The sequence below is a fragment of the Candidatus Babeliales bacterium genome, from assembly GCA_040879965.1.
In the GTDB taxonomy this organism is placed as follows: Bacteria; Babelota; Babeliae; order Babelales; family JACPOV01; genus JBBDJI01.
In genome coordinates this window covers 1-57,671 of record JBBDJI010000011.1, presented here as the reverse complement: position 1 = coordinate 57,671, position 57,671 = coordinate 1, and the positions used below count along the sequence as shown (strand labels likewise).

At 31.6% G+C, this 57,671-nt stretch carries 54 protein-coding genes, 1 tRNA gene and 1 pseudogene (1 of these 56 running past the window's edge); 25 read left to right on the top strand and 31 right to left on the bottom strand.

The features are described 5' to 3' along the window. The 3 genes from WDZ41_02250 to WDZ41_02240 all read right to left on the bottom strand — a co-directional run. Positions 1 to 917 carry the 5' portion of an ankyrin repeat domain-containing protein gene (locus tag WDZ41_02250; GenBank protein MEX0940154.1) on the bottom strand. 313 nt of this gene lie to the left of the window's left edge, so 917 of the gene's 1,230 nt are visible here — the first part of the coding sequence; its start codon is at positions 915 to 917; its stop codon lies off the left edge, out of view. Positions 918 to 1,083: 166 nt separating this feature from the next. Further along, complete coding sequence (gene groL, locus WDZ41_02245) at positions 1,084 to 2,733, bottom strand: chaperonin GroEL (protein ID MEX0940153.1); 1,650 nt, start codon at positions 2,731 to 2,733, stop codon at positions 1,084 to 1,086. A 30-nt stretch (positions 2,734 to 2,763) separates the two neighbouring features. Further along, entirely contained in the window at positions 2,764 to 3,051 is a 288-nt protein-coding gene (locus tag WDZ41_02240) for a co-chaperone GroES (protein MEX0940152.1), read from the bottom strand. Between the two features lie 331 nt (positions 3,052 to 3,382). Here WDZ41_02240 and WDZ41_02235 point away from each other — a divergent pair, with 331 nt between their 5' ends. The 3 genes from WDZ41_02235 to WDZ41_02225 all read left to right on the top strand — a co-directional run bounded on the left by WDZ41_02235 (position 3,383) and on the right by WDZ41_02225 (position 5,155). Continuing rightward, positions 3,383 to 3,883, top strand: coding sequence for a hypothetical protein (locus WDZ41_02235; GenBank protein MEX0940151.1), 501 nt, complete (start codon positions 3,383 to 3,385; stop codon positions 3,881 to 3,883). Between the two features lie 216 nt (positions 3,884 to 4,099). Then, positions 4,100 to 4,555 carry a hypothetical protein gene (locus WDZ41_02230; protein ID MEX0940150.1) on the top strand — a complete coding sequence of 152 codons (456 nt, stop codon included), beginning with the start codon at positions 4,100 to 4,102 and terminating at the stop codon, positions 4,553 to 4,555. Between the two features lie 24 nt (positions 4,556 to 4,579). Beyond that, a complete protein-coding gene (locus WDZ41_02225; GenBank protein MEX0940149.1) occupies positions 4,580 to 5,155 on the top strand; it encodes a hypothetical protein in 576 nt (191 codons plus the stop codon). An 18-nt stretch (positions 5,156 to 5,173) separates the two neighbouring features. On the opposite strand, the gene WDZ41_02220 is transcribed toward WDZ41_02225, so the two are convergent. Further along, a complete protein-coding gene (locus WDZ41_02220) occupies positions 5,174 to 5,569 on the bottom strand; it encodes a VOC family protein (protein MEX0940148.1) in 396 nt (131 codons plus the stop codon). Between the two features lie 95 nt (positions 5,570 to 5,664). Between WDZ41_02220 and WDZ41_02215 the strand changes: the two genes are divergently transcribed. Both WDZ41_02215 and WDZ41_02210 read left to right on the top strand, forming a co-directional pair. Further along, positions 5,665 to 6,327, top strand: coding sequence for a ribulose-phosphate 3-epimerase (locus tag WDZ41_02215; protein ID MEX0940147.1), 663 nt, complete (start codon positions 5,665 to 5,667; stop codon positions 6,325 to 6,327). 135 nt (positions 6,328 to 6,462) lie between these two features. Then, positions 6,463 to 8,004, top strand: a complete 1,542-nt coding sequence (locus WDZ41_02210) for a hypothetical protein (GenBank protein MEX0940146.1) — start codon at positions 6,463 to 6,465, stop codon at positions 8,002 to 8,004. An 82-nt stretch (positions 8,005 to 8,086) separates the two neighbouring features. On the opposite strand, the gene WDZ41_02205 is transcribed toward WDZ41_02210, so the two are convergent. The 3 genes from WDZ41_02205 to WDZ41_02195 all read right to left on the bottom strand — a co-directional run bounded on the left by WDZ41_02205 (position 8,087) and on the right by WDZ41_02195 (position 10,589). Then, on the bottom strand, positions 8,087 to 8,809 hold the full coding sequence (locus WDZ41_02205) for an ankyrin repeat domain-containing protein (protein ID MEX0940145.1): 723 nt from the start codon (positions 8,807 to 8,809) through the stop codon (positions 8,087 to 8,089). Between the two features lie 146 nt (positions 8,810 to 8,955). Next, on the bottom strand, positions 8,956 to 9,183 hold the full coding sequence (locus tag WDZ41_02200; protein MEX0940144.1) for a hypothetical protein: 228 nt from the start codon (positions 9,181 to 9,183) through the stop codon (positions 8,956 to 8,958). A gap of 26 nt (positions 9,184 to 9,209) precedes the next feature. Next, entirely contained in the window at positions 9,210 to 10,589 is a 1,380-nt protein-coding gene (locus WDZ41_02195; protein ID MEX0940143.1) for a hypothetical protein, read from the bottom strand. A gap of 230 nt (positions 10,590 to 10,819) precedes the next feature. Here WDZ41_02195 and WDZ41_02190 point away from each other — a divergent pair, with 230 nt between their 5' ends. Continuing rightward, positions 10,820 to 11,491, top strand: coding sequence for a hypothetical protein (locus tag WDZ41_02190; GenBank protein ID MEX0940142.1), 672 nt, complete (start codon positions 10,820 to 10,822; stop codon positions 11,489 to 11,491). On the opposite strand, the gene WDZ41_02185 is transcribed toward WDZ41_02190, so the two are convergent. Next, entirely contained in the window at positions 11,488 to 12,036 is a 549-nt protein-coding gene (locus WDZ41_02185; GenBank protein ID MEX0940141.1) for a superoxide dismutase family protein, read from the bottom strand. The genes WDZ41_02190 and WDZ41_02185 overlap by 4 nt on opposite strands. Before the next feature lie 172 nt (positions 12,037 to 12,208). Between WDZ41_02185 and WDZ41_02180 the strand changes: the two genes are divergently transcribed. Both WDZ41_02180 and WDZ41_02175 read left to right on the top strand, forming a co-directional pair. Continuing rightward, positions 12,209 to 12,652, top strand: coding sequence for a DUF305 domain-containing protein (locus tag WDZ41_02180; GenBank protein MEX0940140.1), 444 nt, complete (start codon positions 12,209 to 12,211; stop codon positions 12,650 to 12,652). Positions 12,653 to 12,805: 153 nt separating this feature from the next. After that, the gene (locus WDZ41_02175; protein ID MEX0940139.1) at positions 12,806 to 13,729 is read left to right on the top strand and encodes a hypothetical protein; all 924 of its coding nucleotides are present in this window, start codon (positions 12,806 to 12,808) and stop codon (positions 13,727 to 13,729) included. 645 nt (positions 13,730 to 14,374) lie between these two features. On the opposite strand, the gene WDZ41_02170 is transcribed toward WDZ41_02175, so the two are convergent. The 13 genes from WDZ41_02170 to WDZ41_02110 form a co-directional block, all read right to left on the bottom strand. Further along, entirely contained in the window at positions 14,375 to 14,824 is a 450-nt protein-coding gene (locus WDZ41_02170) for a hypothetical protein (protein MEX0940138.1), read from the bottom strand. 159 nt (positions 14,825 to 14,983) lie between these two features. After that, on the bottom strand, positions 14,984 to 18,370 hold the full coding sequence (locus tag WDZ41_02165) for a Helicase associated domain protein (protein ID MEX0940137.1): 3,387 nt from the start codon (positions 18,368 to 18,370) through the stop codon (positions 14,984 to 14,986). A gap of 471 nt (positions 18,371 to 18,841) precedes the next feature. Continuing rightward, positions 18,842 to 19,180, bottom strand: a complete 339-nt coding sequence (locus WDZ41_02160) for a hypothetical protein (GenBank protein MEX0940136.1) — start codon at positions 19,178 to 19,180, stop codon at positions 18,842 to 18,844. A 420-nt stretch (positions 19,181 to 19,600) separates the two neighbouring features. Continuing rightward, entirely contained in the window at positions 19,601 to 19,843 is a 243-nt protein-coding gene (locus WDZ41_02155; protein ID MEX0940135.1) for a GIY-YIG nuclease family protein, read from the bottom strand. Positions 19,844 to 20,018: 175 nt separating this feature from the next. Next, positions 20,019 to 20,095 (bottom strand) — tRNA-Arg (locus WDZ41_02150). A gap of 84 nt (positions 20,096 to 20,179) precedes the next feature. Next, a complete protein-coding gene (locus WDZ41_02145; protein ID MEX0940134.1) occupies positions 20,180 to 20,578 on the bottom strand; it encodes a hypothetical protein in 399 nt (132 codons plus the stop codon). Positions 20,579 to 20,663: 85 nt separating this feature from the next. Then, positions 20,664 to 21,110 carry a hypothetical protein gene (locus WDZ41_02140; GenBank protein MEX0940133.1) on the bottom strand — a complete coding sequence of 149 codons (447 nt, stop codon included), beginning with the start codon at positions 21,108 to 21,110 and terminating at the stop codon, positions 20,664 to 20,666. Then, positions 21,107 to 22,621: a F0F1 ATP synthase subunit alpha gene (gene atpA / locus WDZ41_02135; GenBank protein ID MEX0940132.1), complete on the bottom strand. Its 1,515-nt coding sequence runs from the start codon at positions 22,619 to 22,621 to the stop codon at positions 21,107 to 21,109. The genes WDZ41_02140 and atpA overlap by 4 nt, the downstream gene beginning before the upstream one ends. After that, the gene (locus WDZ41_02130; GenBank protein MEX0940131.1) at positions 22,618 to 23,169 is read right to left on the bottom strand and encodes a F0F1 ATP synthase subunit delta; all 552 of its coding nucleotides are present in this window, start codon (positions 23,167 to 23,169) and stop codon (positions 22,618 to 22,620) included. The genes atpA and WDZ41_02130 overlap by 4 nt, the downstream gene beginning before the upstream one ends. Positions 23,170 to 23,175: 6 nt before the next feature. Further along, positions 23,176 to 23,658, bottom strand: coding sequence for a hypothetical protein (locus WDZ41_02125; GenBank protein ID MEX0940130.1), 483 nt, complete (start codon positions 23,656 to 23,658; stop codon positions 23,176 to 23,178). Continuing rightward, complete coding sequence (locus WDZ41_02120) at positions 23,648 to 24,016, bottom strand: hypothetical protein (GenBank protein MEX0940129.1); 369 nt, start codon at positions 24,014 to 24,016, stop codon at positions 23,648 to 23,650. Before WDZ41_02120 ends, WDZ41_02125 begins: the two co-directional genes overlap by 11 nt. Before the next feature lie 8 nt (positions 24,017 to 24,024). Continuing rightward, a complete protein-coding gene (gene atpE / locus WDZ41_02115) occupies positions 24,025 to 24,270 on the bottom strand; it encodes an ATP synthase F0 subunit C (GenBank protein MEX0940128.1) in 246 nt (81 codons plus the stop codon). Positions 24,271 to 24,334: 64 nt separating this feature from the next. Then, positions 24,335 to 25,033, bottom strand: a complete 699-nt coding sequence (locus WDZ41_02110) for a deoxynucleoside kinase (protein ID MEX0940127.1) — start codon at positions 25,031 to 25,033, stop codon at positions 24,335 to 24,337. 201 nt (positions 25,034 to 25,234) lie between these two features. Here WDZ41_02110 and WDZ41_02105 point away from each other — a divergent pair, with 201 nt between their 5' ends. The 6 genes from WDZ41_02105 to WDZ41_02080 all read left to right on the top strand — a co-directional run bounded on the left by WDZ41_02105 (position 25,235) and on the right by WDZ41_02080 (position 31,247). Continuing rightward, on the top strand, positions 25,235 to 26,839 hold the full coding sequence (locus WDZ41_02105) for a hypothetical protein (GenBank protein ID MEX0940126.1): 1,605 nt from the start codon (positions 25,235 to 25,237) through the stop codon (positions 26,837 to 26,839). A 25-nt stretch (positions 26,840 to 26,864) separates the two neighbouring features. After that, the gene (locus tag WDZ41_02100; protein MEX0940125.1) at positions 26,865 to 27,521 is read left to right on the top strand and encodes a hypothetical protein; all 657 of its coding nucleotides are present in this window, start codon (positions 26,865 to 26,867) and stop codon (positions 27,519 to 27,521) included. 9 nt (positions 27,522 to 27,530) lie between these two features. After that, the gene (locus WDZ41_02095) at positions 27,531 to 29,720 is read left to right on the top strand and encodes an ATP-dependent RecD-like DNA helicase (protein MEX0940124.1); all 2,190 of its coding nucleotides are present in this window, start codon (positions 27,531 to 27,533) and stop codon (positions 29,718 to 29,720) included. Next, the gene (locus WDZ41_02090; GenBank protein ID MEX0940123.1) at positions 29,711 to 30,385 is read left to right on the top strand and encodes an N-acetylmuramoyl-L-alanine amidase; all 675 of its coding nucleotides are present in this window, start codon (positions 29,711 to 29,713) and stop codon (positions 30,383 to 30,385) included. Before WDZ41_02095 ends, WDZ41_02090 begins: the two co-directional genes overlap by 10 nt. Next, a complete protein-coding gene (locus WDZ41_02085; protein ID MEX0940122.1) occupies positions 30,382 to 30,948 on the top strand; it encodes a hypothetical protein in 567 nt (188 codons plus the stop codon). The genes WDZ41_02090 and WDZ41_02085 overlap by 4 nt, the downstream gene beginning before the upstream one ends. Positions 30,949 to 31,019: 71 nt before the next feature. Beyond that, positions 31,020 to 31,247, top strand: a complete 228-nt coding sequence (locus tag WDZ41_02080) for a hypothetical protein (protein MEX0940121.1) — start codon at positions 31,020 to 31,022, stop codon at positions 31,245 to 31,247. A 15-nt stretch (positions 31,248 to 31,262) separates the two neighbouring features. Here the strand turns inward: WDZ41_02080 and WDZ41_02075 are convergent, their stop codons facing one another. Together WDZ41_02075 and WDZ41_02070 are read right to left on the bottom strand one after the other, a co-directional pair. Next, a complete protein-coding gene (locus WDZ41_02075; GenBank protein MEX0940120.1) occupies positions 31,263 to 34,835 on the bottom strand; it encodes a mechanosensitive ion channel domain-containing protein in 3,573 nt (1,190 codons plus the stop codon). Then, a complete protein-coding gene (locus WDZ41_02070) occupies positions 34,828 to 35,415 on the bottom strand; it encodes a hypothetical protein (GenBank protein ID MEX0940119.1) in 588 nt (195 codons plus the stop codon). Before WDZ41_02070 ends, WDZ41_02075 begins: the two co-directional genes overlap by 8 nt. A gap of 166 nt (positions 35,416 to 35,581) precedes the next feature. On the opposite strand from WDZ41_02070, the gene WDZ41_02065 reads away from it, so the two are divergent. Further along, positions 35,582 to 36,088, top strand: coding sequence for a hypothetical protein (locus WDZ41_02065; protein ID MEX0940118.1), 507 nt, complete (start codon positions 35,582 to 35,584; stop codon positions 36,086 to 36,088). 27 nt (positions 36,089 to 36,115) lie between these two features. Then, positions 36,116 to 36,682, top strand: a complete 567-nt coding sequence (locus WDZ41_02060; protein ID MEX0940117.1) for a hypothetical protein — start codon at positions 36,116 to 36,118, stop codon at positions 36,680 to 36,682. 62 nt (positions 36,683 to 36,744) lie between these two features. On the opposite strand, the gene WDZ41_02055 is transcribed toward WDZ41_02060, so the two are convergent. Then, the gene (locus tag WDZ41_02055) at positions 36,745 to 38,850 is read right to left on the bottom strand and encodes a M3 family metallopeptidase (GenBank protein ID MEX0940116.1); all 2,106 of its coding nucleotides are present in this window, start codon (positions 38,848 to 38,850) and stop codon (positions 36,745 to 36,747) included. A 111-nt stretch (positions 38,851 to 38,961) separates the two neighbouring features. After that, positions 38,962 to 40,770: a WD40 repeat domain-containing protein gene (locus tag WDZ41_02050; protein MEX0940115.1), complete on the bottom strand. Its 1,809-nt coding sequence runs from the start codon at positions 40,768 to 40,770 to the stop codon at positions 38,962 to 38,964. Between the two features lie 215 nt (positions 40,771 to 40,985). Here WDZ41_02050 and WDZ41_02045 point away from each other — a divergent pair, with 215 nt between their 5' ends. Then, a complete protein-coding gene (locus tag WDZ41_02045) occupies positions 40,986 to 41,414 on the top strand; it encodes a hypothetical protein (protein ID MEX0940114.1) in 429 nt (142 codons plus the stop codon). 3 nt (positions 41,415 to 41,417) lie between these two features. Here WDZ41_02045 and uvrB read toward each other — a convergent pair whose 3' ends face one another. Continuing rightward, on the bottom strand, positions 41,418 to 43,382 hold the full coding sequence (gene uvrB, locus WDZ41_02040; GenBank protein MEX0940113.1) for an excinuclease ABC subunit UvrB: 1,965 nt from the start codon (positions 43,380 to 43,382) through the stop codon (positions 41,418 to 41,420). Positions 43,383 to 43,488: 106 nt separating this feature from the next. Here uvrB and WDZ41_02035 point away from each other — a divergent pair, with 106 nt between their 5' ends. Further along, positions 43,489 to 43,773 (top strand): DUF1653 domain-containing protein, encoded by a 285-nt coding sequence (locus tag WDZ41_02035; GenBank protein MEX0940112.1) that lies wholly within the window; start codon positions 43,489 to 43,491, stop codon positions 43,771 to 43,773. 110 nt (positions 43,774 to 43,883) lie between these two features. Here WDZ41_02035 and WDZ41_02030 read toward each other — a convergent pair whose 3' ends face one another. Together WDZ41_02030 and WDZ41_02025 are read right to left on the bottom strand one after the other, a co-directional pair. After that, positions 43,884 to 45,014: a glycosyltransferase gene (locus WDZ41_02030; protein ID MEX0940111.1), complete on the bottom strand. Its 1,131-nt coding sequence runs from the start codon at positions 45,012 to 45,014 to the stop codon at positions 43,884 to 43,886. Positions 45,015 to 45,050: 36 nt separating this feature from the next. Beyond that, positions 45,051 to 45,710, bottom strand: a complete 660-nt coding sequence (locus tag WDZ41_02025; protein ID MEX0940110.1) for a transaldolase family protein — start codon at positions 45,708 to 45,710, stop codon at positions 45,051 to 45,053. A 181-nt stretch (positions 45,711 to 45,891) separates the two neighbouring features. On the opposite strand from WDZ41_02025, the gene WDZ41_02020 reads away from it, so the two are divergent. Next, positions 45,892 to 46,938 (top strand): HD domain-containing protein, encoded by a 1,047-nt coding sequence (locus WDZ41_02020; GenBank protein MEX0940109.1) that lies wholly within the window; start codon positions 45,892 to 45,894, stop codon positions 46,936 to 46,938. Between the two features lie 57 nt (positions 46,939 to 46,995). On the opposite strand, the gene leuS is transcribed toward WDZ41_02020, so the two are convergent. After that, the gene (leuS, locus tag WDZ41_02015) at positions 46,996 to 49,443 is read right to left on the bottom strand and encodes a leucine--tRNA ligase (GenBank protein ID MEX0940108.1); all 2,448 of its coding nucleotides are present in this window, start codon (positions 49,441 to 49,443) and stop codon (positions 46,996 to 46,998) included. Between the two features lie 220 nt (positions 49,444 to 49,663). Between leuS and WDZ41_02010 the strand changes: the two genes are divergently transcribed. From WDZ41_02010 to WDZ41_01985, 6 genes are all read left to right on the top strand, one after another. Beyond that, complete coding sequence (locus WDZ41_02010) at positions 49,664 to 50,638, top strand: ankyrin repeat domain-containing protein (protein MEX0940107.1); 975 nt, start codon at positions 49,664 to 49,666, stop codon at positions 50,636 to 50,638. Positions 50,639 to 50,647: 9 nt separating this feature from the next. Beyond that, positions 50,648 to 51,565, top strand: a complete 918-nt coding sequence (locus WDZ41_02005; GenBank protein ID MEX0940106.1) for an ankyrin repeat domain-containing protein — start codon at positions 50,648 to 50,650, stop codon at positions 51,563 to 51,565. Between the two features lie 118 nt (positions 51,566 to 51,683). Further along, on the top strand, positions 51,684 to 52,973 hold the full coding sequence (locus tag WDZ41_02000; GenBank protein MEX0940105.1) for a glycosyltransferase: 1,290 nt from the start codon (positions 51,684 to 51,686) through the stop codon (positions 52,971 to 52,973). Then, positions 52,970 to 54,226: a glycosyltransferase family 4 protein gene (locus WDZ41_01995; GenBank protein ID MEX0940104.1), complete on the top strand. Its 1,257-nt coding sequence runs from the start codon at positions 52,970 to 52,972 to the stop codon at positions 54,224 to 54,226. Before WDZ41_02000 ends, WDZ41_01995 begins: the two co-directional genes overlap by 4 nt. A 62-nt stretch (positions 54,227 to 54,288) precedes the next feature. Next, positions 54,289 to 54,912, top strand: a complete 624-nt coding sequence (locus tag WDZ41_01990) for a hypothetical protein (protein MEX0940103.1) — start codon at positions 54,289 to 54,291, stop codon at positions 54,910 to 54,912. A gap of 177 nt (positions 54,913 to 55,089) precedes the next feature. Further along, positions 55,090 to 55,800, top strand: a complete 711-nt coding sequence (locus tag WDZ41_01985; protein MEX0940102.1) for a hypothetical protein — start codon at positions 55,090 to 55,092, stop codon at positions 55,798 to 55,800. Positions 55,801 to 55,803: 3 nt separating this feature from the next. On the opposite strand, the gene WDZ41_01980 is transcribed toward WDZ41_01985, so the two are convergent. Together WDZ41_01980 and tnpA are read right to left on the bottom strand one after the other, a co-directional pair. Next, positions 55,804 to 56,667, bottom strand: coding sequence for a hypothetical protein (locus WDZ41_01980; protein ID MEX0940101.1), 864 nt, complete (start codon positions 56,665 to 56,667; stop codon positions 55,804 to 55,806). Positions 56,668 to 56,929: 262 nt separating this feature from the next. Further along, positions 56,930 to 57,295 (bottom strand): annotated as a pseudogene (tnpA, locus tag WDZ41_01975) (IS200/IS605 family transposase). Positions 57,296 to 57,671: the final 376 nt, after the last annotated feature.

Sequence of the window (57,671 nt, the reverse complement as noted above, 5' to 3'; positions counted from 1 at the left end):
AAGTCACCAAATTCTGCTGCATAATGTAATGCTATTTTTCCATTCATAGGATTTGCTATTTCAAGATCAGTATTGGGATTATTAATAAGTACATCCAGCGTTTCATCAAAAAAATCTTGATAAAAGAGATTATTTTTTAAATCAACCGCTTCCAATCGATATTTATAATGATATTTTGCTTGCAAGATGAGCAATAATGGCGAAAGCCCATTATTGTTAGTAACATTTGGCTCCGCGCCAAACGCAAGTAATTGTGCTGCAATAGCCATACAAATAGATATTGGATATTCCGCAAGAGAATGTAATACCGTATTTCCATTTTCATCTTGAAGATTGGTGTTTGCATTTCTTTTTAATATTTTTTTAATAATCTCCACGTCAGAATATATAATGGCATAGTGCAATAATGTTTTTTTATTTTTACTTTGCTGATTAATATTATTAGAAGGATGATTCATAAACACATCAATACTCTCTTGGATATATGGCGAATATTTTTTTTGATTTTTAATAAAAGCCTGTTGCAATGCTGAATAACCTTCATCATTAAGAATATTTGGATTTGCTCCTTTTTCTAACAAATCTAAAGTCAGACTTTCGCTATAAAAAGCAGGATACTTCACAAGATAATGTAAAAAAGTACAACCATATTTACTTTTTTCATTAATAATTTTTAAATCTGATTTAAGAATTTTTTTGGCAAAAATTGGATCCAAAATGCTTAATGCAAATTCAATAAATCCTATTTTTTCTTTTGGAGTTGGGCATCCACTAGCTAATAAATGATTAATTATATTTTTTAAAAGAGGCAAATTTTTTCTATCAAATCGCTGATGTAAAAGTTCCATTCCAAAAACTGAAAATACCGATAATGAAATACTCAAAACGGTAGTTATAAAAAAAGTTTTATTTCTCACAAAAATATCAATCAATTTAAATTATGTATAAAATTATTCAGTACGAAAAACAATAACATTTTTCTCATTATTATCCATTTAAATAAAATATTTAAATTGCTTAAACAAAAAAAGAGGCCCAAATTACTTGGACCTCAAAATTATTAAAAACAAAGAAAAAAACGGATTAGTACATGCCAGGCATGCCACCCATACCGCCCATTCCACCCATGCCACCTGGTGCTGGAGTAGATTCTTTTTTATCTTCAGGGTTTTCTGAAATAATTGCTTCTGTAGTTAATAATAATCCTGAAATGGATGATGCATTTTGTAACGCAGTACGCGTTACTTTTGCCGGATCAATAATACCCATTTCAATCATATCAACTAATTCACCAGTTTTTGCATTAAAGCCAATATTACCTTTTTCAGATTTTACTTTATTTACAATAACTGATGCTTCGTAGCCAGCGTTTGAAGAAATAATACGCAACGGCTCTTCAAGTGAGCGCATAACAATTTGTACGCCCATTTTTTCATCACCTTCTGCCATTACTTCTGTAATTGCTGCTTGTGCACGAAGTAATGCAACACCACCACCAGCAACAATACCTTCTTCAACGGCCGCACGAGTTGCGTTTAATGCATCTTCAATACGGTCTTTCTTTTCTTTCATTTCAGATTCAGTTATGGCACCTACTTTGATAACTGCTACTCCGCCTGCAAGTTTTGCTAAGCGTTCTTGTAGCTTTTCTATATCGTAATCTGAAGTGGTCGCTTCAATTTGTGCACGAATTTGGTCAACACGGCCTTTAATAGTAACTGCTTCACCTTTTCCTTCAATAATCGTGCAATTATCTTTAGTAACTACTACTTTTGCAGCACGACCAAGATCGTTAATACCAAGGCTTTCTAGCTTAATACCAAGATCTTCAGAAACCAATTTGCCACCAGTTAAAATAGCAATATCTTCAAGCATTGCTTTACGACGATCACCAAAACCAGGTGCTTTAACTGCGGCTACATTAATAGTACCGCGTAACTTATTTACCACTAAAGTTGCTAACGCTTCACCTTCTACATCTTCAGCAATAATTAATAATGGACGACCAGCTTTTGCAACTTGCTCTAATACGGGCAGCAAACTTTTCATTGATGAAATTTTCTTTTCAACAATTAAAATAAGTGGATCAGCGAGTGTGGCTTCCATTTTTTCAGTATCGGTTGCAAAATAAGGAGATACATACCCCTTATCAAATTGCATTCCTTCTACTACTTCAAGCTCATCTTCCATACCTTTTGCTTCTTCAACCGTGATTACACCATCGCGGCCAACTCGATCCATTGCTTCAGCAATCAATTGTCCAATGCTTGCATCAGATGCAGAAACCGTTGCTACTTGTTCGATTTCTTTTTTTGAGCTTACTTTTCTTGATTGTTCTTTAATCGCTTTTACGGCTGCTATAACTGCTTTTTCAATCCCACGCTTTAATTCCATTGGATTCGCACCAGCAGTTACATATTTATTTCCTTCACGGAAAATTGCTTGGGCAAGTACTGTTGCAGTTGTAGTACCATCACCAGCTACATCAGCCGTTTTGCTTGCTACTTCACGCACCATTTGTGCGCCCATATTTTCAAGCTTATCAGTTAATTCGATCTCTTTTGCAACCGTTACACCATCTTTAGTGATACCTGGTGAACCAAAAGATTTATCATAGGCAACATTACGACCTTTTGGCCCTAGAGTTACTTTAACCGCATCAGCCAATGTATCAACGCCTTTACGAATTTTTTCACGAGCATCAACACCAAATAATATACGTTTTCCAGCCATTTAAAACTCCTTGTATTGAGTTTAATAATTTTATTGTTCTACCACGCCTAAAATTTCATCTTCACGAATAATCAAGTACTCATCACCAGCTTCAGTACCGGCATATTTACCAAAAAAAATAACATCACCAGCTTTAACCGCCATTGGTACTGTTTTTCCTTCAGAAGTTATACGCCCTTCTCCAACCGCTACAACTTTAGCTGTTTGCGCTTTTTCTTTTGCGGCATCAGGAATAATAATGCCACCAGGTGTGGTATCTTCCATTTCGACACGTTTTACCAAAACACGATCATGTAATGGCTTAATTTTTTCGAACATAACGTCCTCCTGTTTAAAAATACATTCAGAAAATTTAAAGATAAAACCTACTTAAAAATATGCGACTTATACTAATATATTACAAACCTATATGATACTTATAATTCTAGTATACTGCAATTTCAAATCAATACAATATTTACATCAAAAGACTCATATTTTGTCAAGCAAATTTTTAGAAAAATTAATATATTTGTATCACATTCAAGCTTAACTTTTTTGAAAACTAAAGCATAAAAGTGGTTATTTAAAATTAAAACTTAGACAAGGTATAAAAACTATTATATCATAAAGATCAATTTTTAAATATTTTATTCGAAGGATTTCTTTTATGAATAACAAACAATACTTAAGCATAGCTATAATTTTTTCTTTTCTAAACTCAAATATGCAAGCAATGGATCATAACAATACACTTAAAGCAATTGGTGCTCTTTTTGGTGCAGGAGCAGTAAATTATTTGACTGAAAAAGCATCGGAAAATAGTACGGTAAAAAAATGCGCTGAAAATATTGCGATTAATCCAACCGATGTTGGTAAAGTTATAGGTATTTCAGGAAGCTTAGCAGCATTAAGTTTTTTAACAGATAACGATAAGGCTGAAGGCTTAAGAAATCTTGCTTGGCGAACCCCTGTTGCTGGAGGAATTGCAGCAATAGTTTATACTGAAACATTTCAAAATATAGTTCGTAGAATTCCTGGCATAGGAGCTCATGTTACCTGTGAAAACTCTAAATGTACTGGTATTTGCAATGATTGCAAATTAACTAAAACAGCAATTGCTATTGGTTTGTATCGAGTGACAGACTTTATATTTGAGGCATGGAAATAATTATTAAAATTTCGTATAATATTTCAGCTATCATAGCAAAAGAAATATATAAAAAATACCAATAATAAAAAATATTATTTCAGTTGTTAAGTAATAAAAAGGAGTCTTATATAAGATTCCTTTTCTTTTCATTTTTTATCCTTGCAGTTTTTCTTAAAAAAATTCATGATTAAATCTATAAAGTATCTATATATATTTTGGGTTAAAAGGTTAATAATGAAAAAAATAATTTATAGTTTATTATTATGTTCAATCTTTAATATGATATCTGCAGATCATTGGGAAATAAAAAAACAAAAGACTTATCGATTAACAAATCAGGAATTAACAGAAGTTAAAACCTACACAAAAGATTTTGCCAGTGCGATGATAATTTTATTTTCTATGTTTTATATAAAAAATAGATCTCGATATGGTTTTAAAACAAGTGTAAAGCAATTTATGCAAACCTTAATAACGCCTTTATTTATAATTCCTACAATTGGTAGTGGGCTTGCTTACACCAAAACTTTTCAAAATCTCATAAAAAATGTCCCATTCATAGGCAGCTCTATTGCATGCGATAATAATGGGTGCACTGGTGCTTGCAACCATTGCAAATTTACTAAACGTAGTTTAGCATTAGCCTCTGGTGCTGCTTTATTTTATCTTTGGCAACAATTTTTTGCATAACTTATATTATATTGGCTTCTTCTTATGAATAAACATTTATTAACAATTTTTTGTACTTCTTTTCTAACATTATCTTTATACAGTACTGAAACTAAAAAACCACAATCAACTAATCAATTAAAAAAATTTGCTACTTTATATAAAAGTATTACAAAACAACCGATGCTTATTGAGGCATGTTCTTCAATGTTGGCGCCCAACATAATTGAAGCTATCATCAGCCTTGGCATAAAAATGAATCCACCGGATAAACAATTCATATTCAAAGCAGCTGCATCACTTTTTATTTCCGCTTCCAATGATACTGAATTGCTCACGCATCCAATTATTTTGGGTATAGCATCATACTTAAGCTATTATCATCTCAGTTGTTCTGATGTTATTGAGTTATCGGTAAAAGGAGGCATGAAAAGTAATATATTTAAAACTCATGCCCCCAATATCCCCATAATTGGCAAATATCTTGCATGCAAAAATACGCAATGCTCTGGCTCATGTGATATTTGCATTAAAGAAAAGAAAAAGCATATTCGACCTTTAGTCAAAAGCGTATTTCCAAAAATCATAGCAATTATTTTATATACTGCTCTTAAATATTAAGCTTATATAAAAATTCAACTATTTTTTTTCTTCATGCTTTTTAATTGCTTCTTCCATTTTTTCTGGCGTCGGCTGATAAAGCTCTAAAATATTATTACCAGGATCAGTAATACTTGACATAACACCATGTACCTGTTCAACTGGCTCGGAACAAGTAATACCACGCTCAACAACTTGATTACACCAACTTTTAAGATCATCCACTTCTAATACAATACCCGTGCGTCTTTCTGGCAAATCAATATCAGTATAAGCAAGACCCAATTTTATATTTTCTGTAGAAAATTCTGCCCATTGCTGTGGGATATGAAAATTTAATGAAAAACCAAGATTTGTATAAAATTCTATTGCTTTATCCAAATCATTTTGCATTAAAATGAACATTGAAATACGCGGATTTTGAATTGATGACATAATAAACTCGCTGTGTTAATGTAAATAAACAAATAAAACTTCTTTACCTAGCGTAACATATTGGATAGCATTAAAAAACTCAAAAAAAGATTATTATGAAGCATATTACTATTTTCCCTTCACTTATTTCTGCCGATATTCTTAATCTTAGAAAAGTAATACAATCATTAGAATCGCATTGTGATGGATTTCACATCGATGTAATGGATTGGCATTTTGTACCAAATCTTACCTGGGGGCCGATGTTTGTTAATGCGTTCGCACAAATTACCCCTAAACCCTTATTTGTGCATTTGATGATTGAAAAACCGTATGAATTTTTGGATTTACTAACATTAAGACCTATCGATACGGTATCATTTCATATTGAAGCAACAAAAAATATTAAATTGACCACAAATCGCATAATAGAAAAAAAATGGTTGGCAAGCATAGCAATAAATCCAAAAACACCCCTTTCAGAAATTTTTCCCTTTTTGGATACAATCAATAGCATCTTGCTCATGTCTGTTGATCCTGGCTTTTCTGGACAGCGATTTATAAAACATTCTGTAGATCGACTCATTGAGTTAGATAACCATCGCAAACAACAAAAACTTTCATTTGAGATTGTGATGGATGGTGGTATTAATAAAGACAATATTCAGAATTTAATACAACATGGTGTTGATCAAGTAGGAATTGCTTCAGGCATTTTTTCACACAATAATCCGATTGAAACTTTACATACTCTCTATAAAATTGCTCTCTTCAATTAAATATTTTTTCCATTTCATACCGCCTATTAAACCATAATATTACACCCCCATCTTGACAAATAGGAATAATTACGTATTATATATAATTATAGGTGGGAACATTTAGGAATCTTTTCAAAAAGTATGGTATTGCTTATGAATAAATATACATTAATCTTATTATTACTTATGATCAGCTTTAGTAATATTTCTATGCATGGTATGGAATCTCCATCACCAAAAAAACCTTCGGTGACTAAAAAAGAAATTTTTACGTCTCCAGATAAAACAACTATTTTTTTTACTAATCATGAAAATGATGGTGGTATGCTGTATGTGTTAAAATCACTTGAAAAAACGAGTGAAGGTGATTTAATTTTTATGCATGATTTTTACTTAACTGATACCCGATTAAAAAAGCTTCTTATGAAAAAAAAGAGTGAAGGCGTTGTGGTTAAGATTATATTAAATCAACCCACCAATAAAAGCACTCCTACTGAAATGAAGGAATTAGGTATTACTCTATTTAATGGTCCCTTAACAACTGAAAATAAAAAACAACAATTGCATACAAAAAATATTGGCTGGACATACTTTGATCAAGCAAAAGAAGAGCGCCAATTCAGATTTTATAACGGCTCTCGTAATTTTACTTATGCAAGCCATCAGCCTGGTTATTATGATAAAAATGCTAATAAAGAAGCAATGATTTATCATATTGATCAGGATACTTTTGAACAGCATTTAGAAACGCATAATAAAATTGAAAATATTGCTAGGTCTCAAAAAAACGCAGTAAAAACACCAAAAAAAGATAGTGTAGACTTGGTCAATAAATTCACATTAGATGTAACGCCTGAAAAAAGCACTTCTATTAGTTCATTAGATTATGACATTACAACATCAGTGGCCCAACGATTGGATAAAAAAGCAGATTATTGGATTAACTTATATGCAATTAATGATGAAAATATGAAAAACAAAATTAAAGATTTAGCAGAAAAAGGCTTTCTTAATCATTTACAAATTGATGGTCATAATCTAAGAAATGAAGCGACCCAAGATTTCTTATTAATGCTACAGGATAAATATAATATTCCTATTTATGTATATAATCCTGATCAAAAACTCAAATGTGGGCGTTTTCCCGTAGCTAATCATATTAAAGCATTTGTAAGAAGAGAACCAAATAATAAGTGGTTACTTGGTGTTGGATCGGCAAATTTTACTAATGAAAATAATCTTGATATTAATGATTGGGGTTTTTATCCTGAAGAAGCTCTCAGCAAAAATACGTTACGCGCTTTTGAAGAAATTAAGCATGACTCAGTTTTATTAAATGAAGCGTTGGATCAATTTGCAAGAGCACAAGAAATAAAAACTCAAAAACGAAAAAATGATAAACCGCCAACAAAAAAAGTTGTCAAAAAACGCTTGATGTTTAATAACAATAATTTGCCAAAACCATTTCAACAAGTATCTCTGCATTCAGAAGAATTTTTTAGAAACAACATAACCAAGTTGGCAAGATTAATTGAAGATGATAAAGATAGAAATCTTGGTGTTTTAAAAAAAGAACAATATAACCTATATAATAATGCACTTAAGAACACATTAAAAACTGCAAAACAAACGCTGCCAAGCGATGCATATGAAAAAATTTCACAACAATACAATGAAATAAAAAAACTTATTTAATGATTAGAAAAAAGGGTCGCTCAAAACGATCCTTTTTTGCTTGAATTGCTTCTTTTAATATTCTCTTTCAGCTTTTCTCCTCTTAATTTTTTTTGATTGTTTTCTCCAAAATTTCTATGGTTTCTGGTAAAGATCTTATTTTTGCATAATCAAGTGCAGTTTTACCTTTATTATTTTTAATTGAGGAATTGGCACCTTTTTCAAGAAATAATTTTACTACTTCGGCTATATCTTTATCAGGAAATGGTACAAGCACTGTTCTTATCAGCGGTGTTTCCCCATAATGATTTTTTATATTAGGATTTGCACCATGTTCTAATAAAAATTTAATCTGGTCTTTGTTAGGAATTAAACTATGTAAAGGAGTATTACCGCTTATACTGTTTTTTATATTAGGATCTGCGCCAATTTTTATTAAATTTTCTGCAAATTCATATTTCCTAGGAAATAAAGCTATATTTAAAGCCCAATAGCCTTCTTTTGTTTGAGTATTAATAATTTTTTTCCGAATATTCGGATTTTTAATTTTTTCTATACCTTCTAAAATCGCTTTTGCAATCTCATAATTATCTTTATATAAAGCAGCTACTAATCCAGTTTCCTCATGATCGTTTTTTAAAGATAATATTTCTATCAATTGATCTTGATTATCTTTTACTCGATTAATAATATTATTAACTTTATCTAGATCTTTATTCTCAATTGCTTGGAACCATTGAAATTTTTTTTCTTCGCTTATGCTCAATAGACTGGTTATCGGTAAGCAAAAGAAAATAAATCCGAAGAGCAAAATCTTTTGTTTCATCTTTTCTCCTTTATGATCTCATTCTCATTTTATTGATTTTTTTATTTTTATTTCAAGAATTTAAAAAATAATCTATAAAAAAATTTTAACCAAAAAAAGAGCCGTATAAAACAACGGCTCCTTTTTTATTTCTTTCACTTGCTTTTTTAATATTCTTCTTCAGTTTCTCCTAACTTACCTTGCTTTTTTTCCATAGATGCTTGTAATTTATAAATACTATCAGCAAGTTTATTTAATGATTCATTCCGTTCTTTTTCTTGTTCAATAATAGTATTTACTTTATCTTCTAATTGATTTACTCGCTCTTCCAAACTTTGTGCTGACAAACCAACTGAAGTCAAAAGTAATGCTAAAACTAAATATAACTTTTTCATTATTTTTTCCTTTTTCTTTTTTAATTTTATTCTTCTATTGTTTCTTGAAGCTTATTAATATTGTCTGCCAAAATATCTAGTGCTTTAAGTTGCTCCTCAATACCTTTTGATAATTCATTAACGACTTCTTCTAATTGGCTTACTCGTTCTTCTAAAGAAGTATCTTGTTGTGTAGTAATGGTTTCATATTGATATACTGGTGTTTCATAGCGATATTCTATGGTTGGAATATAACTAATTTGATATATCCACCATGGATTCCAATCATATCCCCACCACCACCAAGGGCTTAACCACCAATTATGACGTCCCCACCAATGAAAAGGATCATGCCATAAATAATGCTTATTCCAATATGAGAAATAATTACTTAAGACAAGCCTTTCTCGTGGTGATAAACGGCGCTTACCAAATAAATCTTTACCACCCCTTACTCGTTGCAAACGACCAGCTTTTAGCCTTGCAGCTCTATCTCCAAAAGTAACCTGTCTTCGAGCTCGTTGTAATTCTTGACTGGAAATATCTCGAGGGCCTTCTCTTTGAGCTTGTTTCTCTAGACGTTCTGCTTGTTGTAATTTCTCTGCACCTTCTTTTAATCTAATATCTCTTAGTTTTTTTACTTGTTCTGCTGAGATATCTTTTCTTGCTTTCGCTATCTTTTCTGCACGCTCTTGTTTTTCTTTTCTTCTTTGTATGTCAGTTTTTCTTTCTATTTGACGCGCAATATCTGGCTCCCGCAACTTTTTTCTTTCTTCATTGATTTTTTCCAATGTTTGTTGACGTTTTGCTTGCTCAGAAACCCGTTCTTTTGCTCGTTCGATTTTTCTTTGTTCTGCTAAAGATTTAGCTTGTTCTTGAATTTGAGAAACTCTACCAGATAAATCTCTGATTCTTTCAGGAGAAGTTTGCAATCTTCTTGTACCAATCCTAGGCCTCACTGGTTGTCGTGTTTCAGGTATACGCAATCCTTCTCGTATTCGTGGACCTTGTTCAGTTATTCTAGAAATATCTGCTCTCTGAATTCCTTCTGGACGACTAACTCTGTCAATACCTGTGCGTCTTATTCCAGTTCTTTGAATACCTAAAGGTTGTTGTCTTATGTCGCGTTTTGGTCCTGAAATCTGAGGCGCTCTTCTTATCTGAGGAGCTGCTTGTTGTCTAGAAATCGATACGCCAGAAGCTTTTGATATTTGCGGAGCCTGAACACGTGCTGGCCCAACCGCACCTGCTCGCCCAAATGATCCACCACCGCCGCCAGCTCGTCCTACACTGGGAGCAATGCCGGCAGGTCTTCCACCACCGCCTCCTAGTGCTCTACCTCCGCCGCGACCACGACCTCCACCTCTTTGCGCATCAAGCGCTAAAAAAGGTATAGCTAAAACAAAAAATAGTAAAATTCTTCTCATAACTTTTCCTTTTTTTCAAAAAATTAACAAAATAAAAACAATCAAATTCTTGACCATACTCATCTTTATAATACAAATAAGCATAATAAAACTGCAAGAAAACAGGCTTTTTTTGCTTTTAAAATCAGTATTTTTAAGATAAATGGAAAAGTATTAAGTATAAAAACAAAAAGTGTTGATTTTTTGTTTAATTATTTTTTATATTATCAATAATAAAAAAGGAAGTTATTGTGAATAAAAAAATAATTAAAAGTGTTATGCTGATTGGCTTTTTTGTTAATACATATCTTTGCGCAATGGAACAGCTTTCGAGCAATTTAAATCAACTCACTCAACAGTTAAAAACATTACAAGAAATGTTGAGCCAATTACCAGAAATACAATCGCCTCCACCGGTAAATCGTAATATCAAAAAATTAATTAAAAATGGCCAAGAAGTAGCAACAATTGACATAAAAGACATTGAGCCAATCCTATATGTGGAAACTTTCAAAGATATTATAGAAGAAAATACAAAAGCTGACAAAGAAACTATAATTGCTATAATTTCACAACCCCCAGCTACAAATTATTATATATTTGAAGCTTATACGCTTTTAAAGAGTTTTTTTGGAGATAACTACCTTAATCCCCAACGATCCCATGACAATTCTGGTAATCTGTTGCAAAAAAATCCAGGTCATAATCCAGGGTATTACGACCCTAGGCATAACCCTGAATGGATACAGGCAAAAAATCCTTTAACAAATCAGCCAATTACTGCTCCCATCGAATTCTATATAATTGGAGATATAGATGATCCTACATTTGAATATCTAGGTAATGATAAAGAACTGTATGGATATCAACAACAAACAAATAAAGTTTTACGCAATGTGATTGAAGCAAATAAACCTGACTAATTTTTCTTAACGCCAACAACTCCACAGCCAATACGTGCACCAGCATTGCCAGTCGGTTGTGATTTGAGGTCATCTTCTTGTACATGGACTATCACCGCACGGCCAACTATTGAATGCGGTCCATTTAACGTAGCTCCTGCATCAACTCGATCATAATGAGCATTACCATTCTCATCGGCATAAATATTGCCAAAATCACCGATATGCCTCTGCTCAGAATTCGGTCCTCCATGCGGTTGATTAGTGGGATTAAAATGATCACCTGCGCAAACTGCATCATCACAAGCACAATCACCAAATTCATGAATATGAAAACCATGATTACCCGGCGTTAATCCTGATAATTGCGCAGTAATACGAATACCATCTTTTTGTTGTGCAAAATTAACCACGCCGGATACTTTGTTTCCTTTAGTTGGATACACTACTGCTGTTGCTTCAGTTACTGATTTAAAAAGTGGTGAATAATAATAATATGAACTGCCAATAAATAAAGACGCTGCTATTGCGATTAATAAAACAATCAAATTGGTAAAATATTTCATAAATTCCCTCTCTCATTTTTTTGAATAATTTCTTTTTCAATCACATATTATCATAGACCTTATATTTTAATAGATCTTAAAAAAAATATAATATCTTGTAAATTCTCGATCTAATTAGATAAATTTATAGCTATAATTATAATAATTTCATAATGGTGAGAAAAATAAGCTTATGAGATATACTAATTTGTTTTTTATGACAATCTTATCTTTTATATCTATGTATGTACTCATGTACGTAATGGTTGATAAATTTGCCAATGTTTATATGAATTTAAATCAACTCTATATGGCAGGGGTAATGACTATTCCAATGGTATTAGTTGAGTTGGTTTTAATGAGATCAATGTACAAAATTAAAAGAATTAATTTTTTTATCTCAGTATCGAGCTTAATTATATTTATTCTGTTACTAATCTTTATTAGGCAACAAATAGCAATATCAGATAAAGAATTTTTAAAATCAATGATTCCACATCATGCCGCTGCAATATTAATGTGCGAAAAAGCTTCGTTGCAAGATCCTGAAATTAAAAAATTAGCTGATGCTATTATCACTACACAAAAAATTGAAATTGATCTAATGAAAAAAAAATTAAAAGAATTCGCTCAATAAAAAAACAATTAGGTGAGTCAAAAACTTTATTTTCTTCTCCTACTTTTTTTGATAAATTGTAGTATACTTAATACAATACTTTATTTAACAGTCATATTTAATTTACAAAATTTCAATTAATTAAAACATATAATCCTTAAAAGAAAAAAACTCATGAAAAAAAATATTATTGTTTTCATCTTTCTGATGCTACTAACACAAAAAACTTTTCCAGGAAGCTCAGTAAGCTCATTGGGTACATCTGAAAATAATGATCTACCAACAGAACAAAAGTTTGATTATTTTTTAAAATTACCACCAGAAATACAAAATCTTATTATAAGTTTTGCTTGGTCAAACATTGATAACTCAAAAGATTTTGAAAATGAGATTCTAAATTGGGAAAATATAGATGCCATGCAAAAAAATACCACATCAATAACTGAACGAAATCTATATGGTTATAATGGTGAAAAAACACCAATCTATTTTTATGTTTTAGAAAATGGCTGCCCTATCATAAAAACCGTAGGCAATATTATAAGCGATGCCCAGCCATCTTTATTAAAAGGTCTTTGGTATGCTGATTCTACTGTACCTTCAACGAAGCTTTTTATTCATACGCCAAAAAACAACCTGTTTTCAGCAACTATAAAAGATAACGACGGCCCAAAAATAACTTCTGCATGTATTTCTGTACTTGGCGATTTAGCCATTACCTGGACAAAAAACCAGAACTATTTTGTTACCATATTAAAGTTAAAAAATATTGAACAAAATAAAAAAATTGACCTTCAACAAAATGCAATTACTCTTACGAATATTGAATATAAAACTTTAAGAGGTCGCTCACCTCAATGGGACTCTATAAAAGGGAGTTTATTTATGCTCGATGGAAGCAAAATTGCAATTTGCGGAATTGAAGATTTAGTAACATCAGTTATTTTGAACAACGCATTAATTAACCATATCGAAAATTGTGATCATTCAATAAAATACATAGATAATCATGAGAAACCATTAACTGCAGCAGAAAAAGCAAAGCGACTTTGTATTGCAAAATATTTGGTTAATAAAAAAAATGAAATAAGTTTATAATAATCACTTATCTGTAAATACCCTACCCGAACCTGATTTTAAGTATTGCTTCCTCCTTTGCACAAGGCTACGGAGGACAGGCAAATATACTTTCATAATCACAAAAACCTCTTTTTTAGCGAAAACATGACCAGAGCCTGCTTTTATATATTTTTCGAACTCTATAGCCTTTTCTTCAGAATCGAAAACAATATAGATAACTAATTTTCAAGGCCTATTGTATTTAATATGAATGGATCCACCTGAATTATATGTTTCAAGTCTCTGTTCCAAATAAGCTGTATAACCAATATAAGTTTTAGATGAATTTTTTAACGATCGGAGAAAATCTAACATAATACATTATATTGTCTTTTATAAAATGGCCCTACTACGTTCTATGAGCTTCGAAGGGCATATTTCGCTATCTTTCTATCGAAGTTTTTGTCAATTTATGATCCATTCCGTTAAAAAGCTGGCCTGCCATACGAAGCTTTCTACCGTTCTTCGAATTTCGAAGAACAGGTTAACGAAGACTGGTGTCAGATCGTAAACATGTTCAGGAAGAAAGAAATAATGATAGAAATTCCATTACATCAGATTCAGACAGTGTTTAGGAAGTTTGAATTAGAAATTAAGGATAGTAAAAATTTAGATAGTATGTACTTAAATATTTAATTCATATATCTTAAGTAACGATTTCTCTAAGGTATCAAACTTATTTTTTGCTTGGATACTTTGAATTTCATCGCTAGCAACTTGAGGATTAGATTTATTTTTGGATAGGATTGAAATTATTTTTGTTATAAGATCTAAACCATCTTGAATTCCTGAATAACCACTTAATAAAGACAAAGTATATTGAAGTTTTTTTAAATAAATAGGCAAAGTTTCTTTTAAAACTTCATGTCTTTGTCTATCAATACCTGTATATAAATCAGCAAGCACTTGATTCACAAAAACAAGCTCATCAAGTGCTCGTCTAGCATCCGAAGATTTATTTTCTAATTTTTTTTGTTTTTTAAAGTTCCTTAGCCAAAAAAAACCATAAATAAATCCAATTATGGTCGATATATTAGCTATCGTATTTAAAGATGTTTCTAAGCATTTTATCATTTGTGTTTCAACTTTTTTTAAATTGTTTTACAATTCAAATTCAATATTTTTTTATTTCTCAATCTGCCATAAATCAAGTTTTTTTCCTCATTGTTTCCTAAAGGTTATCGATCTAAATGTTTTGTTACAAAAAATAGATTTGGATATAATCTTAGCTTCCTAATTTACAAAAAAGCCAATCTTATTGAGCAACTCAAGACGTTCAGCAGTCAATCGTTTATTTTTGGTATTATATAAATATCGTTGTGTTTGTACCCATCTACTTAAAGCTGGATTTTCTCCGTAATTTTTTGGCACCCTGCAATGTCCATTTTTTTTCTTAAAATCTACAAGTTCTGCAAATTTCTCTTTCCACAATCCTTCTATGACATTGGCATCCCAAATAAATCCTATCGCATTAAGTTTATCAATCCGCTTCAAAAATAATTGATTACCTCCCATTTTATACAAATGGCGCTGCTGGGAAACCCAAGTCATAAGTTTTTTACTAACGTTATAACGAGCAGAAACATTGCAATGCCCATTCTTATCTTTAAAGGAAAGTAGCTCAGCAAACATCTGCTCCCATGATGAATTATTACGATCCCAAACAAAGCCTAAATCATTTAGCTTTTTATATCTCTCTTGTGCTAGTAAACCCTCTTTATGACTTTTTCTTTGCTCTGTCACCCAGGTTCCAAGCTTTCTATTTGCTGGATATGGATAAGGTACCATGCAACGACCATATTGTTTTTTAAAATCGTTTAGCTCAGCAAATCTTTCATTCCATATAGTATTTTTTATATCCCAAACAAAGCCTAAAGCATTTAGCCTTTTATATCTCTCTTGTGCTAGTAACCCCTTTTTATGTATTTTTCTTTGCACTCCTATCCAAGTCCCAAGCTTTTTAGTTTGAGGACATTCTCTAGAAGCATTACAATGACCATTTTCTTTTTTAAAAGCAACTAGCTCTATAAATTTATTTTCCCACTCTGCATTAATAGGATCCCACTCAAAACCTATATCATTTAATTTTTTACATTTATCAGAAGTTAATAATCCTTGTTTGTATAACCTTCTTTGACTACCTGCCCATATACCAATAGGCAAAGAATAAGGAACGTTGCAATGACCATGTTCTTCTTTAAATTTTACAAGATCTGTGAATCTTGCATCCCATGACGGTTGACCATTCCACTCAAACCCTATATTATTTAAAGCTTCAAATCTTTCTGATGAAAGTGTTCTTTTTTTATGTTTTATTCGTTGGTTTGCTACCCAACTCATAAGATTTTTATTTTTATCATTATAAGGAACGCTGCTGCATCCATTTTCTTTTTTAAAATCAACAAATTCAGAAAATCTTTCTTCCCATGAAGCTTTCAGGCGCCAATTAATACCTAAATTAGTAAGTTTTTCGTATCGATCTAAAGTCAAAATTTTCTTTCTATAGGCCTCTCGCTGAATACTTACCCAAACTCCCAACTTTTTACTTTCCTGATAATTATAAGGCACATTACAATGCCCATGCTCTTCTTTAAATTTTTCTAACTCTCCAAATCGTTCATCCCAATTAGAACCTAAGGAATTAACAATTTTAGTTGTTATTGATTTTCGTAATTCATTAATACAAAGTTCAGGGCCCAATATCTCAATCTTCTCTCTTAATTTATTATCATTCATGCCTAGAGCTTTTCCTCGCTCTTCGCGCATTTGTGCTATAATTTCTACGAGACTTTCATCTTGTTCTTGTAAAGCTTGTAATACATCCCATGCTGTATCAAATTTTGTTTTAGCTAAAGCTTGCTCTATTGTTTCATTTTCAGAGATTTGTAAAAAAATTGGCAACAAAATATATCCCAGCTTTTTTCCACTCTCTTCATGTTTCCGCATAGCTCGACCAACTGCTTGGACAATATCAACGCGACTTTTTTTTGGAGCTACAAACGCAACCATATCAACTGCTGGAACATTAACCCCTTCAGTCAAACAGCGAGCATTGGAAATAATTGCTTTTTTAGATTCTTCAAATTCCTTTAAGAAGCTCTCACGTTTAGTGGTAGGCATAGCACCATTCACATGTAAGGTATTAAAGTCTTTAAGATGAACACCTACCCCCTCATTAGTAGATGCAGTAAATGATTTAGCCGAAGCCACTGAATTATGAAAAGAAAAAATTCTTTTAACGTTATATTGTTCTATTGCATTTTTTAAGGCCAGTATATTTGCAATTCTTTCTGCTTTTATAATATCCCCACCAAAAACAACTTCACCTTTTCTAAAGACAGCTCTATTAACCATATCTGATGTTACAATTGATATAATTACCTTATAATCACAGATAAGATCTTTTTGTACTGCTCCTCTAAATGAAAGTTGATGCGCCACCCTACCATATGACTTTTGATCATCCATTGAATAAACAAGCCGTTGATTGCCCTCTTTATCTTTTGTATTCACTTTATAATGACGGGGTGTTGCAGTAAGAAACAATCTCTTTTTAATAGGTAAATTTTCATTTTGTAAGGCAAATGCATAATTTGCATCTTTACGTGAAGCTGTTTTATGGGCTTCATCAAATATTGCTAAATCAAAAGAAAAATCTTTTGGGATTACTTGTGCCACAATTTGACATGATTGATAAGTAGAAAAAATTACTTTTCTTGAAATATTCTTATTTTTGAGAAAATCTTCAACTACTTTTTTTTGAATTGTAACAGAAAAATCCAGATCATTTTGATACAAGATAGTTTCATCATCTCCTTTTATTACTGTATTATCCGAACAAACACAAAGAAAGTTAAAAGTATCCCAATTATTTTCTTTAGCCCAACTATGCAATGTCTGACGAACAAGAGCTAAAGAGGGTAATAAAATCAATACGGTTTGAACATTTTGTTTTTCTGCAACCCAAAGTCCTAATAATGTTTTGCCCGTACCACAGGCCATAATTGCTGTAGCCCGATCATTAATAGAAAGTTCATTCAAAATGTTATTAATTGCGTCAACTTGGTGAGGATAGGGTTTATTTTTATGCTTTTGAACAAGACCAGTTTTAAGCCAATTTTCAATGGTTTGAAAATCTTCATGATTAAGACGATCTAAGTCATTTCCTTTAACAGGTTTAAAGTTAATACGAGAATCCATTACTGTAGATAAGTCGTTTGAGTTAGTAAAAAGAATTCTTTGACTTACTCTATCACTCTGACCAAGAAATTTTCCAAGACCATCATTATCCCAAGATAATGAATTTCTATTTGACCTAAATTTAACCTGGTAAGAAATATATATATCAGTATTAGTTTTCAAAACACCATCAATACCCGCATCGTTTGGTATGCCTAGCTTTTTTCGCAAACTTTCTGGTAATTGTTTTTCTGGCCATACTTCTGCAGCTTGATGAAGATCTTGAGTCCTAAAGTAAGCTTCCGCAAAAACTTCAAAAGCATCACCACGTTCAGTTTCGGGTAAACTAGATATTTTATTTTCTAATTCATAAAAATTAAGCAAATTAGAAAATAAGCCTTTTGCTGCAAAATAAGCAGCTTTTTGATGTTTAGGCTTCATACAATTAGTTCCAAAAAGAAATGAATGAATAAAACATAAAATCCCATTTAGAAATGCTAATGAAAAATAACCTCTCTATAAACTAAGGTAGCTAAATGTATCTAATTGATCAATAAGAATATGAGAACTTAACTATAAAAACAAGCTATAAATATATAATAGAATTAATTTTTCTTTACCCACCCTCATCTTCGCCACACAATCCCTTATTCTTTCCAGCCCCTCGAGGTTTTTTGGCACCACTGCTTGTTGAGCGTCAACCAGAAGGCGGTGCCATGAACGTTGTGAGCAATGGGTAAAGAAGATTCTTCAATTGGCCTAGATTTATTTATCGTTTCTAGGGCTTTTTTTGAAGCCAAACTCTTAAATTACTTGTTTTTGGTGACAAAGTGTAGTTATTCATAGCAATATTATTACGTATTTTTTTTGAAATTGAGGCCAATAATATATAATATCATATTTAAAAGTTTTTTATTTTCCACGTTGAATAGCAGCAGCATAATTAAAATCGAAAAAATATTGTTGCCAATATTCATCAGTAGTCTGGTATTCATTCTCATAGATAAAATGATCTATGAGAGCCTCGCGAACTCGTAAAATTTCTTTTAAAGTTCCTTTTTTATTCTTAGGATCAGCAATCGTAAAATCCAAAAGCTCTAAAGCGCGTTCAAATGCCTTAATGCTGTAATCCAAATTTCCATTCTTTTTCCATTGAATGGCTCTTTCAATATCGGTACCGACATTTGCCAATTGCTCAAATATTGAAACCGTAAACCAATGGGCAAGTGTAAGATCTTTATGAATTTTCATTGCATCACCAATTTATGAACAATTTTTTTAATGATTTCTTGGATTTTTGGATCATCAACTCCACGAGTCCTATTACCAAAACCCGGGCGTAGGTTTATCATTGAGTCAAAGACAATAAAACCATCTTTTCAGATATTTTTTTAAGTTCGTTAATTGAGATTGCATCTTTTACTGTTTTCATTTGTTTCCTCAAAACCCCTACTAATAACAAATTTTTATTATTTTAAGAATAGCAAAAGATAAGAAAATATCTCGAGAAATAAAAATTGGCCGTGTCAGTCCAGCCTTTGCTTATCCATGCTTTCCAGCTTGGCAAGCTACGGCGGACAGCTTTCGCTTCCGTTTTAATAATGAACTTCTTTTATCCTTTGTCATTTACCTTAAAAAAACTGGTGTGCCAGCTGAAGCATTTAGCGAAAGCTATAACAATCGCTTATCCCTAAATGCCCTACCAGTTCCTGATTTTAAGTATGCTTCGAAATTATACGCTTTATCTTTTTTATCAAAAGCAATATACACCGTAAGCTTCCAAGGTTTGAATTTATTAGTATGAGATGTAGTGCCACAATTATGGTTAGCAAGACGCTTTTTCAGGTCTTGTGTACAACCTACATAAATTTGATCTGGATGGTTTATTGATTGAATAATATAAACATAATACATAAAAAAATTTTACCTGAATTGCCATTTCAGTCCAGCCTTCGCTTTATCCACGCTTCCCAGCTTGGCAAGCTACGGCGGACAGCCTTCACGCTTCCGTTTTAACAATGAACTTCTCTTATCCTTTGTCATTTACCTTAAAAAAACTGGCCGTGCCAGCTGAAGCTTTAGCGAAAGCTGGTGTGCCCGGCAGGATTCGAACCTGCGACCTACGGATTAGAAATCCGTTGCTCTATCCTGCTGAGCTACGGGCACGAAAATTGGGGGTAAATTTGAATTTATTTATAGTATACGGCAAAATTCAATTATCTCAATAATCTTAGTTATTCTCAATCCGGCTTATTTTCCAGGTGTAGAGTATTTTTGAATATAATGAATCGCTGTGGCAAATGAATCTCGTTTATCTCCAATCTTTAGGCATAGCCAGTCTTCAATATCATAGCGCTCATTCAATGTTTTCTCTACTAGTACAGGCTTATTGTTTTTTGAGCAGGATGAAAAAATTTTAATCTTTTTTTGATCTTCTTTTGACCAAGTTTTAAAATCAATAATGAATTCTTGCAAGGCATGATCTAATAAAGGAAAATTTAAATCATAAAGATCTTTCCAAATTTCTGCATCCTCTTTTTTTGCATCTGATTTCAGAATATTTACGGATTTAATCTTTTTAATTATATCTTTGCCACCATATAAAGGCAGCATCACAATGAAAATAAATAAACTCAGTATTTTTTTCATACTTTTTCCCTTTTTAATCTAAAAATTTATATTTTCGATAATTAGAATAGTCCGGTATTAATATTGAAACAACTGCTCTGAAAAATTATTCAATTTCTTCTTTTTGACGAATTTTTTGTAGCACATTCACAAAATGTTTTCTGTTATCATCGGTTAAATGAGCAGCTAACCAATCACTTAATGAATAATAATATTCTGGAAAGGATTCATTAAGGCTTGGATCAATTAAGTAGTCATTTGAAAATATTTTAATTTTATCTCTTAAAAAAGAAGGCCATTTTTGGTAATTTTCCACAAAATTTTGTACTTCAGAATCTAATTTGTAAAAACTTGTATTAAAATCATATTCGATTTCTTTTTGCTCTTTATAAACAAATTCAGATTTATTATTATCTTCTAAATCTTCTGCAAAATAAATTGGTGTAAAATTTAATAATGTCCCACTAACGAGCTCTTTTAAGCTTTGCATTGACCAAATATTTTGAAAAAATAAAAAAATTATTAAATTAATGGATAAATAAAATTTTTTCATAATAATTTAATTTGTTCTGGCACAAAAATTTTACTAAATTCTTTTGCAGTTTCAGTAAGTTTTTTTTGAACTTCATCAGATATATCTTTAGTAGTTAAAATTGTCTCATAAATATCTGGATAAACTGCACTTACATAGCTTACAAATTGTTCTGCAAAATTATTCACTTGATCTTTAGCAAGCTTATCTAAAAAATTTTCTTTTAATAAAAAAAGCATCAATGCTTGATCAACAAAAGAATATCCTTTAAATTGTGGCTGCTTCAGAAGCTCAACAGCAAGGGCTCCCCGCGCAAGCTTTTTCTGAGCAACCACATCAAGCTCAGTACCAAATTGAGCAAAATCAAGTAATTCATTATATTGAGCCAACTCTAATCGTAATGCTCTTGTCATTTTTTTTATTGCTTTTGTTTGCGCTGCGCCACCAACACGAGAAACTGATAACTCTACGTTGACTGCCGGCCTAATACCTTGATTAAATAAATGAGAATCTAAAAATACTTGGCCATCAGTAATCGAAATTAAATTTGTTGGAATATAAGCGGTAATATCATCACCTTGAATTTGCACAATTGGCAACGCGGTAATCGAGCCACCATCAGCTAATTTTCCTGCTCTTTCAAGTAATCGTGAATGTAAATAAAAAACATCTCCTGGATACGCTTCACGTCCTGGTGCCCGTCTTAAAAGTAATGACATTTCTCGATAGGCAATTGCATGGTTAGTTAAATCATCATAAACAATAAGCACATCATGTTTTTTATCCCGGAAATACTCTGCTATTACACAACCAACATAAGGAGCAAGATATTGCTTTAATGCAGAATCGGATGCATCAGCACTAACAATAACCGTATAATCTAATGCTCCATGCTGCTCTAAGGTATTTACAAAACGTGCTAAACTTGCCTGACGCTGACCAATAGAAACATATACACAAAGTACATCTTTTCCTTTTTGATGCAAAATTGTTTCTAATGCAATTGAAGTTTTACCAGTATTACGATTACCAATAAGTAATTCACGTTGTCCTTTACCAATTGGCACCAATGCATCAATAACCATTATGCCAGTTTCCAGTGATTCATTTACTGGGCTGCGTTCTATAATACCAGGTGCTTCAGCTTCTACAGAACGAAATTCATCAGCCTCGATAGGCCCAAGCGCATCAAGTGGTTTGCCAACTGCATCAATAATACGGCCAAGCAATTTCATGCCAACTGGCGCTTTGAATACGCCCCCTGTTCTTTTTACTACTTCTAATTCAGCTACTCCAATAGCGATATCTAAAAGAAATACTGAAACAAAATCTTCATCTAAATTGAGAATAATCCCTTTATTCCCACCTTCAAAAATAACTAATTCACCAAAAACAGCATCAGTTAGCCCATGCACTTTGCAAATATTATCTCCTACCTGGATAACAATACCAATTTCATCAAGTTTTTCTTGTGAAATATCAGCGAGTGCTTTTTCAAATAATGATATAAGATCGGAACTTTTTAATGTCATGAGAGTCCCTGCATGTTTAATAATTGTTCAGCATGGCGTAGTCGTTTTGCAATGGAATCTTCCCATAATAATGTTTCACTTTGCAAACGAATACCAGCAATTAATTTTCTATTAATATTTGTTTCATATAAAATTGTATTACCAGTCTTTTTTTCTAAAAAAGATATTATTTGATTCAGAACTTCTGAGCTCAAGGCGTATGAAGTCTGAATTTGAAATAAAATTAAATTATTACGTTCTTTATACGTTTTCTGAATATAATAAAAAACCTTTTCAAGCATAAATAAACGCTCATGTTCAATAAGCATATTGCTCAATTTTTTTAAAATAATAGGCAAATCAAATTTTTGGAAGATTAAATCTATCGCTTTTCTTTTAACTTCATTCATATCTGGAAGCTTGAAATGGAAAATCACATCAGATGATTTTGCTAAAAATTGTTGTACTTGCACAATCTTATAATAATCTTTGATGGTGATTTTATCTTCATATACATTTAAAAAAGCAACTGCATATTTACGAGCAAGTTTTATGTTATCTACATCCATTAGGACTTATTTTCCTATTTGATTAAGAACTTTATCTATATATTCTTGTGCCTCTATAGGACTCTGATATTTTTTTTTTAATTCATCATAAGCTTTATCAAAAACGTCTGGCAATAATTCTTGTTTTAAAAGTTCTAAACTATAATTTTGCTCTTGCTGATCAATACGTTGTGCAATATGAATGCTAATATTTTTTTGCTGCTCAATTTTTTGAAGTTCTTTTTGCTGGATATATTTTTGCCATTTTACAATATTATTTAATAAATATTGGGCATATGTTTCTTGACTTGCTATTTGAGTAATTATTCTATCTTTTTGATCAATAAGCGATTCTTTATTTATTCTTAAGTTTTGCCAAAAAATCTCTTTTTCTTTTATACGTTCTTTAATTGAACTGAGTATATATTTCTGAAAAAGATAAACCGAGCCCGCAACAATTATACTAAAATTAATAAGCCTAAATATAATTGCAATAATATTATTTAGCATAGGGTATCACCTTATTGACCATATATTGCGCTAATTTTTCAATTTTTTGTTCTCGCTCTTGCCTGCTCATAATAGGCTTATGAATAGAAAGAGCCGATGGCGCTGATGGTACAATTTTTTTAAGCATAGGTATATGCTCTGAAAATATACGTTGATGATTATACCAATGTTCTTGCATTTCATTTTCTTGCGCTAAAACTTCATTTCTCTTTTGCGCTATATCAGTCATTAAATTTGCTTGCTCATCTTGCTCTTGATAAATAAGTTTTACTGCTTTTTTAAGTAAAATACGATCAACCAGGATATATACAAAAACAAAATTTAATATTTGAATAAACAACGTACCATTCAGCATCATATTATCACTTAGCTACCGAACCATAAAATTGCGCCAGAAATCAATAACGCATAAATGGCTGACGATTCAATGATACCCATTGCCAAAAGCATAGTTGTTCTTATATCACGCGCACTTTCTGGATATTTCCCCATATTCTCACATGCTTTAGCACCAACTAATCCTTGGCCATATGCTGGCGAAATGCTTCCTATCCCCATAGTTAAAGCTGCTCCAATAAACGCTGCAGCTTTTGCGATAAATATACCATCCATTGGCATCCTTTCAAAGAGAAACTTATTAGAATTTTATTCTAGTTTACTCTAATTTTACCTCATTTTACAAGGCAATTTCTTGTATTTTCTTTTTAATATTGTTTTTTTTTGGAATATTTAAAAATTCACTAATACTTTGCAAATGTTTTTCTTGCTCTTCGATATCATGTTCAAAATCTTTGTTACATTCCAATATAAGAACAGGTACGTCGCGGTATTGCTCATTTTTTCCAATTAACCATTTTTCATGTTTTGCATGAATTTTTTCAAGGTATTCCAAAGAAACATTAACTTCTTCTGATCGATTTCTTTTTAATAATCTTTTATAACAAACCGCTGGATCTGCTTGCAAATAAATAAAACCTTTCATTGGTGACACATATGCATCTACTAACCAAGAAAACCATTCTTTATATAATTGCCACTCTAATGCACTCATAATACCAGACTCATAACAATTTTTCGCAAAACAATATCGATCAGAAAATACTGATCGCTCTAAAATGTTAATCGAAGATAATTGTTGATTTTGTTGTTGGGCCAAGATACGCGAAACAAATGCATAGGTTTGAAATGTATATGCCCAGCGCGGCGTATCAGTATAAAATTTTTCTAAAAGATTGTGCCCTCCAACATTTTGCCATTTTTCGTGTGGCTCCAATACAATATTGACAGGTAGCCATTTTTGTATAATTGATAAAATTGTAGATTTACCTGCTCCAATGTTCCCCTCAATTGATATATTGATTGTTGAATTCGACATGCATAAACCTTTGCATCAAAAATAGAATTTGTATTAAAAGAACTTATTTTTTTATATTAACTCATTCAAAATGAAAAGCTACTAAATTATTGTTTTTGCCAAAACAGAGAAAAGATGCTACTTTATTAAGGTTTTTAATTAAGAAATTTCACGATTATTCAATAAGTTTATTCCAGACATTAGTTTTTTTTAGGTTTTACCATGAAAATAAATAAAAAAAAGTTGTATCTTTTTCTCTTTTTTGTCTCTACCTTACAAAGTAATGATGATTTGACATCCGGTTTTGATTCAATTTTAGATAACATGGAAGAAGATATTACGTTTCCCGATTATGATAAAGAAAAATATACTCCTGAACGTACTGTAAAAGCTTTTACACGATCTTGCAGCCTTGATCCTGATGGCATTTTACCGTTGCAAGACTTGCTGATGCAAGATATTTATAAATTTACTCATCCTATCAATCAACGATCGTTACTTGATTATCCTATAGGTTATTTTTTTTCTTGTTTACCCCCATCTTGGTTTTGCAAAACATGGCAATTCTCTACATATGCATATTATAACCAAACTTCTAAATGTAATTTTACTAAAGATGGTACCGGTATTTCATCATATCTTAACTTTGGTATTGCAAATTTAATTCCTGATCTAGAAGAATTTGGTTTAGATATTAATATACCTCGTGTTTTATCTCTTTTTGAAGATCTTAAATTACAAGAACGGCGTGCTGGAGTTATGTTTGGTGCACAACGCAGAAAAAATAATTTTTATTTAGAATTTAGATTGCCATTAGAATATTTAATAAGAAACTTTTTTCTTAACGATGCTGAAGTGAGAGAAATTCAAGCTGAACCAATTTTTAATGATCAAGATCCAGGAACTGATGACAAAGAAGAAGTACATCGCTTTGCACGAGAACATTTAATTGCTGATCGCTTAGGTTTTGGTGATACCCGAATTAATATTGGACATATTGCAATTGATAATCCACGATTACAATTTATTTATGGACTTGAGTCTACTATTCCTACTGCTTGTTCGATCAAAAAAGGCCTGTATGGTAATCATTTTCCTAAAAATATGCGTATTCCAAAACTTGATTTAATGGGTTTGCTTGATTTAGTGGGCGAAGATATACCGCAAGCAGAAACACAAGGCGGCGAATTTTTAGTTGGTGCACTAGATAGACTTTCGCGCATTCTTTTAGAAACAGGTCTTGGTAATAATGGCCATATTGGACTCGGCCTTTTTACTTATTATGATTTGTGCGTCACTCCTAAATTTCATTTTAAAACTCGTGCCAATTTAGAATACTTATTTCCGGCCTTAGAAGAACGCTATTATATAAAACGAAAAAACCCCGCCGATTTTGCACGACTCGAAAATCCAGACCCTAATAATTGCGAAGAAGATTTAGCATTTATCGAACGGCAGTTAACTGAAACTTTTTTCCCCATGGGTTTCACTACTGTGGTATTCCCAGGATTTCTTTTTAAATTATCTACGGCTTTAACAGGTACTATGGCTAAATATTTCCAAATTATGCTTGGTAATGATATTTGGTGGCAACAGCAAGAAAGTTTTGGCAAAATTTTTGCACCACCTGCAGAACTTAGTCAGCTTAGAAAAAATCTTGCAATTAAGCCTGGTGCATTTCAAAGTAAAGCTTTTGGCTCAATCACTTATTATAGACATGGAAAATGCTGCGACTGGTCACTTTCTTTATATGGTGACCGAACTTTTTTACGTTCTGGCATTGGAAAAGATTTCAATCTTGCTATACGATTTGAGATGTTACTCTAATTAAAAAAAATAAAGGAGAATGCTTATGAATTCCACAAATAAACAAGTATTGATATTACTTACTGGCTTATCATTTGCCAGCTCGACAATATCCTGCAATATGCCGTCTGGGGATGTACAGGCAGAAAGGCCTATAAAAGTACCCGATGGTATTGATGGAAATCGGCTGGGTATTAATGGGCATGAAATAAGAAATTTGATGTATATAAGAAAAAAAGTACAAGATCAATTACATGGCACACTCGATCCAGTGACTAAAGAACGTACGGGTATATACATTTTTCAAGGACAATATCATAGCATAGCAAGTCTCACTCAATTTGAAAAAAACAATCCACATATGACAACAGCAGTGCGAGTACAGTTATATAGTTTATTAGAAATAATAAAAGCAGATTTTGTTAAAATAGCTGATCCATTTGTAAAACAAGCCTATGGTGTTAAGGGCATAACTTTGAAATTTATGGAACAATGGTCCACGTTGCATAATCGCGAAAATAGTTATTTGCTCGTATGGGGTAAAGAAAAAGATGGTCATGAATTTGAAACATTTAATCGTGAAACCACTACATTTGTTCATTTGAATGATTTTTGCACTGATCTTATTAGTTTTATATCAGACTTAATTCAAAGTTGCCCACGCGCATGGAAACAATTTCTTGAACTACAAAGGAAAAAATAGTTATTTCTCATGAATCCACAAGAAGAAGAATTACAAGGAACCGTTGATCGTTTATTATTTAAAAGCCCAGATTCAGGGTACTGTGTTTTAATTTTACAAATTAATGATACACGGTCAACGGTTGTTACTGGTTCTTTTGGTTCTATACAAGCGGGTGAACAAGTAACTCTCAAGGGTTCTTGGATTACCCATGCTAAATTCGGTCGACAATTTCAGGCTACTGGTTGTATTCAACAATTACCGACAACATTATTAGGTGTACAAAAATATCTCGGTTCTGGGCTTATTAAAGGCATAGGAAAAGTATACGCAAAAAAATTAGTAGCAAAATTTGGAACCGATACTCTTGCTATCATTGATAAAAATCCCGAACGATTGTCTGAGATTCCTGGTATTGGTGCTAAACGTATTGAGCTTATCAATCGTGCTTGGCAAGATCAAAAAGAAATATCTTCCATAATGATATTTCTACAAGAAAAAGGAATTTCTCCTGCGTTTGCCGCAAAAATTTATAAAAAATATGGCCAAAATTCAATTGCCGTCTTAAAAGAAAATCCATATCGATTGGCCGAAGAAATTTGGGGCATTGGTTTTAAATCAGCTGATATGGTTGCTCAGCAACTTGGTTTTGAAAAAAATTCAATTAAACGGGTAAAGGCTGGTTTTATCTATTCTATTGGCCAGGCAACTAATAATGGTCATTTATATGTACAATTAGCAGAACTAAAAAATAATGTTAAGGAATTATTAGAACTTGATAATCAGAGCGATGATTTAATTGTAAAAAATGCTTTACATGAGTTATATGAATCTGAAAAAATTAAACTTATCTCTCAAGATAATCAGCATTTTATAACACTTGCACCGTTTTATTTTTCTGAAAAATCACTTGCTCAAAAAATACTTAGTTTATGTGAATTTAAAACGCCATATCAATTTGATATTGATAAAATTTATACTTCACTCAGAGTGTCAGATCAACATAATGTGGCACTTAATGAAGAACAGCAACATGCTATTATTACTTGTTTGCAACAAAAAGTCAGTATAATTACGGGCGGTCCTGGTACAGGAAAAACAACTTTAATTAAAAAGCTTCTTTCGATTCTTGATGAGCATAAAATTACTTATAAATTAGCTGCTCCCACTGGCCGTGCTGCAAAGCGAATGATGGAAGGTACTGGACGATATGCTGCAACTTTACATCGATTATTAGAATTTGATGTAAGCACTATGAGTTTTACCCATAATGAGCAAAACGCCCTTAAGCTTGATTTTTTAATTATAGATGAAGCATCAATGATTGATACTTTTTTGGCTCATGCAGTACTGAAAGCAATGCCATTAAATGCTCATCTTATTTTTATTGGTGATATTGATCAACTGCCTTCAGTTGGTCCAGGTAGTGTATTAAAAGATCTTATTAATAGTAACAAAATAGCACAAGTCAAATTACAGCATATTTTTAGACAAGCACAAGATAGTCTTATTATTATCAATGCGCATAAAATCAACAATGGTGAATTTCCTACCTCAAAATTGCCTGATTGCAAAAAAGATTTTATTTATATCAAAGAAGAACAGCCTGAAGAAGTTTTTAATCATTTAAAAAAAATATATTCTCAATTAAATTCTCGTTTTAATATAAAAAATCATAACGATAGCATTGTATTAGTTCCTATGAATCGTGGAATTGTCGGCACTTTTAAATTAAATCATGATTTGCAAAGCATTTTAAATCCAGAAAACTATCCTCAGCATGTTTCGTATGCGGGTAATTTATTTAAACCAAAAGATCGCGTAATGCAAATTCGTAATAACTATGATAAATCAGTATTTAATGGTGATATAGGCTTTATTGAGTCAATTGATCCAGAAGAACGGACGTTACAAGTTAATTTTGATGAACGTTTAGTTGAATATGCTTTTGATGAATTAAATGAACTCGTTCATGCTTATGCAATATCAATTCATAAAAGCCAAGGCTCGGAATATGATGTCGTAATTGTTCCTATTTTTATGCAACATTTTATGTTATTACAAAGAAATTTAATATATACGGCTATTACGCGAGCAAAAAAATTATGTATTTTTATAGGACAAACAAAAGCACTAGCGATGGCAATTAAAAATAATAAAACAGTTATTCGTAAAACATTTTTGCAAGAATTTTTAACAACTGATTTAACATGTCGTTAAAATTGTGGCTATTAATAAGTTTTTTCTTGTGTACTTCTTTACATTCTTTTTCGAGTTTCAATAAATTTTTTACCGTTATGCTCGGCTTACCAAGTAATGAAAAATATATGGCCGGCAGAACAATTGATGATTGTTTTGAACGTGGCATCGCCTTACAATTTGCTGAACAATTAAAGAAAAACTTAGAATTTTACTCTGGTATACGCGTTATTGTATCGCGTTATACTGAAAAAAATATTGAATCTATGCATAATGCCAATTTTGCAAACCGTCTTAATGTTGATCTTTATTTAAGCCTTCATTTTTTTGAAGAAAAACAAGAGAAACCTACTTTAAATATCTATCGTTTTCTTTACCATCCGGTAATAGATTACTGGCCTTTACAATCTCCTCAGTTAAGCTTTATCCCCTATGATCAAGCTCATCGCCAGATGATTAATATTACACAATCGTATACTGAAATTTTTTTTAATACGCTGCAATCTTATCAAGCTCTATTTGAGATAAAAGGAATTTTTGGATTACCCTTTAAACCATTAATAGGTATAAAATCACCAGCTTTTGCACTTGAGGCGAGTTTAAAAGAAAAAGATTCGTGGAAGCTTTATGTTGAGCCAATGACGACCGGTATTGTGGAAGTTTATAAACGAGCAATAAACGCATGAAACTTATATATTATCTTTGGTTAATTCCATGTATGTTTTGTATTGGCATTCTATATTATCTTATATCGAATGAATTTATCACTATTCGTTCACCTTTTTCATTTACTCATCTTACGGCTACTGATAAAAATCAGATTAATATAATCAAAAAAAAAACTTCTCTTTATTTTTGGCATAATGAAAAATGGCAACATGAAGATATAGATCTTATATGGCCAGAAGAAGTTTCTCCGCAATTAACTTATTTAATCAATTCTTGGCTTGCCCTTATTACCGAAGAAGAAATTAATCAACGATACATTGTATTGCAATCAATAACCCTTAATGAACAATTAGAAGCCTATATTTCTTTTAATCGAAATCCTTTTAATAAAGCTATGGCCACTTTTGAAAAATGGTTATGGATTGAGGGGCTTATGAAAACAATTAGAGAAAATGGAATATCACTTCAAGGACTTTATTTTTTAGTGCATCACAAACCATTGATAGATCCTCATCTAGATTTTACTAATGCTTGGCCATTAACAGGGTTTCTACCCTCTACTAACCAAGAATCTATTTAAGCTGATTTATAGATAAAATATTGCAATTTTCCTCTTGTTTTTGCTATTTTAAATAAAAAAGGGAGAAAAAAATGGCTTTCTATACACAAATCTTTGATCGCGAATTTCGTGGCGTACTTTTGATAGTATTTGGGGTTATTTTATTGCTACATACCCTTAATATTTTAGAACAATGGCTTAATTGGTTCTTAATATTTTTCTCAATTGCACTCATTATTTTTGGGGTACTGGAAGCACGTATCTGGCAAAAAACATTGATTTTTATCAGAAGAATACGGCCACCTCAATCAGAAGAATAATATTAGAAAAAAATCTTATTGTTGCGGTTGTTGTTGGGTAAAAACTTCATCACGCAAAATAAGGCGTGTTGGCATTGCAATACGAATATCTTTTTCTTGTAATGCTCGAATAACAGAAAAACGAATATCTGAAGCAATATCCCAGCGCCGAAGAATATTAATATTACTGATAAAACCACGAATCATAAAGACAAAACCATATTCTCCAAATTCATGTAAGCGAATAATTGGTCGTGGGCTCTTTAAAATATCAGTATTTTCATCAAGAACACGATTAATAATTTTTTTAACTTGTACTGGATCAGCATGATAAGAAATAGTTAAATAAATATCTTCAATGGCAACAAAATTTCGTGCATAGCTCCAGTTGTTAATCGGATGCGTTAAAATCATTGAATTTGGTAAAATTATACTATAACTATCTTTCCGGCGCAATATTATCGAGCGAGGCGTAATTTTACGTACTACACCTTGTACGTCTTGAGAGATCATAATATAATCGCCAATCTGAATAGGCCGTTGTACTAAAATAATAAAATAAGATATAAAATCACCAACTGGTTCTTTTAAGATATAAGTAATGGAACCAATAACCAAACCGATTGCAATCAATAGGTTAGTAAGTCCGGCCCATGAAAAGCCTAAATAAATTGCAACAATAAGAATTAAATACCGCGTAATACTATTCACGGTATTTTGAATACCTACATCTACTGGTAAAATATCAAAAATACGTTGCAATACAAAACGATTGAAAGCAATGGCAAGTAAAAATCCTGCAATAATAAAACTTAAAACTACTAAAAATTTACGCGGTGTAAACCAAATCGGTTCGCCCTGCTCCATTTGGCCGGTACTAAAAATATGAAAATCAAGAACTTTCCATATATCTTCAAAAACAACCGGAAAACCCCAAACCTTAATACCAACGGCAATACCGATAATAATAAACAATAAAAACAAGGTAATAACAAAAATACCATACCAAGTTTTGGCATAAGCAAAACGCTCTTTTTTTGTTTCCTCTTCAGTAGAAAAAAAGATGACTTCTGAAGATTTTTTTGCATAAGTATGTATTAAATACAAAGCATAAATAAGAAAAATACTACCTAAAAGCCCCCAAACAAAATAAGAAACTAAATTACGATAACCACCAACATATGGGTCACTTAAGATCATTATGGCAATAATTACAAATAATAATGGATAATAATAATTTTCAATAATGTAACTTATCCAATTCCAAAATCCACCACGCTTAGAAACAAGCGCTAAAATTTCTTCTTTGCCTATAGAAAAAATAATTAATGTTCTTAATACAATTGAATAAGCAGCTAATAAAATATTTGGCAACTCTGATTTATGAATAGTCGTCAGCATAAATGCTTCACGGAAAAACAAAAGAATTATAGATATATAGAAAAAGATAGAAGTTACTATTTCAAAACGTCTTTCAAATTGCTCAGTAAATATAGGATAATCTTGCTGTCTATTGCAAGCAACAAAAAATTTAATAAACCGACGGCTTATAAAAAGCAAATATGGTATAGAAATAAGATAAAAACTTATCCGCAAAAACAAATCGGGTATTATTTCAAAATAAACAGCAATGAATAACACCACCCATAAATATACCGTTGTTAAATTTCTATTAACAAAAGCAGCGACACATCCTAAAATTTTTGTGGAGACTGTTAAACCTCCAATGGTCGGATTTAAAGCAAGAAGTTGTTCTTTGATAAGTGGCAACCGCATTTTTAATGCAAAATAACATACAATAATAAGAATTATAAAAAAGATAATAAAAATTAATTTACCTGGTGCATAAAAAAGCTTCATTGCACTATTAATAATACTTTTCCAGGTTAAAGTCGTAATGTAAGTAGTGCTAATTTGCCAGAAATCACTTACAAAATAATTAAGATCAGGAATAATATTTTTTATTCCTTGCCAAGAAATCGCATACTGAGACCGCTGCCAAATACTTTTTGATTCGAGTTCTGAAAGTATAATACTTATTTCTTTGGCCGTATTATTTAAATTAGAGGCTGCACTCGCATATATTTCAAGAAGCTTACCAACCATATCAATTTGTTCGCCAATGATTTTTTCTGCTTCAGAAAGACGAGATAAGCAAGAATTATAACGCAAAGGAAACCGTTTAAAGACGCCATCTTTTTCTTGCTGAACTTCTTGAATTAAATTTCGTAAATTATTCAACTCTTTATTTTGGAAATTAAGTAAATTTGTTGCCGCATTTCTTCGATCTTGAAAAGTATTTAATTCTCTATTAATTTCGGCTTCAAGTTCTCGAAATCTTTTTAATTCTTGTAGAATCTCTTCGCCTTCTGCCACTTTACGTGAAGATAGGTTATGCCAGGTTTCTAGAAAAGCGACTTTGATTTCTTCTCTTCTAAATCGTACATCTTCAAGTTGAATTTGTGCCCGTAAATATTCAATTTTTCGATCTAATAATTGTACCTGTGCATTTTTAAAGCCCATTTCACACAATGCACTATATGATTCCAGCGTTGGAGTTTCTACAGACCATGTTGCAAACTCTTCTCGCTCTAAAATTGGTAATTTATATCGTTTGCTTATAGCTTCAAGTTCTTGACGTAATTTTTCACGCATTGCTGATAATTTTTTTATCTCATCATAATGCGTTTCTTTTGTAGCTAATGATTTTTGTTTACGTTTTTCGAGATTTTCTCGCGCATCTTGTATTTCTGCTTCAGCAATTCGCAACCCTGATTTTGCCCGAGCAAGATTATTTTTTAATATCTTAAGCTTTTCTGATTCAATAAAAAGGTTAGTATTAATAAACGATATTTTACGCGAAAGCGCTTGCGTGCGGAGTTCTGCCAATTCTTGCTGATAACCTTCGAGTGTTTTTTCTAAATCAAGCAATTCACCACGCTCTTTAAATCCTAATTCGCCTTCTTTTTTTTCTACTGATGTTTTTACGGCAAATTCTTCTTGTTCTTTTTTCTTTTCTTGAAAGCTTTTAGTAGTAGAGATAAGTTTCTTTTTTGCATTTTCTAATTCAATAGAAATATCGTTTTTTTGAGTCTGTAAAATTTTTAAACGATCTTCCTGATCAAATACTTTTTTTATCGCATTTTGGACAATTTCATATGAATAAAAAGAACGAGGCTCTAGCACTAAGGCTTTAAAAGAAGAATCTTTTTTGTATTCCTCTAATAATTTGACATGTTGTTCAACCGTTGTGAGTAATTCTTTATAGATAAATTGGATATTAAAAAGAACCTGATAAATTTCATTTAATATTGAAACTTTTTTATTTAAAAATTCCTGTTCCGTTGCAGCAGCCTCTTTTAATTCAGCTTTTGCATTTGTAGTCTGCTTATTAATTTGTTCTAATTTTTCCTGAATTAATTTGAGCTTCTCTTGTGAAGCCGCTTGCAACTTAGTATATTCTTCTTTTAAATGAGTTAATTGTTCTTCTCGTTCATCCCGCTCAGGAACAAAAATTTTTGAAGTATCAATTAAACCAGCTGGAAGCAGAGGCCTTCCTATTCCAACTAACAATATGGATGTTAAAATTATTTTTATGATTTTACGCATTATACGCCCTAAACATAGTTTTAAAGTGAGCATTTTGGGGATGTGTTTGCAAACATGCCAAAACCCATTGCTCTAGTATTTCTTCAGATAGCTTTACTGTTTTTTTCAACATAACGTCAATAGGCAAAGAAAGCAAATTATCCCACGAATCATATCCCGGAATATCAATTTCTGGATAAACACCCAATGCACAAAAAAAACGTACCAAAAAAAGCTTTTTTTGTTTATTTGTCTGCATTATTGGAGCAGACCCTAATAAGTATTGTACTAAATTAAAAATATCATCTGCCGCACAATTTAATGGCAAAAAGTAATAACAAAGCTCTAATACTTGATGATAAAAATTAATATCCTGCCGTACTATATCAAATGGCATATCATAAATAACCATTTGCTCAAGCTCATACCAAGAATTGCGATATAATGGATAATAACACATTAATACCCCTGCTGACAACTGTGACATTTTACCAAATTGAAAATAAGTCGCCTCTATTTTTCCTAAACTCTCATCTAAAATAGATATTTTTTGTTTTTTGGGCATGTATGATCGTAATACAAAACCCTTATGCTGCAACATTGTGTTCTTTCACATTAAAAAAAATTTCATATTTCATTAGTTTATCGCACCTATCAAAACATATCTAGAAAAAAAAAATCAAAACTATTGTGATTGTAAAATTCTATCTGTATTATTTTTATTAGGAGTATAAAAAATATGATTCAAATACAAAATGGAGTGTTCAATGAGAATGAAACTATGGTTACTGTTATTAACGAGCATGACAATGTTCATGCATGCGCGAGAATATCAATACGTCGGCACTTATATTCATCCAAGCTTCAGAAATTTAACTGGCCCAGAAAAAGAATCATTTAGAAGAAAAGAATTTCTAAGACCATCATTTTCTTATACTAGATCTGGCATACAAACAACAGTAAATGGGCGCCGTGCAATTAAGAGTTATTTTGATATTTCAAAAACAAAAGGCCTTAAAGATGCAGGTTTTTCTATTCAAGAGAGTACTAATGAATTGGGTGAGCGACAATTTACTTTATGTTTAGATAAAAAATTTTTTGGTAGTTTTGATCCTCAAATATGGGGACCAAAGGGAACTTTTCAAGGATCTTCTATTGAAGAACAAGGAGAGCAATATTGCTATCTATTAGAATATGAACAAGTTCCACTTGAAGAAGAACAAACGGTATCAATTGTAAGAAAAAAAAGAAATGTAAGAGAAAGAAAGAAATAAATCAATCTAAAAACGAAGGAGTTTTTTATGAAGAAGCTGCAATTAACTATGTTAACAATCTTAACGATTGGACAATTATCGCTCGTTGCCCAAAATGATGATTTTCCTAAAATCATCAAGCGAGTAAATGGTATTCCTATGCAAGAAACTGCACCAATCAAAGGTATAGCAAAAGAAATTCTTGATGAAATTCATGGAAAAATTGACGAGTTAATGAATAAATATAGCAATATGTATCAAAAAGTATGCATAGAAGAAGGCAACCTAGTACCAGCAAATTATGTTGTGAGATATAAAAATATGCGTTCTAAAAAAGAAGGTGAACAATGGTGCTATATTTCTGCAGCTAGAGAACAAGCAACCTATGTAATTAACGGAAGACAAGTAAGTTTTCTTGCTGAATTAAATGAATTTATACAAGGTTTAGCACAAGAAAGCAACTTGCTAGTATTACATACTCAAAGTGGTACACGTGTACCGGTAGGTATGGAACTTATCAAATATAATAACCCTGCATATACAGGCCGATTCGCTAGAGTTGGCGCTGGATTATCGGAATTCACATTATATTTAAAAACGCCATACCGAAAATAAAATAATAGTCACTCCACCGATAAAAAGGACGTTTGTTGCCGACACAAACGTCCTTTCTTTTTTTATAACCCAAGATCTTTAAAGAATGCTTTAGAATTTGGATCACGTCCTAAGAAATCTTTTAATAAATCATTAGGATCTTTGCTGCCACCTTTTGCTAAAACTTTCTGCGCATATTCTTGGCCTATATCTGGATTTAATAAACCATGTTTTTTAATATGATTAAATAAATCTAATGCAAATACTTTTGACCACAGATAGCCATAATAGCGAGCACCATAACCAGTTAAATGACCAAAAGATGCGGGCATATGGTTTTCTTCATAAAATCTAATGTTTGGCAAAAGATTTTTTTGATGGGTTTGCATAATCCCTATAATATCTTTCTCATTGCCCGGTGCGTAGTAATCAAGAGACATCAATGCATAAAGCGATTGCAGCAATACCCAAGACCCAGAACTAAAGTTTTTAAGCTCTAAAACCTTATTAATAAGCTCATCAGAAAGTTGTTCACCTGTTTTATAATGACTACTCATTTGTTTTAAGATTTGTGGATCCCACAGCCATTCTTCAAGCATTTGAGATGGCATCTCAACAAAATCGGTTTTTACGTTAGTACCAGAAAAACCTGGCATTTCAGTTGCACCAAGCAAGGTGTGAATAGCGTGACCAAATTCATGGAAAAAGGTTCGCACATCATTGAGTTGAAGCACTGAAGGCTTTGCCGCTGTAGATTTTGGGAAGTTTGCAATCACTAAAGCAACAGCTGGCTTATAACCTTCATTATCTTTTGAAGCAGATACAATGCTTATTTGACACGCATGAGAATATTTATGTGGACGTGGATATAAATCGAGCAATAAGTAACCTAATGTTTTAGTATCACCCTTTTTATATACTTCTACCAATTTTACTTCATCATCCCATAAGCCTGTTATCGGTGTTTCTTTTAGATCAAGATTAAAGAATTTTTCATAAATCCCTAAAAGACCCGGAATTGTTTTTTCCATCGGAAAATAATTTGCCACTTCGCGGTCATCAAGTTGATAGTGTTTCTTTTTAAACCATTGTTTAGCATAAGCGCCATCCCATGGTTGCATTTTATTACCATCAACAAGTTCTACTGAAGGCGCTAAATCCGCTTTAAGTTGTTCAAATTCTTGTAGCTCTTTAATTTTTGCCTTTTCAATAAGATCATTTAAAAAACTACGAGCACGCGCAGGCGATTCAACCATTTCATCATCGATATTAAATGCAGCATAACTTTCATAACCAAGTTCTTTTGCAAATTCATTGCGCAATGCAATTATTTTATTAAGAACTTCAATATTTGCTGGATATGCCCGATTTAAAAATTCATGATAAAGGCGTTTTCTCGTTTGGGAAACGGAGCAATGTTCCATTATTGGGAAATAAATTGGATATTCGGTCTTTAGAATATACTTATCATCTTTAGTACGCTCTAATCCATTAATAAAATCTTCATCAAGCCCTGCCAATTCTTCACGCGTCACTTCAATTGACCGCAAATCAGCATTAATATTTTTATCGAAATCTACACTTAATATTGAAAGCTCTTTAAGCATTTTACTAATTTTTTCACGTTTTTCTGCCGGTAAGTGTAACCCAGCCTTTTTGAACCCTTTCATACTTTCTTGCAAAAAGTATTGTTGTTCGCTTGTGAGATTTTCTTTTTTTGCATTCCCTTCAACATATGCTTTGAATGCTTTATACAAATCCACATTTTGGCCAAATACATCTACAGCAAAATGGCTCAATTCAACTTTCGCTTTATTTATGGCATCACGTAATACATCGTCTTTTGTTACATAAGATAAAGTTGCTATGGCGCTATTTGGTACTGAAAAATGCACGGATCCTGCATGATCAAGCGCTCGAGCGGTATTTTCAAAAGTTCGTTGATCATTGGGTATAGCGATAATTTCATTCACTTCTTTAAGCGCTCGCGCTTTAGTAGATGCTACCAGGTGGTTTAATTCACTCACTGTTTTTGGAAATAATCCCACAACCTGAATTTTATCAGTTATAACGTAATCTTGCGGCACTATTGTCATTTTTATCATATTTTTTTGGTAATAATTAAATCCAATTGCCATAGTTAGCCCTATCGCTCCAATTAATAATAACCATAATATATTTGTCTTCATCATAATTCCTATTGTATGTGTATTCATTTATAATTCAATATTTTACTCTACTAACCTATCAATAAAATTAATCAATATCTTCAATCTGATTTTCTTCTTTTTTAAGCTCTTTTAAATCTTTTGGCAAAACTGCTTGTTCTTGCCCAAATGAACAAGCAAGAGATATTTTCTTATTAATTTATCTGCATATTTTTTTTGTATTTCTTCTGGCAACCCATCAAATATATTGATCAATGCTTTATTATGCCTCACACATAATTCTAGCTTATTTTCTTGTTCTAAGAATGCAATTAACATAAGTTCTTGCATTGATAAGCCTTGAAGCGATTCATCAAACGGTAATTGGTTTAAGGTTATAGATTTTCTTGAAAGATCAATAAAGTCTGCACTATTTGGATTAAAGAAAACATTTTCAATTTTATCTAAAATCCAATCCTTATTTGAAATAATTTCAGTGATAAGTCGTGGTATACTTTTTTCAGAAATATCCCAAATATTTAGATTATTTCTCGTGTCAACTACAATTAATAATGGCAATTTTGGATGTAACGCTAATATCCTAATATCACCATAGGAACTATCAAGATTCCCTTTAGTTAGTATTCCAGTAAAACTAGTTATTAATTGTAGATTCCCCATATCTGAAACATTCAATATTTCAATTTGACCATCTGCATATCCAAGAAATAAAAGCTCATGTTGATTATCATAGATAGTTGAAGTTATTGTAGATTTTGTCCATTGATTATCATTCTTATTCTTATTGATGGAACATTGATTTGGAAGTTTTAGACGTTGAGGAGCTTTTAAGTTTTTTAAATCCAACAATGAAAAACTATCTCCAATTAAAACAGCTAAAATATTGGGTTTTAAATAAGTTAGTTGACGAATTTCTTCGAAACCTCCTAATGATACGGTTTTTATTCTTTGTATATTTTGTTGATCTGAAATATTATAAAAATCTATAGAGCCCTTTCCATATGCTACTGCCAAGGTCTTGTTATCAATATCAAAAGCAATTGCAGTAATATTATCTTCTATCAGTGCTACTCGGATATTTTCTTTATCTTTAATATTGAAAACACTTACTTGATTGGAAATCGCCGTAGCAAGCAAATTACCATCAGAACTTATTGCTAATTGTATAATATCCTGAGAAATTGGAATAAGTGTAGTAACCTTGTAATTAGAAATATCAAGCTGTTTAATAGATTTATCTTGTACAAATAAAAGATTATTATTATGAAAAGCAGTCGGCATTGACATTAAAAAACTCCTGCGTTCGCATTCTATTATTGGAGTAGTAGATTCATAGTGCAAATTGCTTATCCCAAGTTGATTAGTCATTGCTTGTTTTACTTTTTTTTCTAAATCATAATCTATTTTAAAAGGCTGAAAAAAAGCAGCCTCAGAACTATTGATAAACTTTTTTAACATTGTTGGAGATAATAATTTTTTAGCCATTGGTTCAGGCAAATTTTGATAAACTACTGGAATATCAAAAAAATCGGCCAGCTCAATTAAATTATTTATGGTTTTATCATCATTTTGCTGCAAAATATTATTTAATCGATTTTGTTTGAAACTTTTACTTAAATGCAATAACGCCAAAAGAGAGTCTTTTTGTTTGTTTTCAATTGATGGTAAACTAAAAATTATATTTTGGTTTTTAGAACCCATTTCTTGATAATCTTCCATTAAACTTGTCAATAAACCACTCTGAAGAGCCTCTTGCTTTGAAATGTTCATAATTGAACCATCAGTCAATTCAATTTGGACCGAATTGCGCATTAGGTTTGATTTTTCAGTCCCTATCTTATGAAGTCGATCAAACTTCTCTTGCAGGGCCTTATTTGATGGTATTTCCATGCCAAAAGCAGAAGCTGTGACCATTATTGATAAAATTAATAACTTTTTCATTCTTTCCTCTTTAAAATCCAGATATTTTTAAACTTATTTTTTTAATAATTATTTTCTATTATATAGAAAGATTTCTATTTGTAAATAACCCCAGGGCTTTTTTATCGATACCTGGAAAACAGGTATAAAAACTCAAATTTCTGTCAAAAAATAAAAATCTTGCCTAAAGATGCTTTTTTTAGTTATATCTGAAACAAAGAAGAAAGGATTTTATTATGAAGTTTTCCCATATATTCTTATTATCTCTTACAAGCATTCTATCACTAAATGCGGTTGAAACTAGAAATACTGATAAAATTACGCCAAAAGTAGGTGATACATGCAAAGTAATGTCTGGGCCATATAAGAATAGCATGGCAACCATTATCGGAATAGAAATACTAAGCAAAGAAGCAATAAGCAAAAATGATCAATTATACGATTTACTACTGGGTCGGCTTAGTCGTTTACGAGGAGAAAAGAAAAGAACATTATTCAAATCACTTTCTCAAATTTTAGGTAAATCAGATAAAATCAGTGATCTTTATGATCATCTTCCGGTAAAAATAAGAAATATACCTATTTATCAAATAACTATTCAAAATGTTATTAATAATTCTAATGATTTTTGTTATGTGGAACCAGAATGGGTGAAAAAACAATAATTTTTATAATGCTATTTTTTTTAATTCATTAAGCTGCTCGCGTAATGCGATCGCTTTTTCAAAATCAAGCTGTTCCGCTGCTTCGTGCATTTCGCGTTCAATTTGAAGCATCTCTTTTTGAAGCACTTCAGGAGATTGTTGATTAATTTTAGATTTCTTTTTCTTTTTTTCTGATGCTTGTGCAATAGCTGCTTGTAAATTTGTAATTGATTTGCTTACTTCTCGCTTTACACTTTCAGGCGTTATACCATGTGCCTCATTATAAGCATGCTGAATAGCACGCCGACGAGTAGTTTCATCAATCGCTGCTTGCATCGATTTTGTCATTTTATCAGCAAATAATAATACTTTTGATTCTGTATTTCGTGCGGCACGCCCCATAATCTGAATCAATGACCGTTTATCACGCAAAAAGCTTTCAACATCAGCATCCATGATTGCCACTAATGCTACTTCAGGTAAATCGATACCTTCTCGCAATAAATTCACGCCAACTAAACAATCAAAAATACCTAATCGCAGTTTTTGTAATAGCTCCGTACGTTTTGGTGTTTTAAGCTCACTATGCAAATAACAAACACGAATTTGTTGCTCTTCTAAATAGGTTGCTAACTGCTCTGCAAGCTTTTTAGTCATTACCATTACTAAAGAGCGAAATCCTTTTTCTTTTGTTTGTTTAATTTGCTCAATAAGATGCTTCATTTGATTTTCACGCGGATGCGTTTCAATAACTGGATCAAGCAAGCCAGTTGGCCGAATAATTTGTTCTACCATTGTATCTGAATGCTTTAATTCATAATCTCCAGGTGTTGCGGAAACAAATACAGCATCATTAAAATATCGTTCAATTTCCTCAAACTTTAATGGTCGATTATCTTTTGCTGATGGTAATCTAAAACCAAAATCTACTAGTGATTGTTTACGAGCCTGATCACCATTATACATACCACGTAATTGCGGTAATGCTATATGAGATTCATCAATAATTAAAAGAAAATCTTCAGGAAAGAAATCAAATAAACAATGCGGCGATTCGCCTGCTTTTCTGCCATCAAAATGGGTAGAATAATTTTCGATCCCTGAGCAATAACCTATTTCTTGCAACATTTCAAGATCATGAGAAACTCTTTGCCTTAATCGTTCTTGATATAATGGATTTGGCATTTTTGGCAACCATTCATCAAGCTCCGCTTGAATGCTTGCAATAGCACTATCTTTTTTTTCTTGAGTCGTTACAAAATGTTTTGCGGGAAGTACTATTGTATTATCAAGCTGCATAACCACATTATTATTGAATTTATCAACCCAACTTAACCCTTCTATAGTATCGCCAAAAAGCTCTATCCGTAATTTTTCTTTTAAATAGGGTAAATTTATCTCAACAGTATTTCCTAAAACCTGAAAAGAGCCCGATTTTTTATCAACTTCATTACGTTCGTACTGAATAAACAATAACATATGAATTAAATCTGAACGCTTCAGCGTTTGCCCTACTTTTAATTGCAAGCTCAATTCGCGATAATCAGTAGGATTACCAAGAGAATAAATACTCGAAACAGAAGCTATCACTATAGTATCTTGTCGATTAATCAATGAAGCAGTCGATTCTACTCGAAGCCGTTCAATCTCAGTATTTATTTTCGTTTCTTTAGGAATATAAATATCTTGAGCAGGCAGATATGATTCCGGTTGATAGTAATCATAATAGCTGACAAAATAACAAACCTTATTTTCCGGAAAGAATAAGGAAAATTCTTCGTACAGCTGAGCCGCTAATGTTTTGTTAGGAGAAAGCACCAAAACCGGTTTGCTTTGATTTGCAATCACATTGGCCATCGTATACGTTTTACCTGAGCCAGTAACCCCCACAAGGGTTGATTTTCCTGGTCTAGCAGCATTTAGTTGCTGAATGGCTTCTGGTTGACTACCTGCTGGCGGAAATGGTGTTTTTAATTTAAAAATACTCATAGTAATTTTATTTTATCATATTAAAGATTTTTTGCTAATTTTTCATTGATTTTTATAGTATTTTTTATAATATATACGGTATAAAATACTTAAAAAAGGACTGTTTATGGCAAATCTCGTAGATAACTCGACTAATAAACGCGATCTGATTACACCTGGAAATATTTACACGCATTATAAAGGTAAACAATATCAAGTTTTACATATTGTTTTTAGTGAAAATGATGCCTTAGAAGAATGGGTTGTATATCAAGGTTTATATGATGATCCAAAATTAGGCAAAAACCCAATTTTTACTCGACCACTTAAGCAATTTTGTGAAATTATTAATTTTGAAGGAACTGAACAACCACGATTCAATCTTTTTGCAAATAATATCACAAGGTCATAGTGATAACTTTGCAGGAGCAATGCCAATTGTGCAATAATACTGCTACCGGGTTATTTGCCAATACTCCCACAACAAGCGGTAGAGATACTGACAATGTATGGGTACTTTGATTACATTTTCAAAATAGTTTGATAATACGATTCCATTTTTTCAACTAAAACATCAGAGCAAAATTGTTGAGCGGTAACTATAGCATTACCGCTCAACTTATCAAAAATTATTTGGTCTCTTTTTAGCTTTAAAATATGCTCAATCATTTCTTGCTCATTATCAATTAAATAACCATTTATATTAGATTGAATAATATCTTTACAACCTGGAGCATCAACTGCAATAACTGGTAATCCACTTGCCATTGCTTCTGCCAATACCAGGCCTTGTGTTTCAGTTTCTGAAGCAAAAATAAATAAATCAGCTGATTGATAATATTGTAATAATTCTTCTCTTGATGGCTTTATAACAAAACGAACACGCTGTGGACATAATAATAATTCATTATATGCATATCGTTGCAATTCTTCAGCATCTGAGCCGTAACCAATTAATGTACATTGAACTTCATCTGCAATCATTTTGATTGCACGCAATAAAAATGGAATATTTTTTTCGGGTACAAATCGACTTACGGTAATTAAATGAAACAACTTAGTTTTTTGCTTAAATACTTTCTGTTTTATGTTTCCAAAAAAAATATCTTCTATGGGGCTAGGAATAACAATTATAGGTTTTTTAATTTGTTCTTCAATTTGCTTTTTTATAGTTAAAGATGGTGCTATAACACCATTCACCGCATTACAAAATTGTTTTACTTGCCTGGTAACTAAAGGATATGAAATTTTTTCTGGAATTGGTACATAATGAAGATATCGCTCATATTGAGTGTGATAAGTAAAAACTACTGGAATATTATATTTTTTTGCAACTTTTTTGCCAATATTACCAAGCAAAAAAGGATGATGCACATGAATAATATCGGGTTTTTTTTCTTGTACAAGTTTTTCTATTACTTGTGTTGCTTTAAATGGAATAGCTGCATAATTTTTTTTATATAAAAAACGTGCAATAGTTGGTACCCGAATAATACCACTATCCTCATCAAGTTCTTTGCCTAAAAAATCAAGCGTAATTATATAAGTCTGATGGCCTCTTTTTTTCAAAACTTGATACCATGCATCAACTGCACGAGCAACTCCACCAGAATACGGTTTATAATTATTTGTAATATGAAAAATTGTTAACATAAATACTATGTTAAAGTAATTTTTGCAATCAAACAATTAAGGAAATTGTTTAATACCAAGTTTTTGCCAATCTGCAAGAAACTTTTCCATGCCACGGTCAGTTAATGGATGGTTTACTGATTTTTCAAGAACATCTAAAGGCACTGTTACAACATCAACACCTGCCATTATAGCATCATGTAAATGGCGTACATGCCGAATTGATGCCGCTAAAATTTGTGTATCAAATTCATATTGATCAACCATTGTTCTCATCTCATATAACAGATCAATACCTTCAACATCAATATCATCCCATCTACCAATAAAAGGTGAAATATAGCGTACACCAAGTTTGCACATAAACATACCCTGAACAAGCGTAAAAACTAAAGTAACATTTATTTTAACGCCCTCTTTGACCAATCGCTTAATAACTTCATAATAATTTTCATGGCATGGAACTTTCACGATGACATTTTCTGCAATATCTGCAATTTTAAGCGCTTGCTCATAAACTTTTTGTGGTTCAATTTCAGTAATTTCTACACTTACATCACGATCACCAAGCATTTGGCAAATATCTTGTACTACTTTAGTTGGATCTCCTCCCTCTTTTGATAAATGACTTGGGTTAGTTGTAATGCCATCAATAATACCCATAGCTAACCAAGTTTTTATTGCTTTACGATCTGCCGTATCTAAAAATATTTTCACTTTATTTCTCCTTTCTTTGCGATTTAAAATAAAGATAAAAAGATCAATTAATTCTTTTTAACAAATAGCTATGCAATAAAACAATCTTACCGGGCAAAATTGACTCGGTATAGCTAAACAAGTATACTGCATAAAAATATCAATTCATCAATTTATTAAAAAAAGTAAAAAGGCTACTTTTATGAATTTTTCTTATTTTTTTACTTTTATTCTTTCATTTTTTCCGTTTTTTTCTAATTCTTACAAATTAGAAACGGTATATGGTTCTGATACTATTAAAGAACCAGTTCTTATTGAACTCATTGAATGCCCTGCTATGCAACGGCTCAAAAATATTCATCAATATGGCATTATTTATTATATTGCTAATCCTGGAGAATATTCTCGCTTTGAACATAGCCTTGGCGTATTTTTTTTAGTTCGTAAATTTGGTGGTTCATTAAATGAACAAATTGCTGCTTTGCTCCATGATGTATCACATACTGCCTTTTCACATGTCGGTGATTATATTTTTAAGCATAAAGATGGCAAAAGTTCTTACCAAGATGATATTCATCTGTGGTTTTTAAAAAATACTGAAATTCCTGAAATCTTAACCAAACATGGTATTTCATTTGAAAGTATAAACCATAAAGATAATGGTTTTACTATGCTCGAACAAGACCTTCCTAATGTTTGTGCTGATCGTTTTGAATATATTATGTATGGCGGATTACTTGAAAATAAATTAACAATCGCCGATATACAAAAAATTATGACTCAGGTTACTTTTAAAAATGGTAAATGGATTTTTAATTCTCAAACATTAGCAAAAAAACTTGCTGATACTTCTTTATATTTATCAGAACAAGTATTTGGTTCTGCATTAAATGATGTTTCTTACCATTGGACCGCGAAAGCATTGCGCAGAGCGCTCAAAATTAACCTCATTAGTTTAAATGATATTCATTTTTCAACCGATTTAGTTATTTGGAATAAACTTAAAGAAAATAATGATCCAAAAATAGCTGGATTAGTTAAAAAGTTATGCAGTATTTGTGAGCATTATAAATTAGGCACAGAAGAAAAATACGATCTTTCATTTATTTCTAAGTTCCGTGGGATTAATCCATGGGTTCAAACAAAAGATGGCATTAAGCAATTAACAGAAGTTGATAAAGAGTATGCACTCACATTTAATGCAATAAAAACTCGCATGAAAAAAGGTTTATATATTTGCTGTTTATAGAAAATTGTATTTTTCTAGCCAGTTAAAAGGCTCGAATTATCGAGCCTTTTAAATTTATCATTTCACTACAAAGTTAATCAATCTATCTGGTACAAAAATCACTTTTACAATTTCTTTACCTTCTAGCCATCTTTGAATTTGTATTACCGCTTGTTTATGCACCATTTCTTCTGATTGACCTGGTGTAACGATAAAACTTCCACGCATTTTACCGTTCACCTGCACTACCATTTCAATTTCATCACGTTTTGCAAGTTCAAGATCGAATTCAGGCCAAGTACAATCTTGTAATTTTTTATTAAGTAATCGCTCAAGTAATTCTGCGCTCATAAATGGAATCATAACTGATAAAGCCACCAATAATTTTTCAAGCGTATCTTTACTTAATTTCATTCGTGCATCTTGCACATCATTCAACCATTCCATACAAGCGGAAATTGCGGTATTTGGTTTGAAAAGATTAATACGCTCTTGATAATCCTTTAAAAACTGATGAAAGCGCTTCGTAACTGCTTCATCTTCGTTTCCATCTGATAAAATATTTGCAGGATCAGTTAAATAAATCCACAATCGATTTAAAAATCGTTTAATACCTTCAAGACCAGAATCTTGCCATTCGCAATCGAGTTCGGGTGGTCCCATAAAAAGAATATACATTCGCAATGTATCAGCACCATACTCATCAACAATATTATCTGGATTAACCACATTCCCTTTTGATTTGGACATTTTCTCAACAAAGCCAGTGATTTCAGAATATTTATTCACCATGCCTTGATTAAAAAGATGCGTAAATGGTTCATCAAATGGTAAATATCCAAGATCATGCAATACTTTTATATAAAAGCGGGCATACAATAAATGCAAAATTGCATGCTCAATACCACCAACATATAGGTCAACTGGCAGCCAATATTTCATATCGCTTTGATCAAACGGTTTATCTTTTAAGTTAGGGTTTGGATATCGTAAAAAATACCAACAAGAGCCGGCCCATTGGGGCATTGTATTTGTTTCTCGTTTTGCTGCGCCACCACATTTTGGACAAGTTGTATTCACCCATTCAGCAATATTTGCAAGCGGTGATTCACCAGTTCCCGTTGGTTTATATTCTTTTACTTCAGGTAATGTAACGGGCAGTTCGTTTTCTGGTACTGGAACAATGCCACAATGCTGACAATGAATTAATGGAATAGGTTCACCCCAATAACGCTGGCGAGAGAATATCCAATCACGCAATTTATAATTAATTTCTTTTTGTCCCCACCCTTTATCTACCAAGTAATTCCCAATTTTTTCACGACCTTCTTTTTTTGCTTGAAACCCATCAAACTGGCCACTATTAATTAGTTTACCATCATCTGGATATGGTTTAATTAAATTGTCTTCTTGATCAACTTCCACTAATGGCGATGTAATTACTAATTTAATTGGCAAGTCATAGGCTTGTGCAAATGCAAAATCGCGCTCATCATGTGCAGGTACTCCCATTACAATACCTGTGCCGTAATCTTTTAGCACATAGCTAGAAATAAATATTGGTAGTTTTTCATTATTCACTGGATTAATTGCATATGCCCCGGTAAAAACGCCAGTTTTTTCTTTATGCTCAGACAGCCGTTCAAAAGGCGTCAATCGTTGCACATATTTTTTATATTCTGCAACTTCTTCACTGCGTTCGGGAATTACAATTTGATTTACTAATTCATGCTCCGGCGCCATAACCAAAAAGCTTACTCCATAAATTGTTTCGGGGCAGGTGGTATACACAGATAATGGTATTAAATTTTCTTGCAAATCAGTAGTTTGAAATTCTATTTTCAACCCTTCACTCTTGCCAATCCAGTTACGTTGCATAGTTTTAACTTTTTCAGGCCAATCGAGTTTATCAAGACCTTCAAGAAGTTTTTCTGCATAATCAGTTATACGCAATACCCATTGCCGCACATTTTTTTGGATCACTATTGATCCACAGCGCTCGCAATTACCTCCAACAACTTCTTCATTAGCAAGCCCTGTCAAGCAAGATGGACACCAATTAATTGGTACTTGAGCTTCATACGCAAGCCCAGCTTTAAACATTTGCAAAAAAATCCATTGCGTCCATTTATAATAATCTGGATCAGTTGTATTTATTTCTTTGGTCCAATCATACATGCAACCAGTTTGTTGAAGCTGTCGCTTAAAGTTAGCAATATTTTGTGCCGTATTTACCTTTGGATGGATACCTTTTTTTATAGCATCATTTTCTGCTGGTAGCCCAAATGCATCCCATCCCATCGGATGCAATACATTAAAATCTTGTAACCATTTTATTCGTGCATAAATATCAGAAAGAACATAACCACGCCAATGACCAACATGTAATCCAGAGCCAGAAGGATAAGGAAACATATCAAGACAATAATACTTTTTCCCTTCACCGGTGGGCTTAGCCTGACCGATAGGATGCTCTTGCCACTGTTTCTGCCATTTTTCTTCAATATTTTTAAAGTCATAACTCATAGGGAATTCCTTTTGAAATTTTTCGCAACAGATCTTATATAAAGCTTACCATAAAAGCAATTTTTCAAAAACACATGTGTTATCTCTATCATGGTATTGTAAAGCTTAACTTATCAAACATTTACTAGAAAAAACTATTGCCGATCTAGCCAAATGTATTATGCTTGACCACAAATCTAAACTATATGCAAAATGAAAGATATGATAAGGAAAATCTTATATGAAAAGTTTTATAAAAATACTAAATATATCAATAATTTGTATATCATCCGTTTTTGCGATGGAGGATCCGCTCAGAACAAGTGGTATTCAACAAGAAAAATTCGTTAATCAGGCAATACAACTTATATTTCAAGCAAGTAAGAACGGAGACATTTCAACTATTAATCTCCTTGATCAGCAAAGTAAAAAATGGCAAAAAAAAGGAATTTTAACAACACCTTTGATTAAAATTTTTGATCCGCTTGGCACCTCTCCACTGCATGTTGCCGTTTATCATGGCCAGATTAAAGCAATAAAAAAACTATTAGAACTTGGCGCTGATCCAAATGAATATGATAAGTTTAAACCCACTGTTTTACATGCTGCCTGTGCTAATGAAGAAACTTATGAAGATACTGTTTATGCCATAGTAAAATTTTTCTTAAACAAAAATGTTAATCCTTCCCACACAACCTTACAGTTTTTTCGTGAAAATAATTCTGAACAACCAATAACTGCTCTGAACTTTGCGCTAAAAAACAAATTTTATAAAGTAGTAGGATTATTGCAAAAAGCCATTCATGCTAAGGCGGAAAAAGAATTAATCTCTTTTTATAAGTCAAATAATGAAAACAAACAAAAAGAAGAAATTTTTGACTATAAACCTGAATTTATTAAAGATACTGATACTTTAAAAAAATTAATAGAAATGGCTCAAAATATAAAGCCAACGGATATACAAGTTATTCAAGAAAATGATGTAGTAAAAATTTCTAAAAAAACAGTTGCTGATCTTGTTAAGTATATATTAATTAATGGAGGGCAAATAAAAAAAATGGAAGTTTTTTCACCTCTTTTCGACATTCATTTGCTCTTATATTTAGTTGATAGAAAAGAAAATGATATAAAAATTAATGGCCCAATTTATAATGCGTATCAAGAATGTTATGGCATTGGCACTTCTCTAGAAAAAATTAAGTCTATTTATGAATAGGGATCGTGAATGAAGCCTTTTATTAAATTATTTAGTTCATTAATAATTTTTATCCCATCAATTTATTCAATGGATATTAGTAAAGAAGAATTAAAATATTGCATGCTTTGCGTAAGCGCTGATGGCGATATAGAAAAAATGAATACCTTTTGCCAATTCGGCGAACAATGGAATATAAAGGAAGATCTTATTCAATTTCTGACTAACGATGGTTCCTCTCCTATTCACATTGCTGCTTATAAAGGTAAAATTAAAGCAGTAGAAAGACTACTTGAACTTGGAGCAAAACCAAATGAACATATAATAAATATACATCGCAAGCAAGTAGAAAAAGAATGCTTCTCTGAGTCTGGTCCAAATTCATTACATACTGCTTGTGCTAATGATAAAATTCCTGAAAATATTGTATATAGTATTGTAGAAATTTTACTAAAACATGGCGCTAATCCCTGTCATAAAACTTTTAATTTATTTAATCAATTTTTTGAAAAACCAGTAACACCAGTGGATTTTGCTATAAAAAACAAATTTTATACGGTAGCTGAATTATTACAAAAAGCTATCCATAAAAAAGCTGAAAATGAATTTATCACTTTTCATAAACCAATTGACGAGTTAATTGGTTCTAAGCCAGGCGTTATAAATGATAGCTATACTCTCCAAAAGTTAATAAAAATGGCCCAAGGTATAGAATATATACCCCTAGAACTTATTGAAGAAAATAACACCATAAAAATTGCTAAAAAAACACTTGCTGATTTGGTTAAATGTATAATCATACATGGCGGTCAAATAAAAAAATGGGCAATTTGCCCTTCGCTCAATATGCAACTTATTGATAAACAAGAAAACTGGATACATATTGAAGGCCCTATCTATGAAACATTTAAAGAATGTTATGGTTATACTATTCTGCATGATCAATAGATAACCTTTATTACTGTTTTTTCTTTATATCTTTTTGTAAATCATTGATCTCTTATCTAGTCATGATCTATTTTTTTATTATTAATCTGGGGAATAAAAAGAGAGCAATAAGGAAGATATGAAAAATAAAACGAACAGTTTTTTATGTTTAATAGCCGTTTCAACTTCTTTTTTTAATTGTACCCGTTCTGAAACTACGGCAGATTTTGATTTAACTGTGGCTGGTTTAATTTGCTTTGCTGATGGCATTGGTAGACAAACTATTGGTATTATTGATTGTTTAAAAAATGATCTAAAAATTAATTTTTTAAACACAAGAAATAATCAAATGAATCTGCAAGATATTGCAGAAGATACACAAAAAATTATTACTAATCAGCAGCACGGCTATAGCAATGTAGTTATTTTAGAAGATGTATTAACTAATGGTAATCCAATTGAAGAATTACGAGAAAATTATTATACATTATTGCCTGAATCTACTATAAAATTCGCTTACACTATGTTTGAAGCTACTACTATTCCGGATAGTTGGCCCATTATCTTAAATAATCATTTTGACGCAGCAATCGTCCCTGATGAAAACTTAGTAGATGTCTATAAAAATGCTGGCGTTATTATTCCTATATTTGTTTTGCCACTGGGTATTTATATCGAAGATTTTTTAGCAAAACCACAAAAAAAATCTTTACCCAATAATCCTTTTGTATTTGGCTTTAGTGGTTCCTTTGCTGAACGTAAAAATCAAATGGTATTGCTTGAAAGCTTTATATATGCATTTGGCAATCGTGCTGATATACAATTAAAAATTCATGGCAGAAGTGGTAGTGAAATCGCACAACAATTAAAATACCGTGTTCAGCAATTAGCAATTACGAATGTAGAAATTATTGAAGAATGTTTTAGCTGGAAAAAATATGTTGCATTTATGGAAAGTATAGATTGTTATGTTTCACTTTCTAAAGGAGAAGGATTTTCAATTACACCTCGTGAAGCATTAGCGCTTGGCATTCCATGCATACTTTCAAATAATACTGCCCACAAAACAATTTGCAACACAGATTTAGTATATGCGGTGGATTGCCCAATTGTTCAACCTGCTTTTTATTCTCATTTAAATCAATCAATTGGCTTTGATTTTAATTGTACTATTAATGATGCTGCACAAGCTTTTATTGATGTATACGAAAATTATAAAATATATCTAGAGAAAGCTGCTCGAGGAAAAAAATGGGTTAAACGATATCTTTATAATAAATTACGTCCTTATTATCTTTCATTAATAAAACCTAAAAAAGTAATTTTTGGCACTGAAAATTATATTACAAAAGATTGTTTAATTACCTCTTGCCGAGAACTTTATCAAAAATATAAAAGGTTTTTACCTCTAAAAAAAGGTATAGCATGAAGTTAAATTTTTTTATTTTTTTATTTTTTGTTTTTAATCAAATACTGCCTGCTCCATATTTAACTGTCGTGGGGCCTATTTGCTTTCCTGATGGCATTGGCAGGCAATCAATAAGTATTATGGAATGCTTAAAAAATGATATCGAAATTAATTTTATGTCTTCCCGCAATACTATAAATATTGAAGATGTACCAAGTTCCATAAAATCAATTATAAAAAATCCTTCTCACGTTTTTGGTCAAATAATGATTTTTGAAGACACTCTTGATTATTTTCCCAGTGTACTGGAACATACTCCAAGTTCTATAAAAATTGCTTATACAATGTATGAGAAAACACAATTACCGTCAGAATGGGTTGAAATCCTTAATTCTTATTTTGACGCCGCAATAGTACCAGATGAATTTTTAGTTGATGTATACAAAAATTCAGGAGTTATTATTCCTATTTTTGTACTTCCACTCAGTCTTTATTTGGAACCATTTTTGGAAATTCCTGCAAAAACACAGGCGAACTTTCCTTTTATTTTCGGTACAAGTGGCATGCTTTCAGACCGTAAAAATCAATTACTTCTACTAGAAGCTTTTGAAAAAACATTTGGTAATTCTCCTGATGTAAAATTGAAAATTCATGGACGAAGTGGATTTGAATATGCCAAACGATTAAAAGAGCGTATTGATCAATTAAAATTAACTAACGTAGAATTAATTGATAGAACCTTCACTTGGATTGAATATATAGAATTTATGGCATCATTAGATTGCTTTGTTTCAGTTTCTCGTGGTGAAGGGTTTTCAATCCCTCCACGGGAAGCGCTTGCACTCGGCATTCCTTGCATTATCAGTGATAACACTGGTCATCAAACCTTATGTAAAACTGGTTTTGTAAAAGCCATTCCCTCATATAAACTAGAAAATGTATCAATAAATAAAGATTACTCTTCTAGCTCTTTTAGGAATAATTATTATCAACTCCATGAGCCTTATGAATTCGAATGTTCCTTGAATTCAGTATGCTTGGCATTAAAAGATACTTTTTTTAATTTTGTTCATTATTTAAAAGAAGCAATTATTGGGAGAAAATGGGCATCTCAATTTGTTCATGATGAATTAAAAGAAAAATATTTGACATTAATTAAACCAAAAAAAGTAATTTTAGGCCTATCTAATAAAATTACTAATGGCAGCCTTATTACTGATTCAAAAACCTTATATGAAAAATACTTGCAAGTAATTAATGTACAATCGCCCTGAAACTTGCATCACATTCTTAAATCATTACACTAAAAAGAAACAATAATTTTTGAAGGAAAAATATGACAACTACTATCAAACAGGTAAATCCAATATCACAAAAACATGACGAAGAAATTCTTGTTGTAAAACGATCAGAACTGTTTGATAACGAGTTAGCATGGTCCGGTTTAAAAAAAGTTAATTTCGATAATTATCTAACCCTTATTCAAGATAAAAAAGAATTTTTGAGCCGTTCTTTAATGGAAAAAGATCCTCAATATAAACAAATTATTCCTTACTTAGTTTTTGAGTATGAAAATCGTTATTTTTTAATGCAACGTGCGGCAAAAGCAACAGAACAACGTTTGCAAAATAAATTTTCTTTGGGCATTGGTGGACATATCAGAAAAGAAGATATGGCAACCGATTCTATATTTGACTGGGCAAAACGAGAATTTCATGAAGAAGTAAACTATCAAAGTTCTTTTAAAATTGAACCACTTGGTATTTTAAATGACGATTCAAATGAAGTTGGGCAAGTACACATTGGTTTTGTATTTTTGTTGCATGGTAATTCTGAAAAAATTAGCATCAAATCTGAACTAAAAAATGGCCAATTATTAACGCTTAATGAAATGCATCCATATTTTAATAATATGGAATCATGGAGCCAACTTGTTTTTGAATTTCTTTTACAAAAATAATTTTTAATTTATTTATCAGTAATTTTATAGCTTTAAGCTTTTTTTATCGCTTAAAGCTATCTTTTTTAGCAATTTAATTAAAAATTATACAAATTTTCTCAATATTATATTAAAAGCTCCACTAATTCATTCTATTTGAGTCATACTAAAATAAAATATAAAAATTTGAGGATAGGTATGTATTTTTTAAATCTAAAATCATTAATAACTGATCTATATCATGAAAAAATTCGATTAAGTTATGGAATATTTTATTTTGCTTTATTTTGCATCGCTTATATTTTAGGTTTTAGTTTTATTAATGCATTACCAACTTTATATACTTTTATTTTTACGCTCATAAAAAACTATTTAGAGCAACAAGCAAAACCGGCCAATTTACAGATTTACGTTTACACAGATATGCAACAATTAATCCATTATATAAATCTCATAATATTAATGAGCGGGATTTTTATATGTTTTATTTTCTATGCAAATAGTATTCGTACTTTTTTTAAACGAATAAGTACTTTGTTATGGACCCTTAATGTGCGTATTGTTTTAGTAACTACTATTATTTTTTTGTTTTTTATTCTTATATTTGGTTCATATTTTGGATATAAACTTACTTTGCTTACCTATGATATACCAAAAGGTCCAGTGATTTTTAAGCCATTTAAACTGCTTTTTAAAGTAACTGGCACTTATCCAGTAGCTAAATCAGTATGGGACAAAACTTATATTCTTCCTAAAGCAAAAATCCTTTTTAATCAAATTAACAACATCAGCTTTATCATGTATTGCATTGCACAAATGATAAGCATATTTTCAACTATTTGGATAATTTTACGGTTATATATAATAATTCATTTTTTGAAAAAATCTAAACAAGAAATAGGTAATTAATAGCTAATTAAATTTCCAGGCAATTCCACCAGCAACTATAAAATGATTTTTATTTTGATTTCCAAATAAATGTTGCGTAATAGGCACCCCAATTCCAACTTGCAAAATTAAACGTTGTGTTGAAAAAAATAAAGATGGGCCTATGTATACAATGTTGCCACCTGAATTCGGATCTTTGCTATTATTTATTTTATCTGGCTGACTATACATTCCATTAAATTCTACCATCCAAGTCAATAACCACTTTTTGGATCGATAGGCAATATTTTTTCCAATGCCCGCCTGATAAAAAAATTGATTGCCAAATTTAATACCTTTACGTTTTGTGGTTAAAAATACACCTGGTGAGAAAAAATAATACCAATCTATTGCAAGATGACTATACGTACCTCCTAAAAAAAAACTTACCGATCCATAACCCGTAGAAGGGTTTTTATCAGAAATTCCTGTAGGAAAAAATAAAGCACCAATTGCTGTTGCCTGATTACCATACGTAGACGTATCTTTGTTATAATAAGCATATTCTGCTTGAATAAACATATCTTCAAGCCCAAATGTCTGCTGATTATTCTCTTTAAATTTTGCTGCTGGTATACTTAAAAATATTGAAAGATCATCACGAATTCCATATAAAGGATACGGAAACAATTCATTAGATTTTTTGTTATTTCCCTTTGTAAAATAATCATAGGCATATACCTGAAAATCTCCCTTATCAATAACATTCTGACCAAAGCTAAATAAGGGGCCCAATTGCTGGGATGTGGGCAAAGAAAGATTCCCTTTTTCTATATACTTTACTACATCTTCTTCTTTGCCATAATTTATCGCTAAATAAAAAAACAATAAAAAAAATATTTTTTTCATGTAATAACTCTAACTTTTTTTACTTTTATATGTTTATGTTTCTACAATACGAAATTAAAAAAAATCAATCGAGTTTTTTTATAATTATGAAAGGTACTTATAAAAAAAGATAAAAATTTGCGCTTAAAAATCTTAAAATTAGATTAGCTTTTCGTAACTGGACTACTAAAAATATTCTCGCTTTATGTGCTCATATTTTTTATTGTATATTAAACCACACACGGCCTAAAGGCCGTGGAATTCGAAGCACAAGACGAAAGTTTTATTGATTTCTTACATATTTTAATATTGCTTCTTCAGAGCAATATCCAACAGTTTCGGAAAAATAGCCTTCGGACCAAAAATCAGTTCCCCACAAAAATTTCTTAATTTCCGGTAATTCTGCTCTAATCATTTTGCTAGATATTCCTTTTAACAAATTTACCGCTTTACTCACACTTATGCTTGGCGGTAATTGTATCACAAGATGAACATGATCTATTTGTATGTTTAGTTCTTGAATTGCCCAGTCATTTATCTCTGCACATTCGCGCAATAGCTTTTCCAATCTAGTTTTAACTTTTCCCTCTAACACTTTTTTTCTATATTTTGGTAACCAAACTATGTGATACATGTTCCTATGCTTTGTATGTGCCCCATGCCAATATTTTTTTCATACTTTTTTAGTATATCATATTATAGCATAAGCTTGAGATTCGCGCTCAAAAACTATGTTTTTTCGCTCGCTCCACTTTAGCGATGACAATTCATCCCCGGGCTTAAAAGCCTAACGGGGTTTTCTTGTCATTTTTAATAAAAATACATGTATTAGCTAAAAAAATACCCACAGAAATAGATCTTATAGAAAAATCACAATATAAATACGCTAATTTTTTACTTACGCCAATACCAATAAGAAATTGCACCAATAATTGGTAGAGTTAATGCCAAAGTTGTTTTTATAGGATTGTTTTTTATTACGCATAAGAATTTTGAAAAATTGGATGCACTTTTCCATAATAATG

Coding starts and splice junctions, on each gene's coding strand:
- WDZ41_02160 (MEX0940136.1), bottom strand. CDS start 19,180: ATGAAAATTCATAAAGATCTTACACTTGCCCATTGGTTTACGGTTTCA.
- WDZ41_02180 (MEX0940140.1), top strand. CDS start 12,209: ATGAGATATACTAATTTGTTTTTTATGACAATCTTATCTTTTATATCT.
- WDZ41_02200 (MEX0940144.1), bottom strand. CDS start 9,183: ATGAAAAAGTTATATTTAGTTTTAGCATTACTTTTGACTTCAGTTGGT.
- atpE (MEX0940128.1), bottom strand. CDS start 24,270: ATGGATGGTATATTTATCGCAAAAGCTGCAGCGTTTATTGGAGCAGCT.
- WDZ41_02020 (MEX0940109.1), top strand. CDS start 45,892: ATGAATTTTTCTTATTTTTTTACTTTTATTCTTTCATTTTTTCCGTTT.
- WDZ41_02120 (MEX0940129.1), bottom strand. CDS start 24,016: ATGATGCTGAATGGTACGTTGTTTATTCAAATATTAAATTTTGTTTTT.
- WDZ41_02100 (MEX0940125.1), top strand. CDS start 26,865: ATGAATTCCACAAATAAACAAGTATTGATATTACTTACTGGCTTATCA.
- leuS (MEX0940108.1), bottom strand. CDS start 49,443: ATGAGTTATGACTTTAAAAATATTGAAGAAAAATGGCAGAAACAGTGG.
- WDZ41_02075 (MEX0940120.1), bottom strand. CDS start 34,835: ATGCGTAAAATCATAAAAATAATTTTAACATCCATATTGTTAGTTGGA.
- WDZ41_01995 (MEX0940104.1), top strand. CDS start 52,970: ATGAAGTTAAATTTTTTTATTTTTTTATTTTTTGTTTTTAATCAAATA.
- WDZ41_02235 (MEX0940151.1), top strand. CDS start 3,383: ATGAATAACAAACAATACTTAAGCATAGCTATAATTTTTTCTTTTCTA.
- WDZ41_01980 (MEX0940101.1), bottom strand. CDS start 56,667: ATGAAAAAAATATTTTTTTTATTGTTTTTTTATTTAGCGATAAATTAT.
- WDZ41_02145 (MEX0940134.1), bottom strand. CDS start 20,578: ATGAAAAAAATACTGAGTTTATTTATTTTCATTGTGATGCTGCCTTTA.
- WDZ41_02175 (MEX0940139.1), top strand. CDS start 12,806: ATGAAAAAAAATATTATTGTTTTCATCTTTCTGATGCTACTAACACAA.
- WDZ41_02155 (MEX0940135.1), bottom strand. CDS start 19,843: ATGTATTATGTTTATATTATTCAATCAATAAACCATCCAGATCAAATT.
- WDZ41_02005 (MEX0940106.1), top strand. CDS start 50,648: ATGAAGCCTTTTATTAAATTATTTAGTTCATTAATAATTTTTATCCCA.
- WDZ41_02035 (MEX0940112.1), top strand. CDS start 43,489: ATGGCAAATCTCGTAGATAACTCGACTAATAAACGCGATCTGATTACA.
- WDZ41_02085 (MEX0940122.1), top strand. CDS start 30,382: ATGAAACTTATATATTATCTTTGGTTAATTCCATGTATGTTTTGTATT.
- WDZ41_02105 (MEX0940126.1), top strand. CDS start 25,235: ATGAAAATAAATAAAAAAAAGTTGTATCTTTTTCTCTTTTTTGTCTCT.
- WDZ41_02060 (MEX0940117.1), top strand. CDS start 36,116: ATGAAGAAGCTGCAATTAACTATGTTAACAATCTTAACGATTGGACAA.
- WDZ41_02095 (MEX0940124.1), top strand. CDS start 27,531: ATGAATCCACAAGAAGAAGAATTACAAGGAACCGTTGATCGTTTATTA.
- WDZ41_02195 (MEX0940143.1), bottom strand. CDS start 10,589: ATGAGAAGAATTTTACTATTTTTTGTTTTAGCTATACCTTTTTTAGCG.
- WDZ41_02140 (MEX0940133.1), bottom strand. CDS start 21,110: ATGAAAAAATTTTATTTATCCATTAATTTAATAATTTTTTTATTTTTT.
- WDZ41_02170 (MEX0940138.1), bottom strand. CDS start 14,824: ATGATAAAATGCTTAGAAACATCTTTAAATACGATAGCTAATATATCG.
- WDZ41_02230 (MEX0940150.1), top strand. CDS start 4,100: ATGAAAAAAATAATTTATAGTTTATTATTATGTTCAATCTTTAATATG.
- WDZ41_02050 (MEX0940115.1), bottom strand. CDS start 40,770: ATGAAAAAGTTATTAATTTTATCAATAATGGTCACAGCTTCTGCTTTT.
- WDZ41_02220 (MEX0940148.1), bottom strand. CDS start 5,569: ATGTCATCAATTCAAAATCCGCGTATTTCAATGTTCATTTTAATGCAA.
- WDZ41_02000 (MEX0940105.1), top strand. CDS start 51,684: ATGAAAAATAAAACGAACAGTTTTTTATGTTTAATAGCCGTTTCAACT.
- WDZ41_02205 (MEX0940145.1), bottom strand. CDS start 8,809: ATGAAACAAAAGATTTTGCTCTTCGGATTTATTTTCTTTTGCTTACCG.
- WDZ41_02090 (MEX0940123.1), top strand. CDS start 29,711: ATGTCGTTAAAATTGTGGCTATTAATAAGTTTTTTCTTGTGTACTTCT.
- WDZ41_02240 (MEX0940152.1), bottom strand. CDS start 3,051: ATGTTCGAAAAAATTAAGCCATTACATGATCGTGTTTTGGTAAAACGT.
- WDZ41_02165 (MEX0940137.1), bottom strand. CDS start 18,370: ATGAAGCCTAAACATCAAAAAGCTGCTTATTTTGCAGCAAAAGGCTTA.
- WDZ41_02055 (MEX0940116.1), bottom strand. CDS start 38,850: ATGAAGACAAATATATTATGGTTATTATTAATTGGAGCGATAGGGCTA.
- WDZ41_01990 (MEX0940103.1), top strand. CDS start 54,289: ATGACAACTACTATCAAACAGGTAAATCCAATATCACAAAAACATGAC.
- WDZ41_02010 (MEX0940107.1), top strand. CDS start 49,664: ATGAAAAGTTTTATAAAAATACTAAATATATCAATAATTTGTATATCA.
- WDZ41_02030 (MEX0940111.1), bottom strand. CDS start 45,014: ATGTTAACAATTTTTCATATTACAAATAATTATAAACCGTATTCTGGT.
- WDZ41_02045 (MEX0940114.1), top strand. CDS start 40,986: ATGAAGTTTTCCCATATATTCTTATTATCTCTTACAAGCATTCTATCA.
- atpA (MEX0940132.1), bottom strand. CDS start 22,621: ATGACATTAAAAAGTTCCGATCTTATATCATTATTTGAAAAAGCACTC.
- uvrB (MEX0940113.1), bottom strand. CDS start 43,382: ATGAGTATTTTTAAATTAAAAACACCATTTCCGCCAGCAGGTAGTCAA.
- WDZ41_02210 (MEX0940146.1), top strand. CDS start 6,463: ATGAATAAATATACATTAATCTTATTATTACTTATGATCAGCTTTAGT.
- WDZ41_01985 (MEX0940102.1), top strand. CDS start 55,090: ATGTATTTTTTAAATCTAAAATCATTAATAACTGATCTATATCATGAA.
- WDZ41_02130 (MEX0940131.1), bottom strand. CDS start 23,169: ATGGATGTAGATAACATAAAACTTGCTCGTAAATATGCAGTTGCTTTT.
- WDZ41_02215 (MEX0940147.1), top strand. CDS start 5,665: ATGAAGCATATTACTATTTTCCCTTCACTTATTTCTGCCGATATTCTT.
- groL (MEX0940153.1), bottom strand. CDS start 2,733: ATGGCTGGAAAACGTATATTATTTGGTGTTGATGCTCGTGAAAAAATT.
- WDZ41_02065 (MEX0940118.1), top strand. CDS start 35,582: ATGAGAATGAAACTATGGTTACTGTTATTAACGAGCATGACAATGTTC.
- WDZ41_02070 (MEX0940119.1), bottom strand. CDS start 35,415: ATGTTGCAGCATAAGGGTTTTGTATTACGATCATACATGCCCAAAAAA.
- WDZ41_02185 (MEX0940141.1), bottom strand. CDS start 12,036: ATGAAATATTTTACCAATTTGATTGTTTTATTAATCGCAATAGCAGCG.
- WDZ41_02125 (MEX0940130.1), bottom strand. CDS start 23,658: ATGCTAAATAATATTATTGCAATTATATTTAGGCTTATTAATTTTAGT.
- WDZ41_02110 (MEX0940127.1), bottom strand. CDS start 25,033: ATGTCGAATTCAACAATCAATATATCAATTGAGGGGAACATTGGAGCA.
- WDZ41_02225 (MEX0940149.1), top strand. CDS start 4,580: ATGAATAAACATTTATTAACAATTTTTTGTACTTCTTTTCTAACATTA.
- WDZ41_02080 (MEX0940121.1), top strand. CDS start 31,020: ATGGCTTTCTATACACAAATCTTTGATCGCGAATTTCGTGGCGTACTT.